51 protein-coding genes and 1 tRNA gene (2 of these 52 only partly in view) are annotated in these 56,596 nt (G+C 66.7%); 16 read left to right on the forward strand and 36 right to left on the reverse strand.

The genetic code is table 11. The annotated features are described in order from the left end of the window. Positions 1–282: the start of an alpha/beta hydrolase gene (locus tag AC5QAH_RS12485; RefSeq protein WP_495232377.1), read on the reverse strand. 558 nt of this gene lie to the left of the window's left edge; only the first 282 of its 840 coding nucleotides appear in the window; the start codon lies at positions 280–282; the stop codon falls past the left edge of the window. A 390-nt stretch (positions 283–672) separates the two neighbouring features. Between AC5QAH_RS12485 and AC5QAH_RS12490 the strand changes: the two genes are divergently transcribed. Both AC5QAH_RS12490 and AC5QAH_RS12495 read left to right on the forward strand, forming a co-directional pair. Beyond that, a complete protein-coding gene (locus AC5QAH_RS12490; RefSeq protein WP_495232378.1) occupies positions 673–855 on the forward strand; it encodes a hypothetical protein in 183 nt (60 codons plus the stop codon). A gap of 78 nt (positions 856–933) precedes the next feature. Continuing rightward, positions 934–1,251, forward strand: coding sequence for a hypothetical protein (locus AC5QAH_RS12495; protein WP_010481695.1), 318 nt, complete (start codon positions 934–936; stop codon positions 1,249–1,251). A 396-nt stretch (positions 1,252–1,647) separates the two neighbouring features. On the opposite strand, the gene AC5QAH_RS12500 is transcribed toward AC5QAH_RS12495, so the two are convergent. Further along, positions 1,648–2,592: an aromatic alcohol reductase gene (locus tag AC5QAH_RS12500; RefSeq protein ID WP_111102134.1), complete on the reverse strand. Its 945-nt coding sequence runs from the start codon at positions 2,590–2,592 to the stop codon at positions 1,648–1,650. A gap of 142 nt (positions 2,593–2,734) precedes the next feature. On the opposite strand from AC5QAH_RS12500, the gene AC5QAH_RS12505 reads away from it, so the two are divergent. Beyond that, positions 2,735–3,091: a winged helix-turn-helix transcriptional regulator gene (locus AC5QAH_RS12505; protein WP_235650808.1), complete on the forward strand. Its 357-nt coding sequence runs from the start codon at positions 2,735–2,737 to the stop codon at positions 3,089–3,091. A gap of 319 nt (positions 3,092–3,410) precedes the next feature. Here the strand turns inward: AC5QAH_RS12505 and AC5QAH_RS12510 are convergent. Next, positions 3,411–3,486, reverse strand: a tRNA-Lys gene (locus AC5QAH_RS12510). 179 nt (positions 3,487–3,665) lie between these two features. On the opposite strand from AC5QAH_RS12510, the gene AC5QAH_RS12515 reads away from it, so the two are divergent. After that, a complete protein-coding gene (locus AC5QAH_RS12515) occupies positions 3,666–4,664 on the forward strand; it encodes a DUF2268 domain-containing putative Zn-dependent protease (protein ID WP_495232379.1) in 999 nt (332 codons plus the stop codon). Positions 4,665–4,727: 63 nt separating this feature from the next. Here AC5QAH_RS12515 and queC read toward each other — a convergent pair whose 3' ends face one another. The 18 genes from queC to aspS form a co-directional block, all read right to left on the reverse strand. Next, positions 4,728–5,393, reverse strand: a complete 666-nt coding sequence (gene queC, locus AC5QAH_RS12520; RefSeq protein WP_495232380.1) for a 7-cyano-7-deazaguanine synthase QueC — start codon at positions 5,391–5,393, stop codon at positions 4,728–4,730. 78 nt (positions 5,394–5,471) lie between these two features. Then, positions 5,472–6,173 carry a 7-carboxy-7-deazaguanine synthase QueE gene (gene queE / locus AC5QAH_RS12525; RefSeq protein WP_010481613.1) on the reverse strand — a complete coding sequence of 234 codons (702 nt, stop codon included), beginning with the start codon at positions 6,171–6,173 and terminating at the stop codon, positions 5,472–5,474. Positions 6,174–6,349: 176 nt separating this feature from the next. Further along, positions 6,350–7,168: a tol-pal system protein YbgF gene (ybgF, locus tag AC5QAH_RS12530; protein WP_010481611.1), complete on the reverse strand. Its 819-nt coding sequence runs from the start codon at positions 7,166–7,168 to the stop codon at positions 6,350–6,352. A gap of 3 nt (positions 7,169–7,171) precedes the next feature. Then, positions 7,172–7,690, reverse strand: a complete 519-nt coding sequence (pal, locus tag AC5QAH_RS12535; protein WP_005410748.1) for a peptidoglycan-associated lipoprotein Pal — start codon at positions 7,688–7,690, stop codon at positions 7,172–7,174. A gap of 64 nt (positions 7,691–7,754) precedes the next feature. After that, complete coding sequence (gene tolB, locus AC5QAH_RS12540; protein WP_241874224.1) at positions 7,755–9,074, reverse strand: Tol-Pal system beta propeller repeat protein TolB; 1,320 nt, start codon at positions 9,072–9,074, stop codon at positions 7,755–7,757. A gap of 285 nt (positions 9,075–9,359) precedes the next feature. After that, the gene (gene tolA, locus AC5QAH_RS12545; RefSeq protein ID WP_019337544.1) at positions 9,360–10,415 is read right to left on the reverse strand and encodes a cell envelope integrity protein TolA; all 1,056 of its coding nucleotides are present in this window, start codon (positions 10,413–10,415) and stop codon (positions 9,360–9,362) included. Next, on the reverse strand, positions 10,405–10,833 hold the full coding sequence (gene tolR / locus AC5QAH_RS12550) for a protein TolR (protein ID WP_005410751.1): 429 nt from the start codon (positions 10,831–10,833) through the stop codon (positions 10,405–10,407). Before tolR ends, tolA begins: the two co-directional genes overlap by 11 nt. A 24-nt stretch (positions 10,834–10,857) precedes the next feature. Beyond that, positions 10,858–11,637: a protein TolQ gene (gene tolQ / locus AC5QAH_RS12555; protein WP_006438802.1), complete on the reverse strand. Its 780-nt coding sequence runs from the start codon at positions 11,635–11,637 to the stop codon at positions 10,858–10,860. A 10-nt stretch (positions 11,638–11,647) separates the two neighbouring features. After that, positions 11,648–12,079, reverse strand: a complete 432-nt coding sequence (ybgC, locus tag AC5QAH_RS12560; protein WP_010481597.1) for a tol-pal system-associated acyl-CoA thioesterase — start codon at positions 12,077–12,079, stop codon at positions 11,648–11,650. Further along, the gene (ruvB, locus tag AC5QAH_RS12565) at positions 12,069–13,109 is read right to left on the reverse strand and encodes a Holliday junction branch migration DNA helicase RuvB (protein WP_010481595.1); all 1,041 of its coding nucleotides are present in this window, start codon (positions 13,107–13,109) and stop codon (positions 12,069–12,071) included. The genes ybgC and ruvB overlap by 11 nt, the downstream gene beginning before the upstream one ends. A gap of 371 nt (positions 13,110–13,480) precedes the next feature. Continuing rightward, positions 13,481–15,400 carry a potassium transporter Kup gene (locus tag AC5QAH_RS12570; RefSeq protein ID WP_014038224.1) on the reverse strand — a complete coding sequence of 640 codons (1,920 nt, stop codon included), beginning with the start codon at positions 15,398–15,400 and terminating at the stop codon, positions 13,481–13,483. A 49-nt stretch (positions 15,401–15,449) separates the two neighbouring features. Then, positions 15,450–16,043 carry a Holliday junction branch migration protein RuvA gene (ruvA, locus tag AC5QAH_RS12575; protein ID WP_010481591.1) on the reverse strand — a complete coding sequence of 198 codons (594 nt, stop codon included), beginning with the start codon at positions 16,041–16,043 and terminating at the stop codon, positions 15,450–15,452. A gap of 13 nt (positions 16,044–16,056) precedes the next feature. Next, positions 16,057–16,578, reverse strand: a complete 522-nt coding sequence (gene ruvC / locus AC5QAH_RS12580) for a crossover junction endodeoxyribonuclease RuvC (protein WP_010481590.1) — start codon at positions 16,576–16,578, stop codon at positions 16,057–16,059. A gap of 105 nt (positions 16,579–16,683) precedes the next feature. After that, the gene (locus tag AC5QAH_RS12585; RefSeq protein WP_010481589.1) at positions 16,684–17,415 is read right to left on the reverse strand and encodes a YebC/PmpR family DNA-binding transcriptional regulator; all 732 of its coding nucleotides are present in this window, start codon (positions 17,413–17,415) and stop codon (positions 16,684–16,686) included. A gap of 176 nt (positions 17,416–17,591) precedes the next feature. Next, positions 17,592–18,224, reverse strand: a complete 633-nt coding sequence (locus AC5QAH_RS12590) for an esterase/lipase family protein (RefSeq protein ID WP_029379762.1) — start codon at positions 18,222–18,224, stop codon at positions 17,592–17,594. A gap of 75 nt (positions 18,225–18,299) precedes the next feature. Next, entirely contained in the window at positions 18,300–18,821 is a 522-nt protein-coding gene (locus tag AC5QAH_RS12595; RefSeq protein ID WP_019337539.1) for a GNAT family N-acetyltransferase, read from the reverse strand. Between the two features lie 31 nt (positions 18,822–18,852). Continuing rightward, positions 18,853–19,173, reverse strand: coding sequence for a hypothetical protein (locus AC5QAH_RS12600; RefSeq protein WP_019337538.1), 321 nt, complete (start codon positions 19,171–19,173; stop codon positions 18,853–18,855). Positions 19,174–19,189: 16 nt separating this feature from the next. Continuing rightward, positions 19,190–20,941, reverse strand: coding sequence for an aspartate--tRNA ligase (gene aspS / locus AC5QAH_RS12605; RefSeq protein WP_010481582.1), 1,752 nt, complete (start codon positions 20,939–20,941; stop codon positions 19,190–19,192). Positions 20,942–21,100: 159 nt separating this feature from the next. Between aspS and AC5QAH_RS12610 the strand changes: the two genes are divergently transcribed. Then, entirely contained in the window at positions 21,101–21,844 is a 744-nt protein-coding gene (locus tag AC5QAH_RS12610) for a DUF3011 domain-containing protein (protein WP_010481580.1), read from the forward strand. A gap of 49 nt (positions 21,845–21,893) precedes the next feature. On the opposite strand, the gene AC5QAH_RS12615 is transcribed toward AC5QAH_RS12610, so the two are convergent. The 3 genes from AC5QAH_RS12615 to blaL2 form a co-directional block, all read right to left on the reverse strand. Beyond that, complete coding sequence (locus AC5QAH_RS12615; RefSeq protein WP_049411100.1) at positions 21,894–22,535, reverse strand: hypothetical protein; 642 nt, start codon at positions 22,533–22,535, stop codon at positions 21,894–21,896. Positions 22,536–22,590: 55 nt separating this feature from the next. After that, entirely contained in the window at positions 22,591–23,805 is a 1,215-nt protein-coding gene (locus AC5QAH_RS12620; protein WP_010481576.1) for a cation:proton antiporter, read from the reverse strand. 85 nt (positions 23,806–23,890) lie between these two features. Then, complete coding sequence (gene blaL2, locus AC5QAH_RS12625) at positions 23,891–24,802, reverse strand: L2 family extended-spectrum class A beta-lactamase (protein WP_049454668.1); 912 nt, start codon at positions 24,800–24,802, stop codon at positions 23,891–23,893. Positions 24,803–24,977: 175 nt separating this feature from the next. On the opposite strand from blaL2, the gene ampR reads away from it, so the two are divergent. After that, a complete protein-coding gene (gene ampR / locus AC5QAH_RS12630) occupies positions 24,978–25,841 on the forward strand; it encodes a LysR family transcriptional regulator AmpR (RefSeq protein ID WP_010481573.1) in 864 nt (287 codons plus the stop codon). A gap of 91 nt (positions 25,842–25,932) precedes the next feature. On the opposite strand, the gene AC5QAH_RS12635 is transcribed toward ampR, so the two are convergent. Then, complete coding sequence (locus AC5QAH_RS12635) at positions 25,933–27,798, reverse strand: ATP-binding cassette domain-containing protein (RefSeq protein WP_049454667.1); 1,866 nt, start codon at positions 27,796–27,798, stop codon at positions 25,933–25,935. 334 nt (positions 27,799–28,132) lie between these two features. On the opposite strand from AC5QAH_RS12635, the gene AC5QAH_RS12640 reads away from it, so the two are divergent. Together AC5QAH_RS12640 and ybaL are read left to right on the forward strand one after the other, a co-directional pair. Then, a complete protein-coding gene (locus AC5QAH_RS12640) occupies positions 28,133–30,520 on the forward strand; it encodes a TonB-dependent receptor plug domain-containing protein (protein WP_053443412.1) in 2,388 nt (795 codons plus the stop codon). A 208-nt stretch (positions 30,521–30,728) separates the two neighbouring features. After that, the gene (gene ybaL / locus AC5QAH_RS12645) at positions 30,729–32,426 is read left to right on the forward strand and encodes a YbaL family putative K(+) efflux transporter (RefSeq protein WP_043400515.1); all 1,698 of its coding nucleotides are present in this window, start codon (positions 30,729–30,731) and stop codon (positions 32,424–32,426) included. A 275-nt stretch (positions 32,427–32,701) separates the two neighbouring features. Here the strand turns inward: ybaL and AC5QAH_RS12650 are convergent, their stop codons facing one another. Further along, complete coding sequence (locus tag AC5QAH_RS12650) at positions 32,702–33,988, reverse strand: O-acetylhomoserine aminocarboxypropyltransferase/cysteine synthase family protein (protein ID WP_495232381.1); 1,287 nt, start codon at positions 33,986–33,988, stop codon at positions 32,702–32,704. Positions 33,989–34,170: 182 nt separating this feature from the next. Between AC5QAH_RS12650 and AC5QAH_RS12655 the strand changes: the two genes are divergently transcribed. The 3 genes from AC5QAH_RS12655 (at position 34,171) to AC5QAH_RS12665 (ending at position 37,135) form a co-directional block, all read left to right on the forward strand. Then, the gene (locus AC5QAH_RS12655; RefSeq protein ID WP_010481563.1) at positions 34,171–34,908 is read left to right on the forward strand and encodes a winged helix-turn-helix domain-containing protein; all 738 of its coding nucleotides are present in this window, start codon (positions 34,171–34,173) and stop codon (positions 34,906–34,908) included. Next, positions 34,905–36,194 (forward strand): ATP-binding protein, encoded by a 1,290-nt coding sequence (locus AC5QAH_RS12660; protein ID WP_126560236.1) that lies wholly within the window; start codon positions 34,905–34,907, stop codon positions 36,192–36,194. The genes AC5QAH_RS12655 and AC5QAH_RS12660 overlap by 4 nt, the downstream gene beginning before the upstream one ends. 140 nt (positions 36,195–36,334) lie before the next feature. Continuing rightward, positions 36,335–37,135: a MipA/OmpV family protein gene (locus tag AC5QAH_RS12665; protein WP_495232382.1), complete on the forward strand. Its 801-nt coding sequence runs from the start codon at positions 36,335–36,337 to the stop codon at positions 37,133–37,135. Between the two features lie 72 nt (positions 37,136–37,207). Here the strand turns inward: AC5QAH_RS12665 and clpB are convergent, their stop codons facing one another. Beyond that, entirely contained in the window at positions 37,208–39,793 is a 2,586-nt protein-coding gene (gene clpB, locus AC5QAH_RS12670) for an ATP-dependent chaperone ClpB (protein ID WP_010481560.1), read from the reverse strand. A gap of 181 nt (positions 39,794–39,974) precedes the next feature. Then, the gene (locus AC5QAH_RS12675; protein ID WP_049481754.1) at positions 39,975–40,796 is read right to left on the reverse strand and encodes a DUF3014 domain-containing protein; all 822 of its coding nucleotides are present in this window, start codon (positions 40,794–40,796) and stop codon (positions 39,975–39,977) included. A 170-nt stretch (positions 40,797–40,966) separates the two neighbouring features. Here AC5QAH_RS12675 and AC5QAH_RS12680 point away from each other — a divergent pair, with 170 nt between their 5' ends. Next, entirely contained in the window at positions 40,967–41,677 is a 711-nt protein-coding gene (locus AC5QAH_RS12680; RefSeq protein ID WP_495232383.1) for a glutathione S-transferase, read from the forward strand. A gap of 27 nt (positions 41,678–41,704) precedes the next feature. On the opposite strand, the gene AC5QAH_RS12685 is transcribed toward AC5QAH_RS12680, so the two are convergent. The 4 genes from AC5QAH_RS12685 to AC5QAH_RS12700 form a co-directional block, all read right to left on the reverse strand. Further along, positions 41,705–43,315, reverse strand: a complete 1,611-nt coding sequence (locus AC5QAH_RS12685; RefSeq protein ID WP_217014062.1) for a hypothetical protein — start codon at positions 43,313–43,315, stop codon at positions 41,705–41,707. Between the two features lie 601 nt (positions 43,316–43,916). Beyond that, positions 43,917–45,635 carry a thiamine pyrophosphate-dependent enzyme gene (locus tag AC5QAH_RS12690; protein WP_460133628.1) on the reverse strand — a complete coding sequence of 573 codons (1,719 nt, stop codon included), beginning with the start codon at positions 45,633–45,635 and terminating at the stop codon, positions 43,917–43,919. A gap of 128 nt (positions 45,636–45,763) precedes the next feature. Further along, positions 45,764–46,621, reverse strand: a complete 858-nt coding sequence (locus AC5QAH_RS12695) for an XAC2610-related protein (RefSeq protein WP_460133630.1) — start codon at positions 46,619–46,621, stop codon at positions 45,764–45,766. Between the two features lie 36 nt (positions 46,622–46,657). Then, the gene (locus AC5QAH_RS12700; RefSeq protein WP_010481551.1) at positions 46,658–47,140 is read right to left on the reverse strand and encodes a DUF3574 domain-containing protein; all 483 of its coding nucleotides are present in this window, start codon (positions 47,138–47,140) and stop codon (positions 46,658–46,660) included. A 215-nt stretch (positions 47,141–47,355) separates the two neighbouring features. On the opposite strand from AC5QAH_RS12700, the gene AC5QAH_RS12705 reads away from it, so the two are divergent. The 4 genes from AC5QAH_RS12705 (at position 47,356) to otsA (ending at position 53,995) form a co-directional block, all read left to right on the forward strand. Beyond that, the gene (locus AC5QAH_RS12705; protein ID WP_495232384.1) at positions 47,356–49,791 is read left to right on the forward strand and encodes a TonB-dependent receptor plug domain-containing protein; all 2,436 of its coding nucleotides are present in this window, start codon (positions 47,356–47,358) and stop codon (positions 49,789–49,791) included. A gap of 263 nt (positions 49,792–50,054) precedes the next feature. Then, positions 50,055–50,813: a trehalose-phosphatase gene (gene otsB / locus AC5QAH_RS12710; protein WP_049437277.1), complete on the forward strand. Its 759-nt coding sequence runs from the start codon at positions 50,055–50,057 to the stop codon at positions 50,811–50,813. Between the two features lie 39 nt (positions 50,814–50,852). Beyond that, on the forward strand, positions 50,853–52,634 hold the full coding sequence (locus AC5QAH_RS12715; RefSeq protein WP_010481545.1) for a glycoside hydrolase family 15 protein: 1,782 nt from the start codon (positions 50,853–50,855) through the stop codon (positions 52,632–52,634). Next, positions 52,631–53,995, forward strand: a complete 1,365-nt coding sequence (otsA, locus tag AC5QAH_RS12720) for an alpha,alpha-trehalose-phosphate synthase (UDP-forming) (RefSeq protein WP_043402878.1) — start codon at positions 52,631–52,633, stop codon at positions 53,993–53,995. The genes AC5QAH_RS12715 and otsA overlap by 4 nt, the downstream gene beginning before the upstream one ends. A gap of 124 nt (positions 53,996–54,119) precedes the next feature. On the opposite strand, the gene AC5QAH_RS12725 is transcribed toward otsA, so the two are convergent. The 4 genes in view from AC5QAH_RS12725 to rluD are tightly spaced (at most 20 nt apart) and all read right to left on the reverse strand, a layout consistent with a single transcriptional unit that may run on beyond the window. Then, a complete protein-coding gene (locus tag AC5QAH_RS12725) occupies positions 54,120–54,557 on the reverse strand; it encodes a thiol-disulfide oxidoreductase DCC family protein (protein ID WP_010481531.1) in 438 nt (145 codons plus the stop codon). Next, the gene (locus AC5QAH_RS12730) at positions 54,532–55,038 is read right to left on the reverse strand and encodes a DUF4166 domain-containing protein (RefSeq protein ID WP_224328449.1); all 507 of its coding nucleotides are present in this window, start codon (positions 55,036–55,038) and stop codon (positions 54,532–54,534) included. The genes AC5QAH_RS12725 and AC5QAH_RS12730 overlap by 26 nt, the downstream gene beginning before the upstream one ends. 20 nt (positions 55,039–55,058) lie before the next feature. Continuing rightward, entirely contained in the window at positions 55,059–55,829 is a 771-nt protein-coding gene (gene pgeF, locus AC5QAH_RS12735; RefSeq protein WP_049454797.1) for a peptidoglycan editing factor PgeF, read from the reverse strand. Continuing rightward, a protein-coding gene (gene rluD, locus AC5QAH_RS12740; RefSeq protein WP_010481528.1) for a 23S rRNA pseudouridine(1911/1915/1917) synthase RluD crosses the window boundary here: on the reverse strand, positions 55,829–56,596 show its 3' portion. It continues 222 nt past the right edge of the window; the window shows 768 of its 990 coding nt (coding positions 223–990); its start codon lies beyond the right edge, outside the window — the gene reads right to left on this strand; its stop codon occupies positions 55,829–55,831. Before rluD ends, pgeF begins: the two co-directional genes overlap by 1 nt.

Here is a 56,596-nt window from a genome sequence, read left to right on the forward strand (position 1 = left end):
GTTGCCGCTCAGCACCTGCACCAGCCCGGCCACATGCAGGAAGTCCTCACCGATGCCGCCATCGGCCATGTACAGCACCGGCAGCGGCGCCTTCGGATCCAGGCCCCACGGCTGCGGGCGGTAAACATTGATGCGGCGGGTTTCGCCCAGCGCCTTCGACTCGATGGTGAAGGTCTCGCCGATGACCAGAGGAGTTGCGGCAGCGGGCGACGCGGTTTCGGCGGCCATCAGCGGCCCGGCGGAGACAGCGGACAAAAACAGCGACAGCACGATCAAGCGCATGGAGCGGCCCATCCTGGGAAAGTGCCGAGCATAACGCCAAGACCAAGGCGTCGGCCGATTCGGCAAGCCTGCCTGTATGCTACGGCGCTGCGCGATGCTTGAACTGTATCGGGAAATGACTGCAATCACGTTTGCTAGCATTCATCGTTTCCTACAAGGAGTTGGGACATGGGGGGATTCAGCATTTGGCACTGGATCATTCTTCTGGCGGTCGTCCTGATCCCGGTCGGCATCGCAGCCGTCATCGCAGCGATTGTTCTCAGGCGAAAGTAGATCCACGCCATTCGTGGATGCGCATTATGGGGATGCCTCAAGGGCATCCGCGATGGCGACGGCGCCGACGGTCTGCCCTGGCCGGAAACCGATCTGCCGCCCGGGCGGGAACAGGCCATGGCACACGCGGAGCGTGCCGCCATTGGCATGCTGACCGTGGCGGAAATGCTGCACGCCGCGGAACGCTGCCGGTCGATGGCCACGCCCGACCGCCATCTGGATGAGGGGCTAATCGATGGGTTGTTCTTCGCCTGCCGCGGGCTGGCGGAACGGGTGTGCCGGGATATCCGGCCGGCGTAGCCGCCGTTGCACCCAGATCCGGTCCATACTTGGGACGGACTGGTTGCCAGTCCCTTCGAAACCTACAAGGAGGTTTGCATGTTGAGTGCCCTGCTCATCGCCGCGCTGGCCGCCAGCTCGGCCGCGCCCGTACCGTATGCCGATTGCCTGCTCGGCAACATCCAGCCCGGGCTGTCTGATCGTGCCGTGCAACTGGTGCAGGAGGCCTGTGCTGCAAAGCATCCGGAGAGCTTCGCCGCAGCAATGGAACTGGAACGCAGAACCAGTCTGCAGCGGCTCACCTATTTCGAGGCGGCAAGAGCGGAGGCGGCACGTTCTGCGAATGCAGCGGCAACGGCCGCACAGGAGGCTGCTGACGCGGCGGCGGCTAAAGCGAAGACTGCGCGGACGAAGTAGTTGCCGTGGAAAAGCGCAACAAAAAAGGCACCGCATTGCGGTGCCCTTCTGAATGACCTGGGTCATTGGATGCAATTGGTGGGCCGTGAAGGATTCGAACCTTCGACCAAAAGATTAAAAGAAGGCTGGCGCTTCCTTTGAAAACAACCGTTTGCGCCGATCTATATTTCCGCCCATCGAGCGTGAAACCATTGCAGGTCCTAAGCTCACTCGACAATTTTTCCGGCGTCTCAAGCGATATGCATGGGATCCACGACCAAGACTCCACCGTTTGACGCCGGTTGCCGAGCCGTTGGCGAACTGGTGTGCCGCGACGTACAACCATCGTGAGCGTGCGGTCGGGAACGGCAATGAGAAAGGCGCCCAGTAGGCGCCTCCTCACAACCCAGCAGCAAATCAGGAGCGCTGCACGTTGGAATCCAGCCATGCCTGCACGCCCTGCAGCTCGGCCCCGATCTTCGCATTGAAGGTTCGTTCCACATCCCACGCAACGCCCCTGCCTTGGGCAAAGGCCGCGCGATACTTCTTTATCATGTTGCCCGGGTCGTTAGCCAGTTCCTGCATGAGCTGGGGTACACCCCAGATCGTCAGCTCGAAAGGTTCGCCGAACGCCTTCTGCAGAATATCCGGAAGGTCGCCGTAGCGGATGGTGTCACCTGCCAGATACACGATCTCGTTGCGGATCGCAGGTGTGTGGAACACGATGCGCGCTGTCATTGCGCCGATATCATCCGGCGTGGTCAAGGTGACAGCGTTGCTCGCCGAACCCAGGGCGTTCACTTTATGCCCAATCAGGTCGACCACACCGAAGTCGGGCTCGAAGAGGTAGCTGGTGAACATCCCAGTGGAGATGATCACCCAATCCATCGCAGTCTGCGAACGCAGATACTCGCGCACGTCCAGCTGGGCGTCGAAAAGATCCTGAGGGCCACCGCGCCCAATGGCATCGAAATCGACACCGAACTGCCAAGGGAAGTAGCGGGGAATACCAGACTTCACCGCCGCACGCGCGACCTTCATTGGCGTATCGCGGCCTGCGGCATAGCCGGTGCATCCAATCACTGTGTCGAACTGCGCGAAAGTGGCCGCCAACGCTTCTACTGATTCAGTTACCAGATCGCCAGCAACGATATTCACCCCCAAGGCGCGGATTTCATCGACCACCCGCTGCTTCTCCGGCAGTTCTGAGTCGATCGACGTCGCCCGTAGCATCACACTGATCCGTGTACCTGGATGACTTACGGCCAAACGTGCAAGGTTCCGGATGACAGGCATTCCAAGCTCGCCTGCGCCGAGCACCAGGATCGACCGAGAGGGGGTAGTGCTGATATGAGATGACATGGAAATCGCCTTGTGTGTGTACGATGGCGGCGATTCTGCCCGCCTAATGGCCCACACGTAAGAAGGCACATCGATGATACCGACCGCACCGTTCATGAGTCCGGAAGAACTCCTAAGGCACTCTCAAGCCATATGCGACGGGATGAGCGAGGACGAAGATGGACTGCGCCGGGAGGTTCTAGCGCACGCTGGTAGCCGCTGGTCCCTGGGTATCATCCATGCGCTTGGCGTGTATGGAACGCTGCGTCATGCCGAGGTCGCGCGACGGATGAAGGGGATCACCCAGCGCATGCTTACGCGCACCCTCCGGCAATTGGAACGTGACGGGTTGATCAGCCGGCGGGATCTCCGCGAAGTCCCGCCACATGTGGAGTACAGCATCACAGCGCTGGGCAAGGACCTTCTTGTACTGATGATTCCCATGTGGACATGGGTAGTGGCTCATGCGGAGGAATTCCGCCAATGTCGGCAGAATTTTGATTCTTCAGACAGGAAATGAAGATATGGGCCAGCAGCGGCGCAGGCAGGTAGCTTCACCCACTGGGGGGATGCTCCGGTGCGTCATCACCGAGGTATTTGCGTCGGTCACATCCGACGCCAAGCGTTTGGCCTTGTGTGGGCTACAACATCGGGGCGTCACCGAAGGCGCCGCAAGAACGCATGTGGTCACGTCACCACAGAGATGCGACAGCGATACGAGCACGAACTGCCGGTGGTTCAACCGCCTCATAAGCCGCACGTGCTCGAGCGTGGAACCACTTAATTTTTCCGGAAATATGAAAAAGGCGCCGCAAGGGCGCCTAAGTCATTGATGCAATTGGTGGGCCGTGAAGGATTCGAACCTTCGACCAAAAGATTAAAAGTCTTCTGCTCTACCGACTGAGCTAACGGCCCATTGCACTGCCCCAGCCTTTCGGCGGGGTGGGCATTCTACCCTACTTTGCCGGGCCGGGTGAAACCCTGGTGCGTCGAGGTTGCCGGCCAGCGGCCGGCACTACCCGATCCGGGCGGCCGACCTAAACCTTTCGGACCAACGCTGCATCTCATCTGCGATCCTTCCCCCGGAGCTGTGGATGCGCCTGCCCTTCTGCCTCATTGCCGCCCTGCTGCTGCCCTGCACGGCACTGGCCGCCCCATCCAAGGTCGTCACCGACGACATCGGCCGCTTCTGGGCCACCTATGACGCTGTGCGCGCCGAGCCCGACGCCGAGCGACGGGTGGCGCTGGTCCAGCAGCGCTACATCGATCCGGGCAGCCCCGGCCTGCATGCGCTGATGCAGGTGCGCAACTACACCGCCCGCGAGTACGCCGAAGCCATGAACGCGTGGCCGCGCTTCTGGACCTCGGTACGCCCGCTCACCGCCAACGCGAAGCTGGCCAGTGCCTCGCCGGAGCGCGATCTGGTTGCGTTCCGTGCGCTCTACCCTGCCCTGCGCCCGGCCACCATCACCTACGCAGTCGGTGTACTGCGCACCGGTGGCACCACGCTAGGCGACAAGGTGCTGATCGGTGCCGAGATGGCGCTGGGCGATGAGCGCGTGGACGTGAGCGAACTGCCCGAAAAGATGCGCGAGCGGCTACGGATCTTCTACGACAGCCGTCCGGGGGCGAACAACGCGCAGAACAACCTGCACGAGTACGTGCATACCCAGCAGCGCGAGACCACCGGCAGCCTGGCCCAGTACGCGGTGCGCGAGGGTGTTGCCGAGTACGTGGCCGAACGACTGAGTGGGCGTCGGCCGGCGCTTCCGCTGTACAGCTACGGACCCGCGCATGAGGCGGACATCCGCACGCGTTTCATTGCAGAGATGGACGGGGGTAACCTCGACAACTGGCTCTACAACAGCGCCCGCAATCCATTCGGGGTGAGTGATGTGGGGTACTACGCTGGGTATCGCATCGCGCAGGAGTACATGCGCCAGCAGGCCGACGAGAAGGCCGGTATCGCGCGGATGATCGAGCTGGACTATGCCGATGCGGGGGCGGTGCGGGCATTCATCGAGGCATCGGGGTGGTTGCCTGATGAGGCTGCCGGCCAGCGGCCGGCACTACCAGACTCCAGCCGCCGGTAGCGCCGGGACAGAGAGTGCGAACCAACGGTTCGCACCCACCATTGGGGCATCAGCCCCATCACCTCAGGCGTACAGCGTGGGGTCCGGCACGCCGGCTTCGGCGAAACCCTGCGCGCGCAGGCGGCACGCATCGCAGTGGCCGCAGGCGGCGCCGTTGGCGTCGGCGTTGTAGCAGGACACGGTCAGGCCGAAGTCCACGCCCAGGCGCACGCCTTCGCTGACGATCTGGCCCTTGCTGAGGAACTGCAGCGGCGCGTGCACCTTGATGCCCGCACCTTCCACGCCCGACTTGGTGGCCAGGTTGGCCAGTGCCTGGAATGCAGCCACGAACTCGGGGCGGCAGTCCGGGTAGCCGGAGTAGTCCACGGCGTTGACGCCGCAGAAGATGTCATTGGCACCGAGCACTTCGGCCCAGCCCAGCGCCAGCGACAGCATGATGGTGTTGCGTGCCGGCACGTAGGTGATCGGGATACCGGCACCACCGGCCTCGGGTACCTCGATGTCATCGGTCAGTGCCGAGCCGCCTATGCTGCGCAGGTCCACGTCCACGGTCTTGTGCGCGACCACGCCCTGGGACTTGGCCACGCGGGCGGCGGCATCCAGTTCGGAGGTGTGGCGCTGGCCGTAGCGCACGCTCAGGGCATGCACGGCGAAGCCCTGTTCCTGGGCCATGGCGATGACGGCGGCTGAATCCATGCCGCCGGAGAGAAGCACGACTGCCTTCTTCATGGGTAAAACATCCGGTTGGGAGGGGAAAGCCAGCACGCTGTCCCGCGCCGGAGCTACATCAGGGAACGCTGCGCCGGCTCATCGGCCCGGCTCGTCGTTCCACAGGATTTTATGCAACTGCATCTGGAAGCGCACCGGCAGCCGGTCTTCAACGATCCAGTCGGCCAGCTGCCGCGCGGTGATCTCGCCCTTGCTCGGCGAGAAGAACACCGTGCAGCGCTTGACCAGATCGTGCTCGGCCAGCAGGGACTTGGCCCAGTCGTAATCCTCGCGGCTGCAGATGACGAACTTGATCTGGTCGCGGGCGGTCAGCAGCGGCAGGTTGTCCCAGCGGTTGCGCGCCACTTCGGCCGAACCCGGGGTCTTGATGTCGACCACGCGCGATACGCGCGGGTCCACCGCGCTGACGTCCAGCGCGCCGGAGGTCTCCAGCGAAACATCCATGCCGGCATCGCAGAGCTTCTGCAGCAGCACCAGGCAACGCTTCTGCGCCAGCGGCTCGCCGCCCGTCACGCAGACGTGGCGCACGCCCTGGGCCAGCACCTCGGCCACGATGTCGTCGATGTCCCACCAGGTGCCGCCATGGAAGGCATAGGCGGTGTCGCAGTACTGGCAGCGCAGCGGGCAGCCGGTCAGGCGCACGAACACGGTCGGCCAGCCGGCGGTATCGGCTTCGCCCTGCAGCGAGGTGAAGATCTCGGTGATCTTCAGGCGTGGCAGCGGCGACTGCACGATCTCACTGGGGGTGGCGGCGGCGCTGGACGGGGTAACGGCGGTCATGGCGGGGAGTTCTTGGTGGGACACGTGGCGGGTGGGCTACCGTGGCCGGTAACGAAAGCAGCCGAGCATGGCTCGGCTCTACAACAGCAACCGGACGGGTTTGCCGGTCCGGAAACGAAAGCAGCCGAGCATGGGCTCGGCTCTACAGGGCACCCATTGTACGCCCGGTCAGCGGATCAGCGGATCTGCTTGCCGAGGCGGATGGACTGCAGACGGTCCTGCGCGGTGCGCGCGGCGTCCGAGCCAGGGTACTGCGCCACGACGGTCTCCAGCGTCTGCTGGGCCTGGTCGACCTTGCCCTCGCCGTATTGCGAGAGGCCGACCTTGAGCAGGCCGCCAGCGGCCTTGTCGTGGGTCGGATAGCGCGAGAGCAGTTCGCGGAACTGGGTCTCGGCCATCGGGAAATTGCGGGTGGCGTAGTAGCTCTCGCCCAGCCAGTACAGCGCGTTCGGCGCGTAGACGCCGTTCGGATACAACTGCAGGAAGCTCAGGAACAGCTGCGCCGAGTCATCGTACTTGCCGGCCTTCAGCGAATCGAAGGCGACGTTGTAGGAGGTGCGCTCGTCGCCGGTGGCGGCAAGGCTGCCGGCATCACCATGGACGGAAGGCGGCCGCTCGGAAGTGGCCGCCGCTGCGGGTTTTGCCGGAGCCGGTGCGGCCTTCGGCGCGCTCGCCGGAACGGGCGGCAGGGCCGGGGCGGCATTGCCCCCTTCCAACCGGTTCAGGCGGCTGTCCAGATCCAGGTACTGGTCCTGGGCGGACTGCTTGAGCTGGGCGTTGTCGTGCTGCAACTGCTCGATCGAGGCCTGCAGGCTGGTGACCTGCTGCCGCAGCTGATTGATCTGGTTCAACAGGTCCTGGTTGGCACTGTTGTTGTACATCTGCTGCTCGATCGCGCCAACGCGGTCGGCCAGGCTCTGTCGCTGTGCATGCGCCGGTGCGGCAGCCACGAGGGCTGCCGCAACGACCAGCATCAGTTTGATGCCAATGCGCATGGATTACTGCGCGGTGTAGACGATTTCGACGCGACGGTTCTGCGACCAGCAGGACTCGTTCGACTCGGTGCAGACCGGACGCTCTTCACCGTAGGACACGACGGTCAGCTGCGAAGCCGAGCCACCGTTGGCCTGCAGGGCCGAGTTGACGCCGTTGCCACGACGCTCACCCAGGGCCTGGTTGTACGCGCGCGAACCGCGCTCGTCGGTGTGGCCCTGCAGGGTGATGCGCGAGGACGGACGGTCACGCAGGTACTTGGCGTGGCAAGCCATGATGGCCTGGAATTCCGGCTTCACGTCTTCCTTGTCCAAGTCGAAGTAGACAACGCGCTGGCGCAGGCAAGCGTCGGTGTCCAGGTCGCCCGGGCCGTACAGGCCGGAGGTCGACGGACCGGTCGGGGTGGTGGTCGAGGTGCCGGTGTCAACCGGGGCTGCCGGCTCTTCCTTCACCTTCTTCGAGCAACCGGCCAGGACGGCCACAGACAGCAGGGAAACAAGCAGAACGCGGGTGGACTTGTTCATGGCGATACCTTTGTGGCTCCTAGGCCGATGAGGGGTTCAAGACAGCGAAAATATTAACACTCTTTTAGCGCTGGGTACGGTATGGGGACCATGCCGGCTCGCGCACATCACCATCGGCCAGGACCAGGCGCTGGCGAACCCGCGCATCGGCCGAAACGGCATACAACACACCACGGCCACCTTCGCGGGCGGCGTACAGCACCATGCTTGCGTTGGGCGCAAAGCTGGGCGATTCATCCAGCGACCCCGGGGACAGCGTGCTCCAGCGGGGCGAACCCAGCGAGCTGTCCATCATCGCGATCTTGTAGCTGTTGCCCGAGCCCTGGGCGACGGCGATCTTCTTGCCATCGTAGGACACCGAGGGCTTGGCGTTGTAGTTGCCCTGGAAGGTCACGCGCTCGGCGCTGCCGCCGCCCGCACCGACCTTGTAGACCTGCGGACGGCCGCCGCGGTCGGAGGTGAAGTACACCGCGCTGCCGTCCGGCGCCCAGGTCGGCTCGGTATCGATGGCGAAGTGGTTGGTCAGCTGGGTCAGCTGCTTGCTGCCCAGGTCCATCACGTAGATTTCCGGGTTGCCCGAACGCGACAGGGTCAGGGCCAGCTTGCGGCCGTCCGGCGAGAACGCCGGAGCGCTGTTGATGCCGCGGAAGCTGGTGACCAGCTCGCGGGCGCCGGTGCCGATGTTCTGGATGTAGATGGCCGAATTGCCACGCTCGAAGCTGACGTAGGCCAGCTTGCTGCCATCCGGGCTCCACGACGGCGACAGCAGCGGCTCGGCCGAACGCACGATGGTCTGCGGGTTGTAGCCGTCCGAGTCGGCCACCATCAGCGCATAGCGCATGGCGTCGCCCTTGCCGCTGGCGGTCACGTAGGCGATGCGGGTCCAGAAGGCGCCGCGCACACCGGTGATCTTCTCGTAGATGGCGTCGGCCATCTGGTGGGCGACGTCGCGCATGGCATTGCCACGGGCGGTCATCGCCAGGCCCAGCAGGCGCTCGCCCTTGGGCACGTCGAACAGTTCGTACTCGACGCGGTAGGCACCGGCACCGGCGTCGAGCACGCGGCCGACCACGATGTAGTTCTGCTTCAGCGCGCGCCAGGTGGCGAACTGGATGTCGCCGCCGCGCACCGGCTTCTCGACGATCTGCGCTTCCGGCAGCGTGCGGAACTGGCCCGAACGCTCCAGGTCGGCACGGACCACGCCAGCGACGTCGGTCTGCGGTGCAGCCGCCGAACCCTGGTAGGGCATCGGCACGATGGTGATCGGCAGCGCGGAGGCATTGCCGCCGATGATGTCGATATCCAGCCCCTTCTGCTGCGCGAGGGCAGCAAAGGGCAGCAACAGGGCCGCAAACACGGCAAGCCAGCGAGGCATCTTTTTCATGGAGCGCTCAATAGGGGGAAACCGGAACGAGGGATAACAAAGCGGAAGTGAACCGCTTCGCAATCATGAACCAAGGGTACGTGAATTCCGGGTCAGTTCCAGCCCGTCCTCTCACGCACCGTTAACGTCGTGGCTAACATCGCACTCGCCTGCCCCGGTAACGCCGCCCTGTGGGGCGGTGTTCGACAGCAGCCCACACCCTGCCCGGCCGAAACCAGACCTGCCAGAGGCGAGCGCGACATCCGTGGGCGCAGGTGGCCCGGAAGCCACCCTGCCCTGCCCGCCTCAGCGATCCTGGGCGGTAAAGGTGAAGTTGAGCGTGCGCGCGAATACCGACTCGAAGCCGCGGTACGGCAGCGGCTGCGCATTGAGCACGGCGGCCTCGATCGAACGCTTGCCGGCCTCGTCGTACGGGCAGTTCGGGCTGACCTTGGCCTGCATCACCGTGCCACCCGGAATCTGGGTGATGGTGATCTGGCAACGCTGACCCAGCGGCACCGTATCCGGGCGCACCCACTGCGACAGCACCTTGGCCTGGATCGCGGCAGCGTACTTGGCCGATAGATCGTCGCTGTTACCGCCACCACCGGCGGCTGGCTGGGATGCACCGCTGGCACCGGCGGCGGCACTGCCGGCGGCATTGCGCGCGGCGGCGACCTCGCGCAGCTTCCGCTCGGCCAGCTTGGCTTCCTTCTCGGCCTGCTCGCGGCGGGCACGGATCTCGGCGATCTTCTTCTGCTTCTCGGCCTCGGCCTTGTCTGCGGCCTGGCGCGCCTGATCGGCCAGCTTCTTCTTCGCGTCTTCTTCCTGCTGCTTGGCCAGGCGCAGCTTCTGCTCCGCTTCTTCCTGGCGCTTGCGTTCGGTCAGGTCGATCTGCTCCTGGCGGCGCTTGGCTTCCTGCTCCTGCTTGGCCTTCTCCTGCGAGATGGCCAGCGCGCTCACTGCTTCCTGGTCCTTGGTGTCCGGCTGTGCGACGCGCTCCTGCGCCTGTTGCTGCTGGGGCGTGGGAGCGTCCTGCGGGCGCGGTTCGGGAATCGGCTGCGGCGGCGGAATGGTGTCTTCCGGTACGGGGATCGGTTCGGCCACCGGCGGCGGCAGGTCCTCCAGCTTCTCCGACTGGCGCAGGGCCTGGCGTGCGGCGGAGGCCTCGGACGCGGACAGCGCCAGGCTGGCCTCGACCGAGGGATCGCCTGCGGCGGCGTCGGTGTTGCGCTCGGGCGACCAGAACCAGGCCACGATGAAGACCAGCGCGACCAGCAGGTGCACCAGCAACGCCAGCGCCAGGGGCAGGCCCCAGCCGGGTTCGCGCTGCTGTGGAGGTGGCAGGGCGTCAGCGTGCATCGGTGGCCAGGCCTACCTTGTCTACCTTGGCGCGCTTGATCACATCCATCGCAGCGATGACCTTTTCATAGGCCACGGCACGGTCGGCGGCGACGATCACGCGCACGCCCTTGTCCTGGGCGGCGATGCCGGCCAGGCGGCCTTCCAGTTCCTCGGCCGACACAGCGGTCGGTTCCTTGGCGTCGGGCAGCTTCAGGCTGAGCTGGCCGTCCTGGCGCACCGAGACGATCACCGGGTCCTGCTTGCTCTCCAGCGCCTTGGCGTTGGATTGCGGCAGGTCGACGTCGAAGCTCAGCGTGAGCAGCGGCGCGGTGACCATGAAGATGATCAGCAGCACCAGCATGACGTCGATGTAGGGAACGACGTTGATTTCCGATTTCAGCTTGCGGCGCTTGCGGCGACCGATGGCAGCGGACATGGCTTGGACTCCCGGGTCAGGCGCTTACTCGTCGCCAGCGCTCTGGCGCTGCAGGATGGAGCTGAACTCTTCGGCAAAGGTCTCGAACCGCACCGACATGCGCTCTACGCGGGTGGTGAAGCGGTTGTAGGCCCACACTGCCGGAATCGCCACGAACAGGCCGATCGCGGTGGCGAACAGGGCTTCGGAGATGCCTGGCGCGACGGCGGCGATGCCGGCCTGCGCACCGCTGCTGATCATGTCGTGCATGGTCACCATGATGCCGAACACGGTGCCGACCAGGCCCACGTACGGCGCGGTCGAGCCGATGTTGGCCAGCAGTTCCAGGTTGCGCTCGAGCTGGTCCACTTCGCGGGTGTAGGTGGTGCGCATGGCACGCTGCGCGCCTTCCAGCTGCGCGCGGCCATCCAGGCGACGCTTGTCGCGCAGGCGGGTGTATTCGCGGAAACCGGCTTCGAAGATGGCTTCCAGGCCGCCGACATTGCGGCTGCGATCGGTGGCCGAGCTGTACAGCTTGCCCAGGTCCGCACCGGACCAGAAGCGGTTCTCGAACTCGTCGGCTTCGCGGGTGGCCTGCTTGAACACGCGGGCCTTGCGGAAAATGATCACCCAGCTGACGAACGAGCCGACCAGCAGCAGCAGCACGATGATCTTCACCGGCAGGCTGGCCTTGGCCATCAGTTCGAGGTAGTTGATGCCGCCGCCGGTGGTGGCCTGGGCAAGGGTCTGTGTCGCGGCGTTGCTGACGTCGGCCGGCAGTGCCTCGGTGACCGTGGCCTGCAGGGCCAGGAGCGTTGCGATCATCCGTTGTTCCTCAGTGTTCGGATTCGGGGTGGAGGTGGGGTTGCAGCACGGCAAGGACGGCCTCGTCCATGCCACGCGGGCGGAAACTGGCCGCTTCCAGTGCGGCGATGCGGACCTGCGCCGACAGCAGCAGTTCGCCGTCGCGCAGGATCTGCTGGTCGAAGACCATGCTGGCCTTCTTCAGCTGGACCAGGCGGGCACTCACCTGCAGGGTGTCATCCAGCCGTGCCGGCCTGATGAAATCCATCTGCATCGAGCGCACCGCGAAGACCATCCCATGCTCGGCGCGCATGCGCTCCTGGCCGTAGCCCAGCGCACGCATCCATTCGGTCCGGGCCCGTTCCATGAAGGCCACGTAGCGGGCGTGGTAAACCACGCCACCTGCGTCGGTATCTTCCCAGTAAATGCGTGTCGGCCAACTGAATCGGGGCTCAACCGACATCGGGAACCTCCGCGAACAGGTCCTGCGGCGGGTTCTTCGGCTTCAGGCCCATGTGCCGGTAGGCCTTGTGGGTGGCCATGCGGCCGCGCGCGGTACGCACCAGGAAGCCCTGCTGGATGAGGTACGGTTCTACCACGTCTTCCAGCGTGCCGCGCTCTTCGGACAGCGCTGCCGCCAGCGATTCGATGCCGACCGGGCCGCCATCGAAGTAGTCGACCATGGTCTTCAGCAGGCGCCGGTCAAGCTCGTCGAAGCCCTCCGGGTCGACCTTGAGCATCTTCATCGCAGCCTGGGCCACGGCCTCGTCGATGTGGCCGCCGGCCTTCACCTGCGCGTAGTCGCGCACGCGGCGCAGCAGGCGGTTGGCGATACGCGGGGTACCACGCGCGCGGCGCGCGATCTCCCCTGCCCCATCGGCGGTGCAGTCGATGGCCAGGATGGCCGCCGAACGGCGCACGATGCGGGTCAGCTCCTCGACGCTGTAGAACTCCAGGCGCTGGACGATGCCGAAGCGGTCGCGCAGCGGCGCGGTCAGCAGGCCGGCACGGGTGGTGGCACCGATCAGGGTGAACGGCGGCAGGTCGATCTTGATCGAGCGGGCGGCGGGGCCTTCGCCGATCATGATGTCGATCTGGAAGTCTTCCATCGCCGGGTACAGCACTTCCTCGACCACCGGCGACAGGCGATGGATCTCGTCGATGAAGAGCACATCGTGCGGCTGCAGGTTGGTCAGCAGCGCGGCGAGGTCGCCGGCCTTCTCGATCACCGGGCCGGAGGTCACGCGCAGGGCCACGCCCAGTTCGTTGGCGATGACGTGGCTGAGGGTGGTCTTGCCCAGGCCCGGCGGCCCGAAGATCAGTACGTGGTCGAGCGCGTCGCCACGCCCCTTGGCCGCCTGGATGTAGATCTCCATCTGCTCGCGCACCGGCACCTGGCCGAGGTAATCGGCAAGGCGCTTGGGGCGGATGCTGGCGTCGGCGGCGTCATCCTCGCGGGTGGCGCCGGCGCCGATGATGCGGTCGTCGGTCATGTGCTGATTATGCGGCAAAAGCGGGGTGATTCGGCCGGGCTGCGCCCGGCACCCGCAGAGGCAACTGCCGGAGCAACTGCCGGAGCAACTGCCGGAGCAACAGCCGGAGCAACAGCCAAAGCTGGCTTCCTGGGGGATGCCGGGGTGGGTCCGGTTGCGGGGGACGCTGCAAGTACGTCCATGTAAGCTCGGTCGCCGCATCCATGCGGCTCACGCCCCCGCAACCGGACCCACCCCGCCTTCGACAGATCTCCGCAATCTGCCGGAATGGCATGGCCGGCTCTGCCTGCTCTTGGTGGGTGTCGACCTTGGTCGACACGGTAGATCCACGCCATGCGTGGATGGATCTCTGGATGAATCGACGGTGAAGATTAAATCTCCACCTGCGCGCCGAGTTCCACCAGGCGATTGCCCGGAATGCGGAAGAAGCCGGTCGCAGGAGCAGCATTCCTGTGCATCAGCGCGAACAGCTTGTCGCGCCAGATCGGCATGCCGCGGTTGGCGGTGGCCACGATGGTCTCGCGGCTGGCGAAGAAGGTGGTGTCCATCGGGTCGAAGTAGATCCCGCCGTGGTCGCACGAGCGCATCAGCGCCAGCGGTACGTCCGGGGTTTCCATGAAGCCGAAGCGCACGTAGACCCGATAGAACTCGTCACCCACCGATTCGATCTTCAGCCGCTGCCCTTCCATCGCATACGGAATCGGCAGGGTTTCCACGTGCAGGAACACGTTGCGCTCGTGCAGCACCTTGTTGTGCTTGAGGTTGTGCATCAGCGCATGCGGAGCCACGGTCGGGTCGGCGGTGAGGAATACCGCAGTGCCCGGCACGCGTACCGGCGGTGCCAGCATCAGGCCCGGCAGGAAGGTATCCAGGCGGATGCCGTCCTTGCGGATCTCATCGCGCAGCAGCTCGCGGCCACGGCGCCAGGTGCGCATCATGGTGAACAGGAAGATGCCCAGCACCACCGGGAACCAAGCGCCCTGCAGCAGCTTGGCACCGTTGGCGATGACGAAGCCGAGGTCGATGATGAAGAACACCACGCACAGCGGCAGGATCCACTTGCGTGCCTTCGGCCACAGCGAGCGGGCGACCAGGGCCAGCAGCAGAGTGTCGATCAGCATGGTGGCCGACACCGAGATGCCGTAGGCCACGGCCAGGTTGGACGAGCTGCGGAAGGCCAGCACCAGGCCGATCACCATCACCGCGATGCCCCAGTTGATGCCCGGGATGTAGATCTGGCCGATGGTGTCGTGCGAGGTGTGCTTGATGCGCATGCGCGGGATGTAGCCCAGCTGCATGGCCTGGCGCGAGACCGAGAACGCACCGGTGATGACCGACTGCGAGGCGATCACCGCGGCCATGGTGGCCAGGATGATCATCGGATACAGCGCCCACGGCGGCACCGCCTCGAAGAAGGGGTTCTTCAGCGCCTCTGGGTGGTTGAGCACCAGTGCGCCCTGCCCCAGGTAGTTCAGCACCAGGCACGGCAGAACGAAGAAATACCAGGCGTGGCGGATCGGCTTGGCGCCGAAATGGCCCATGTCGGCGTACAGCGCTTCGCCGCCGGTCACTGCCAGCACCACCGCGCCGAGGATGAAGATGCCGTGCCAGCTGTGCTCCATGAAGAAGCGGATCGCCCACCAGGGGTTGAAGGCCTTCAGCACTTCCGGCGCGTCGACGATGTTGTAGATACCGATCGCGGCCAGCGAAATGAACCAGACCGACGTGATGGGGCCGAAGGCCTTGCCGATCTTCTCGGTGCCAAAGCGCTGCGCGGCAAACACCATCAGCAGTACCACCACGGTGATCGGCACGATGAAGGCATGCAGGCCCGGCGCGGCCACCTCCAGGCCTTCGACGGCGCCCAGCACCGAAATCGCCGGCGTGATCACGCCATCGCCGAAGAACAGCGAGGCACCGAAAATGCCGAGGATGCCGACCACGTACGCCGAGCGTGACCCGTTGCGCAGCGTGCGCTGGGTCAGCGCCATCAGCGCCATGATGCCGCCTTCGCCGTCATTGTCGGCGCGCATGATGATGGTCACGTACTTCAGCGTGACCACGATGTTCAGTGCCCAGAACGCCAGCGAGAGCACGCCCAGTACCGTGTCGTGGTCGCTGTTGAGCCCGTAGTGCGGCGAGAACGCCTCCTTCAGGGTGTACAGCGGGCTGGTGCCGATATCGCCGAAGACCACGCCGATCGCACCGATGATCAGCGCCATGCCTCCGGCTGGAGGGGCGTGACCATGGCCGCCTGGGGCGGCGGCGTGCGGGGTTTGACTGCTGGACATGGGACTCCTGGCGAAGCTCAGGCGGTGGGTTGGGGGAAAGAAAGGCAGGTCAGCGCAGCGCCGACTGCAGCGCCTTGCGGATCACGGTGGCCACTTCGTCGCCCTCATTGAAGGCGTCGCGGGCCATGCGCGCGGCTTCGGCCGGCTTGTAGCCCAGCTGCTGCAACGCCACGGTCGCATCGGACAGCGGGTCGGCCGGAGCCGGGCCACTGCCGGTGGGCAGCGCGCCGCCGGCACCGAACTGGGCGGCGCGGTCACGCAGCTCCAGCACCATGCGCTCGGCGGTCTTCTTGCCGATGCCCGGAATGCGGGTCAGCGCGGTGATGTCACCGGCCTGGACCATGCGCGCGAACTCCTCGACGGTGACGCCGGACAGCACGGCCAGCGCGATCTTCGCGCCGATGCCACTGACCTTCTGCACGTCGCGGAACAGGCGCCGCTCGCCCTCGCGCAGGAAGCCGTACAGCGAGACGCTGTCTTCCTTCTGCGCGTAATGGGTGTACAGGGTGACCTCGCGGCCGAGCTCGGGCAGGTCATAGAAGGTGCTCATCGGCGCCTCCAGCTCGTAGCCCACTCCGTTCACGTCCACCACCAGCCACGGCGGCGCCTTGTAGGCGACGATGCCGCGCAGTCGACCGATCATTGCGTGCAGCTCCTCATTTGCGGCCCCACGCCTGGCGGGCACTGAGCCCCAGGCGGTTGGCCGTTGCCCTTACGTGGGCATGGGTGATAGCCACCGCCAACGCGTCGGCCGCGTCGGCCTGCAGCTTGGTTTTCAGGTTGAGCATGAGCCCGACCATGTGTTGAACCTGTTGCTTTTCGGCGCCACCACGACCGACCACCGCCAGCTTGATCTCGCTGGCGGCATATTCATGCACCGGCAGGTCGCGCAGCACCACGGCGGAAATCGCCGCGCCACGGGCCTGGCCCAGCTTCAGTGCAGAATCGGGGTTGCGGGCCATGAACACGCGTTCGATGGCCACTTCCTGCGGCTGGTACTCGCGGCACAGGTCGGCCAGGCCCAGCACCAGCAGCTTCATGCGCTGCGGGAAATCGTCGGCGCCCAGCAGCACCAGCGGCTGGTGATGCACGTGGCTGACCTTTCCGGTGGCGTCGACATCAATGATGCCGACCCCGGTCCGCTGCGAACCGGGGTCGATGCCGAGGATGCGGGTCATGCGGCACTCCTGGCGGGGCGGAACGGGAGGCGCTGGCAGGCGTATGGGCTCATGACTGTCCGCGGTGACCGTTCAACGGCCCGCGCCCAGGCCGTCGAAGACGGCTCAGGCGTAGGCGTCGGCGCCGAGTTCGGCGTTGGAGTACACGTCCTGCACGTCGTCCAGGTCTTCCAGCATGTCCAGCAGCTTCTTGACCTGCAGGGCGACGTCGCCTTCGACCTTGATGTCGTTGTCGGCGCGGAAGGTGATCTCGGCGTGGTCGGCGACATGGCCCGCAGCGGTCATTGCATCCTTGACCGCGTTGAACGCGTCAGGGCTGGTGACCACATCGATCGAGCCATCGTCCGGATAGACCACGATGTCATCGGCGCCGGCCTCGATAGCCGCCTCGGTGATGGCTTCCTCGTCGACGCCCGGGGCGAAGCTGAGCACGCCCAGGCGCTTGAACATGAAGGCCACCGAGCCTTCGGTGCCCATGTTGCCGCCGCACTTGCTGAACGCATGGCGGACATCGGCCACGGTGCGCACGCGGTTGTCGGTCAGGCAGTCGACGATCACGGCCACGCCGCCCGGGGCATAGCCCTCGTAGCGGATTTCCTCGTAATCGACGCCTTCCAGTTCACCGGTGGCCTTCTTGATGGCGCGCTCGATCACGTCCTTGGACATGTTCACGGCCAGGCCCTTGTCCATCGCCACGCGCAGGCGCGGGTTGTTGTTGGGGTCGCCTCCACCGCCGCGCGCGGCAACGCCGATCTCACGGATGATCTTGGTGAAAATCTTGCCGCGCTTCGCGTCGGACGCGTTCTTGCGGGCTTCGATGGAGGGGCCTCTACCCATGGGTGCTACCGTCTGGCTGCTTCAGGATCAAGGCGCGGATTCTACCTGATCGGGCGCTGCAACCGTGTCTAGGCCCGTATTGTTGTAGAGCCGAGCCCATGCTCGGCTCAATGGGCCCGACGGAATGCAGCCGAGCATGGGCTCGGCTCTACAGGGCGGCCCTGCCTCCCCTGCCCCTATGCTGCCGCCGCGTCGCGGCTGTGGTCGAACTGGCCGTGGCGCAGGAAATGGGCGGTCTGCCGTGCGGCGTCGGGCGACACCACCAGGCCACTGTGGCTGGTGCGGACCACGCAATGGTCGGCCAGACCCGGCAGGCGCGTCTCAGCCAGGGCCACGGTGCCGTCCGAGGCATCGTCGATGGCCCCCAGCAGGCTGCCCAGCCCATGCGGCACCGAACCGGCGATCAGGCCAACCTCGGCCCTGCCCTGCCAGTCCGGCAGGCCATCCAGCAGCAGGTCGCTGCTGCGCCCCAACGCGAGGCCCCAGCCGTGCTCGGACAACGAACGCGCAGTGCCACTGCCGCGCAGCGGCGAGCCCAGGCAGACCACGCGCTGCACATCCAGCTGCGGCTGGCGGCGCAAGGCCTCCAGCGCCAGCAATCCCCCCAGGCTGTGTCCGACCAGCGACAACGGGCCGGCATCGGTCAGCCGCTCCAGCAGCTGCGGCACGGCCACGTCGGGACCACCGAATACCGAGGAATAGCCGAACGCGTGCACCTGGAAACCACGTGCGCGCAGGCGCCAGGCCAGCGGCCCGACCCAGGCACGGGCATTCCAGATGCCATGCAGCAGCAATACGGGGGGAGTCATGCAAACAGCCTGGCGGTCAGCGGGGCGGGAACGTACGGTGATTGAACACGCGCGCGCAGCAAGCGGCGGTGAACGTCAGGCTGCGCGCGGTGTGCGGCGCAGGATGAATTCAAGATCGTGGGTGTCGCCGACCGGGAACAGATATTCGCCCGCCTTCTCGAATCCATAGCGGGCGTAGAAGCGCTGTGCGCCGAAGTTCTCCGACCACACGCCCAGCCACAGCGTGCGCGGGCCTTCGTGCTCCAGCCAGGCCAGCGCGGTTTCCAGCAGGCGGCTGCCCCAGCCACAGTTCTGCTGGGCCTTGATCAGGTACAGGCGCTTGAGTTCGCCGTCACCGGGTTTCACCTCGGGATGCGGCAGGCCACAGGGGCCGGCGGCGGCATGGCCGACCGCCTCCCCGTCCAGCTCCAGCAGCCACACCGCGTAGTCGGGGTGGGCCAGGATCACGCGCTGGCGCTCGACCGTGTAGGCCTCCTCAAGGAAGGCCTGCAGGTCCTGCGGCGGATACAGATGGCCGAAGGTTTCGGTGAACGTGCGGGCAGCCAGCGCCGACAGGGTCGGCGCGTCGTCCACAGTGGCGCGGCGGATCGAATACATGCAGGAAGTTGACGCCAGGGCGAAGGGCGGGTCAAGCCTTTTCAGGCGATTCCGCTTCTTCTTCCTCGTCCTCTTCCTCGTATTCCTCTTCGTCCTCGTCCTCTTCTTCCTCGCCTTCCTCGTCCTCGTCGTACTCTTCCTCTTCGTCGTCCTCGTAATCCTCGACGCCGAAGTCTTCACCGTCCCAACGGCCTTCGCCGTCGGCGACGAAGGTCAGGGCCATCGCCGCCGGGTTGGTACCCACACGAACCAGCCACCCCCCGAACACGCGTGCACGCTCGGTGACCAGATTGGCCTCGGCGCCTTCATTGCCCAGCTTTTCCCACTCCAGCGAAAACGCGAACTCGGTCATTGCCTGGATCTCCTGATCAGTTGGTCTTGGGGCGAACCTGGATGTGCACTTCGGCCAGCTGCGCGTCGACGATCGGCGACGGCGCGTCGGTCATCAGATCCTGTGCACCGGTGGTCTTCGGGAACGGGATGACGTCGCGGATCGACTCGGTGCCGGCCATCAGCGCGGCGATGCGGTCGATGCCGAAGGCGATGCCACCGTGCGGCGGCGCGCCGTAGTTCAGCGCGTCGAGCAGGAAGCCGAACTTGGCGCGGGCTTCTTCGGCACCGATGCCGAGCAGCTCGAACACTGCGCTCTGCATGTCCGGACGGTGGATACGGATCGAACCACCGCCGATCTCATTGCCGTTGAGCACCATGTCGTAGCCGCGCGAGACGGCGGTACGGGCGTTGGCGCGCAGGTCGGCGATGTCGTCCACGGCCGGTGCGGTGAAGGGGTGATGCAGGGCGACGTAGCGCTGTTCTTCCTCGTCCCACTCGAACATCGGGAAGTCGGTGACCCACAGCGGTGCCCAGCCGTCGGCGACCAGGCCGAAGTCCTTGCCGGCCTTCAGGCGCAGCGCGCCCATGAAGTCGGAGACCTTGTTGTAGCCACCGGCACCGAAGAACACGATGTCGCCGTTGCCGGCACCGACGTGCGCGACCAGCGCAGCGAAGCTTTCCTCGCTGAAGAACTTCTGGATCGGCGAGCTGACTTCGCCGTTGTCGGCGATCTTGATGTAGGCCAGACCCTTGGCACCGTACTTGGCGGCATGCGCGGCGTACTCGTCGATCTGCTTGCGGCTGAGCGCCGCACCGCCCGGGATGCGCAGCGCGGCAACGCGGCCTTCGGCATCGTTGGCCGGGCCGGTGAACACGGCAAATTCGCTGTCCTTGACCAGCTCGGCCACGTCCACCAGTTCCAGCGCGATGCGCAGGTCCGGCTTGTCCGAACCGTAGCGACGCATCGCCTCGGCCCAGGTCATGCGCGGGAAGCTGGCGTCCAGCTGCACGTCCACCACTTCCTTGAAGATGGCGCGGATCATGTCTTCGACGAAGTCCTGCACGTCGCGCTCGCGGACGAAGGCGAATTCCATGTCCAGCTGGGTGAATTCCAGCTGGCGGTCGGCACGCAGGGCTTCGTCGCGGAAGCAGCGCGCGATCTGGTAGTAACGGTCGAAGCCGGCCACCATCAGGATCTGCTTGAACAGCTGCGGGCTCTGCGGCAGGGCGTAGAACTCGCCCGGGTGCATGCGCGCCGGCACCAGGAAGTCGCGGGCGCCTTCCGGGGTGGCCTTGGTCAGGATCGGGGTCTCGATGTCCTGGAAGCCCTTCTCGTCCAGGTGGCGGCGCAGGGCCTGCACCAGCTTGATGCGGGTGCGCTGCATGCGCTGCATCTCCGGGCGGCGCAGGTCCAGGTAGCGGTACTTCAGGCGGGTTTCTTCGCCCGGGTTCTCGTGGGCGTGGAACGGCAGCGGCGCGGCCTTGTTCAGCACGGTGATGGCAGTGGCGATCACTTCCACCTTGCCGGTGCGCATCTTGTCGTTCACCGCGTGGCGGGCACGCACCACGCCTTCCACCTGCAGCACGTCCTCATAGCCGAGCGACGCGGCCACGGCAAACACGTCGGCGTTGTCGACTTCCACGGTCACCTGCACGATGCCTTCATGATCTCGAAGATCGATGAAGCAGACGCCGCCCTGGTTACGGGCCACGTCGGTCCAGCCGGCGAGGGTGACAGTCTGGCCAATCAGGGTCTCATCGACCAGGCCGCAGAAGTGGGTACGCATGGGGGGGAAGCTCCGCTGGAGAACGCCGGCACCGGATGGGGGCCGGAAAGCCTCGTATTCTGCGGCCGAGGCCCCGGCCGGGGCAAATCCGACCAGTCACACCGGCTTGATCGCCCCCCTCCCTATAGTCGGGCACCTGCCACCGTATGGGATGCCGCCATGAAACCGCTGTCCCTGGCCAGCCTGGCCGTAACCCTCAGCCTGGGTGCCCTGGGTACCCTTGCCCTGCCCGCCCCTTCCGCGCATGCGCAGAGCGGCGTGGTCCGCTGCGAAAGCCAGAACAACCGCGAACGGGTCTGCAACACCGGCTGGCGCAATGCGCAGCTGGTGCGCCAGCTGTCCGGCTCGGACTGTGATGAAGGACGAACCTGGGGCAGCCGTAACGGCAGCATCTGGGTCACCAACGGCTGCCGAGCGGAGTTCGTCGAGGCCCGCGGTGGCTGGGGCGGCGGCAATGGCGGTGGCTGGGGCGGCAACAACGGCCGGCCCGGCGAGACCATCCGCTGCGAGAGCCAGAACAACCGTGAGCGCAGCTGCCCGGTCGGCTGGCGCAATGCCCGCCTGGTCCGCCAGCTGTCTGGCAGCCCCTGCAACGAAGGGCGTACCTGGGGCGTGCGCAATGGCGCGGTCTGGGTCAGTGGCGGTTGCCGTGCCGAATTCGCCGAAGCCCGTGGCTGGGGCGGTGGCGGCGGTGGCTGGGGCGGCGGAAACAGCAATTACACGGTGACCTGCAGCAGCAACAACAACCGCTCGCAGACCTGCGACTGGGATGAGCGCCAGGGCCGCCCGGTGCTGCAGCAGCAGCTGTCCGGCAGTGCCTGCCAGGAAGGCCGCAGCTGGGGCTACTCGCGTGGCCAGGTGTGGGTGAGCAACGGCTGCCGGGCACGTTTCGGCACGCGGTGACTGCAGGATCGGGGTCAGAACCCTCCGCAGGAGGGATCCGACCCCGGGATCACGGCGCAGGTGCTTTGTCGTCGCCCCACGGAGCAGGCGGCAGGTCGACCGGCTTGCTCAGATCGAACTGCACGCGGAAGCGGCGGCCGTCCGGGCGCGTCAGCTCGTAGACGAACGTCTGGTCGGGATCGATTTCCATCGCCCAGGTGTTGTGCGTGGAGGCCAGCATGTCGGCGCGGCGGAACATCGCCACCGAATCGGCATCGGCCGGGAACTGCTGGCGCTCGGCAGTGCCCGGCGGCGTGCTGTCGCCACCGTACAGGGTGATCGCGTCGGGGCTGCCGTCTTCGTGGCGATGGTCGTGCTTCAGGCGCAGCCCGTTCGGCGTGCGGATCAGCACCCACGTGCGCGAGTGGTCATCCCCCACGTGGAACGGGATGCGCAGCTCATGCGCCGGATCGGCGCAGCCGCGCACATGCATCACCAGGCGCTGCCCGGCGAACGGGTCCTTCCCTGTCGGCGCCGGCGTGTCCTCCACCACCTTGCCGGCGTAAGCCTGGCCGCAATGCGCGGCGATGGCGGCCATGAAGGCATCGGCCGGTGCGGTCGCCAGATCATGGGCGACCGTGTCGGAGCGCTGCGTACAGGCAGCAAGGCTGAGCAGGAGGACGGAAGCGGTGACGGCGGCAGGCAGTTTCATACCCCAACCCTAACGGCCATGGCCGAAGTGCGCAAACCGCACGCGCAGCATCCGCTCAGCGATCGAGGGCAGATGCCGCCGGCAGTGTTTCTGTGGCTGCCACCGGCGCGGCTTCGCCTTCACCCGCAGGTTCCTGCTCGACCGGATCGACATCGAACGGGGTACGGAACACCAGCGACGGCAGCAGCGTGGTCAACGCCGCATACAGCAACAGCGCGCCGAACAGCACCGCCGGAATCTGGAAGCGCTCGCGCATGATCGCCGCCAGCACCAGGGTGAAGATGAGGGTCGGAGCCAACGCCAGCGAGACCCGCAGGCTGCTGCGGAAGCTCTCGCCGAACATGACCCGGCGCTGCAGCCAGACCACGCCGATGCGCAGCGGCAGCACCACCAGGGTGATCACGATGCCCAGCCCCAGGGCCTCGAAGCTGAGCGCTTCGGCGGGCACCTTGGTGCCGGCGTTGAAGAAGTAGAACGGCACGAAGAACGAGGCGAACAGGCGCAGCGCATGCAGGTTCTCGTGCGAGGCCAGCAACGGCATGCGCTGGTGCAGCAGGCGCGCGACCAGCCCGGCGATGAACGCGCCGACCAGGTAGTACACGCCCAGCAGGTAGGTGATGTAGGCCGCGACCATGCCCACCATCACCAGCAGCGAGAATTCCGAGCCCGGCGCGTGCGGCGCCACCCAACGGCCCAGGCCGATGAACAGCAGCGGCAGGCCGACCATCATCGCCAGCAGGGCCAGGCTGGACAGCGCCATATGCCCCGGATCGCCCGCCTGCAGCACGATGAACAACGCCGCCAGCGCCAGCAGTTCGCCGGCGATGGCCTTGCTGGTCACCCAGAACCGCTCGTCCTCGCTCAGGCCCAGCCGCGACAGCGAATCCATGATGAAACCGGTGGAGGGCGTCAGCAGCGCCAGGGCCAGCAGGCCGGCAGCCTGCCAGGGCAATCCCGCGTAGCGCCAGGCCAGCCAGCCTACGCCGAACAGCGTGCCGGTACGGATCACCAGATGCGCCAGCAGCGGCCACATGCCACGGCGCAGCGCCTGCAGGTCCACTTCCAGGCCGGCGAACAGGAACAGCGAGGAAATCCCCAGCGTGGCCAGCAGGCCGATCACCGCATCGTGGGCCTGGTCGCCCAGCCAGAGCATGCCGATGATGCCGAACAGCAGGCAGGTCAGTGGTGCGGGCAGGCTGAAGCGCTGCAGCGCGCGCGGGATCACCAGCAGCGCGAAGATCAGCAGCAGGTAGATCAACTCATGGCTCATCGGGGTCTTCCGTGGGGTTCGAACGCGCGCAGGATGCGCGCGCCGAACCGATCCGGCAAGCCACGTTTGAATGACCCCGGTTACCTCATCCAATCAGTCGATCGGCGATCCGGCCCACCTGGGCCAGCACCAGGGCGCGCTGCTCATTGCTGATCGCGCCGGCCTGCAGATAGGCGGTCAGCACCCACGGTGCGCCGCCCGCGCGCGGCCACAACACGGCGATGTCGTTGCGCGCGTCCTCGCCATTGCTGCCGGTCTTGTCGCCAACGCGCCAGCGCTTGCCGAGGCCCGCGCGCAGGCAGGCGTCGCCGGTCTCGTTGTCGATCAGCCAGTCGGCCAGCTGCTGCCGCGATGCCGGCTGCAGCGCTTTCCCCAGCACCACACGCTGCAGCGAACCAGCCATCGCCGCCGGTGTGGTGGTGTCGCGCGGGTCGCCTTCGGCGAAGCTGTTCATTTCCGGCTCCAGCCGGTCGCTGCGGCTGACCGCATCACCGCTGGCGCGCAGGAACGCGGTCACCGCCGGCGGGCCACCGACCACGCCGAACAACAGGTTGGCGGCGGTGTTGTCGCTGGTGATGATCGTGGCCCGGCACAGGTCGCGCACGGTCATATCCTTGCCGGCATGACGGCGGGTGACCGGTGCGTGCGAGAGCAGGTCGGCCTCGCGCACCGGTACGCGCCGGTCGAGCAGCGCGGGTGCGCGCTCGGCCTGGCTGAGCACGGTCGCGGCCAGCATGCTCTTGAAGGTGCTGCACATCGGGAAGCGCTCGTCCTGGCGATGGCCGACGCGGCGACTGCTTGCGGTATCGAGCAGGGTCACGCCCAAGCGTCCTGCGCAGGCCTTTTCCAGCGCGGCGAAATCACCGGCGGCGTTGATGGCGGCATCTGTGGGTGCGTTGGCGGCGGCCTTGCCCGCTGCACGTGCCAGCAACGGCAGGGCAAGCGAAGAAGCAACAGCGGCACCACTGAACTGCAGGAATCGGCGACGGGCGAGCATGCGGGGGTTCTCCTGGGGACCGTTCGATTATTGGAACCCACGGCCAGGACGACCAGCGCGAAAATTCAGCACAAGCCATTAGATTTATTGATGTCTATTGCATCAATTCCTGCGATTGGCGGCCTTCCCTGCCCAGGCGTTAGGATCAGCCATCATCCAGGCTCACGACTCGACGATGCTGCATCCCACCCTGCCACTGAACGCGCTGCGCGCCTTCGAGGCCGCCGCCCGCCACCAGAACTTCACCCGTGCCGCGCTGGAGCTGTGTGTCAGCCAGGCCGCGCTGAGCCACCAGATCCGTGGGCTGGAGGACCGGCTCGGCATCCGCCTGTTCCACCGACTGCCTCGCGGCGTGGCGCTCACCGACGAAGGCGCGGCGCTGTATCCGGTGCTCAACGAATCGTTCGAGCGCATCTCCGCCAGCATTGCGCGCTATACCGGCGGGCCGGCCCGTGAAGTGCTGACGCTGGGCGTGGTCGGCACCTTCGCCACCGGCTGGCTGCTGCCACGGCTGGCCGCATTCGAGGCCGCGCACCCGGACATCGAGCTGCGCCTGCAGACCCACAACAACCGCATCGACCTGGCCGGCGAAGGCCTGGACCTGGCCATCCGGTTTGGTGATGGCGATTGGCAGGGCCAGGCCTGCACGGCGATCCTCGACGCGCCGTTCGCGCCGCTGTGCGCGCCGGCACTGGCGCGGCGGCTGAAACAGCCGCGCGACCTGGGCACGCTGCCGCTGCTGCGCTCCTACCGCAGCGACGAATGGCCGCGCTGGTTGCAGGCGGCAGGAGTGAGTGGCGTGGAAGCCCGCGGGCCGGTGTTTGATTCGTCATTGACAGTGGCGATGGCCGCGGTCGGCGGCGCCGGCGTGGCGCTGCTGCCGCTGCGCATGTTCGAGCAGGAGCTGGCCGAAGGTCGCCTGCTGCAGCCGTTCAGCACCACGCTGGAGCTGGGGCGCTACTGGCTGACACGATTGCGCTCGCGCGCCGAGCGTGAACCGGCGAAGCGATTCCGCGAATGGCTGCAGGCGCAGGGATGAAACGCAGGCGACGTGGGTAGCGCCGGGCCATGCCCGGCGGCTTTTGCGATCCGTTGCGCTCGCCGGGCATGGCCCGGCGCTACCCATGGCATCAGGACTCCAGCAGTTCCATCCAGGCCGCTTCGGCCTTTTCAAGCTGCGCGGCGGCGGTTTCGCGGTCACGGCCGATCACCGCCATGCGGGTGGCATCGGCGTAGTTGGCCGGGTCGGCCAACTGGCGGTCCAGCTCGGCCAGCGCGCCTTCCAGCTCGGCTACCTTGGCCTCGGCGGCGGCCAGCTTGTGCGGGTTCACCGGCTTTTTCTGCACTACCTGCGCCACCGGCGCGGTCTTGACCACCACCGGCTCTTCCACCTGCTCCATGCGGGCCTTGGTGCCCTGTGCCTGCGGGCGGGTACGCAGCCACGCGGCGTAGGCATCCAGATCGCCGTCGAACGGCTCGACCACGCCATCAGCCACGCGCCAATAGGTATCGCAGACCAGGCCGATCAGGTGGCGGTCATGCGAGACCATCACGATCGCGCCCTCGAAGGTGGCCAGTGCTTCGGCCAGCGCTTCGCGCATTTCCAGGTCAAGGTGGTTGGTCGGTTCGTCCAGCAGCAGCACGTTCGGCTGCTGCCAGGCGATCAGTGCCAGCGCCAGGCGTGCGCGCTCGCCACCGGAGAAACCATCGACCGGCTCGAACGCGCGGTCGCCCGGGAAATTCCACTTGCCAAGGAAATCGCGGAACGACTGGTTCGGCGCATCCGGGGCGATTTCGCGGAAGTGCTCCATCGGCGACTGGCCTTCGTGCAGCGACTCCACCGTGTGCTGGGCGAAGTAGCCGATCTTCAGGTCGGGATGCGCCATGCGCTCGCCCACGATCGGTGCCAGTTCGCCCACCAGGGTTTTCACCAGGGTGGTTTTACCCGCACCGTTCGGGCCGAGCAGGCCGATGCGCTGGCCCGCTTCCAGGCCGAAGCCGACGTTGTGCAGGATCACCGCATCCTTGCCGTAACCGGCCTCGACGTGGTTCAGGCGAATCAATGAGAACGGCAGCTTGGCCGGCGGCGCGAATTCGATGCGGAACTCGCGCTCGGCACGCACCGCTTCGGTACCGGCCAGCTTGGCCAGGCGCTTCATGCGGCTCTGCGCCTGCGCGGCCTTGCTGGCCTGCGCCTTGAAGCGGTCGATGAAGCTCTGCAGGTGGGCGCGCTCGGCCTGTTCCTTCTCGTGCGCGATCTGCTGCTGGCGCAGCTGTTCGGCGCGCTGGCGCTCGAAGTCGGTGTAGCCGCCCGGGTAGAGCTTGGCGCCGCCACCGTGCAGGTGCAGGGTGTGGGTGGCCACGTTGTCGAGGAACTCGCGGTCATGCGAGATCAGCAGCAGGGTGCCCGGGTACTTCAGCAGCCACTGCTCCAGCCAATACACCGCGTCCAGATCCAGGTGGTTGGTCGGTTCGTCCAGCAGCAGCAGGTCACTGGGCATCATCAGCGCGCGGGCCAGGTTCAGGCGAACGCGCCAGCCGCCGGAGAACGAGGACACCGCGCGATGGTGGGTCTCGGCCGGGAAGCCGAGGCCATGCAGCAGCTTGCCGGCGCGCGCTTCGGCGTCGTAGGCATTGAGCTCGGCCATCTTCGTGTGGGCTTCGGCCACCGCTTCCCAGTCTTCACGGGCGGTGGCCTCGGCCTCGGCGGCCAGCACCGCGGCCACGTCGATGTCGCCGCCCAGCACGAAGCTCAGCGCCGGGTCGGGCAGCGACGGGGTTTCCTGGGCAACGCTGGCGATGCGCACCTTGCCGGGCAGATCGACATCGCCCTTGTCCGCCTCCAGCTCGCCCTTCACCGCCGCGAACAGGCTGGACTTGCCAGCACCGTTGCGGCCGACCACACCCACCCGGTAACCGGCGTGCAGGGTCAGGTCGACATTGGACAACAGCAGCCGCTCGCCGCGGCGCAAGGCGAAATTACGAAGGGAGATCATCGGGGAAGGCGTCCATATAACCGAATGGAATGTGCTGGTGAGCACTGTTCCTGCGACGCAATTCTAGCGTTAACGAATACTTGACGCGCCCCGGGATGCGCAGCGGCCGACGTTTCTCTCTCCCACGTCCTCGCCGCGCGCCTCCCGGGCCCCTCCCCGCAAGCTCCGATCCGGGCTAAATGGTTGCTTCTGCAACGTTTTTCCCGATGACCGGCATTTGACAGCCACTGAATATCCCGTTAATTCCTGCTTTGCGCACCGCAACAACCGCCGTCCGCCTCACCCCCGTGATGTCGATTCCGGTGCCGCCCCCGCCAACCGGAGCCCCATCCCGATGACCCGCAAGACCAGCCTGATCGCCGCCGCCGTCGCTGTCGCACTCGGTGGCTCTCCGTTCGTTGCCGCTGCCCAGCAGGCCGGCACCGCCGCCAACACCCTGGACACGGTGATCGTCACCGGCACCCGCGTGGCCGACCGCACGGTGGCCGAATCGCAATCGCCGATCGACATCATTACCCCCGAAGCACTGCAGTCCACCGGCACCAGCGAACTGGCCACGGCGCTGTCGCGCGCGCTGCCCTCGCTGAACTTCCCGCGCCCGGCCCTGACCGACGGCACCAGCGGCGTGCGCCCGGCGCAGCTGCGCGGCCTGTCGCCGGACCAGGTGCTGGTGCTGGTCAACGGCAAGCGCCGCCATACCTCGGCGATGATCAACGTCAACGGCAGCATCGGCCGTGGCTCGTCCGCCGTGGACATCAACGCGATCCCGATCGCCGCCATCGAGCGCGTGGAAGTGCTGCGTGACGGTGCGTCGGCACAGTACGGCTCGGACGCCATTGCAGGCGTCATCAACATCGTGCTCAAGGGCAGCGGCAGTGGCGGCAGCCTGGCGGTGGACTACGGCCAGTACTCGGCCGGTGACGGCAACAAGTACCAGCTCTCCGGCGATACCGGCGTCGAGTTCGGCAACGGCCGTGGCCGCGTGCACGTGGCCGGCCAGATCAGCCAGCAGGACGAAAGCAACCGCGCCGGCCCATACCGCGGCACCACGCCGAACACCGGTAACTTCCCGAGCATCGGCCAGAAGACCTTCATCGTCGGCGACCCGCGCGTGGATGCGACCGCGGCATCGGCCAACGCGAGCTTCGACTTCAGCGACCACGTGACCGGCTACGCCAGCGCGCTGCTGAGCAACCGCGACATCACCTCGTTCGCGTTCTACCGTTCGCGCAACCACAACGGGCAGAGCGCGCTGCTGGCGCAGACCTACCCGGACGGCTTCGTGCCGGAGATCAACCAGTACTCCAAGGACCGCTCGCTGGTGGCCGGGGTCAAGGGCAACACCGACAACGGCTGGACCTGGGACCTGAGCCTGAACCACGGCGAGAACACTCTGGACTTCCACACCCGCAACAGCATCAACTACAGCCTCGGCGCGACCAGCCCGCGCTCGTTCTACGACGGCACGCTGAAGTACCAGCAGGACATCTTCAATGCCGATCTGACCAAGTCGCTGGACTGGGGCCTGGCCTACCCTGTCACGCTGTCCTTCGGCGGTGAGTACCGCAAGGAGAAGTGGGACCAGAACCCGGGCGAACTGAACTCGTACACCGGCAGCGGCGCGCAGGGCTTCGCGGGCTTCACCCCGACCAATGAAGTGCATGCCGACCGCCACAACTACGCGGTCTATGCAGGCCTGGAAGCGGACCTGACCGAGAAGTTCTCGGCGGGCATCACCGGCCGCTACGAGGACTACTCGGACTTCGGCGACCGCTTCTCCGGCAAGCTGTCGGCGCGCTACGCGTTCACCGACAAGGTCGCGCTGCGCGCTACCGCGTCCAGTGGCTTCCGCGCACCGTCGCTGGCGCAGCAGGGTTACCAGGCCGTCACCAGCCAGTTCCTCAATGGCGTGTTCGTTGAACGCGGCACCTTCCCGACCACCAGCCCGGCCGCGCAGGCGCTGGGCGCCTCGCCGCTGAAGGCCGAGACCTCCACCTCCTACAGCCTGGGCCTGGTGCTGCAGCCGGTGGACCGCCTGTACATCACCGTCGATGCCTACCAGATCGACATCGATGACCGCATCGCGCTGTCGTCCAGCATCACCACCAACGCCGCCACCAGCGCGCTGCTGGGCACCCTCGGCCTGCCGCAGGTGACCGCGTTCTCGTACTTCACCAACGGCCTGGATACGCGCACCCGCGGCGTCGACTTCGTGTCCAGCTACACGGTGCCGTTCAGTGCCAGCAGCCTGGAACTGACCGCCGCCTACAGCTACAACGACACCGAAGTGCGCCGCGTCGGCGGCACCCCGGCGGTGTTTGGCACGCTGGGCCTGACCCAGTCACTGATCGGCCGAGATGAGATCGGCCGCATCGAGGACAGCTACCCGCGCGACAAGGCGATCCTGAGTGGCACCTGGCGTTCGGACCACTGGGAACTGGGCCTGGCCGCAACCCGCTACGGCAAGTTCACCGTGCGCAACTCGGCCACCGCGCTGCGCGACCAGACCTACGGCGATGCCTGGGTGGTGGATGCCTCGGCCAGCTACAAGCCGAGCAGCAACTGGACCCTGACCGTGGGCGCCGACAACCTGCTGGACAAGTACCCGGACCGCACCGAAGACCTGCAGAACTCCACCTTCGGCATGCTGCCGTACAGCAACTACTCGCCGTTCGGCTTCAACGGCGCGTATGTGTACGGGCGGATCAAGTACACTTGGTAAGCGAGGCTCTGGTAGTGCCGGCCGCTGGCCGGCAACCCCGGGCCGCATCTGGAGGAGAGCCCCTTCTTGTTGAAGGGGCGCGCCGAAGGCGGGGGTAGAGGAGAAATGCGTGGGCAAACCCGCCCGCCACGGCACGTGGACGGCGGGTTTGCCGTATCTGGCTTCATCGGTGAAAATCGGGGCATCCCCCGATTGCCTGCGAGTGCCGATGCACCATGACACCGACCTGATCAACATCGTTGCCGTTGGCCTGGGGCTCGCCTTCATCTTCGGCGCGCTGGCCAACAAGCTCCGCTTGTCTCCCCTGGTCGGTTACCTGGTTGCTGGCATCTGCGTAGGCCCGTTCACCCCCGGCTTTGTCGCCGACCAGGCGCTGGCCAACCAGCTGGCCGAACTGGGCGTGATGCTGCTGATGTTCGGTGTCGGCCTGCACTTCTCGCTGAAGGACCTGATGGCGGTAAAGGCCATCGCCATCCCCGGCGCCATCGGCCAGATCGCGGTGGCCACCCTGCTCGGCTGGGGCGTGGCCTCGCTGATGGGCTGGCCGGCCATCCATGGCGTCATCTTCGGTTTCTCGCTGGCCACCGCCAGTACCGTGGTGCTGCTGCGGGCGATGGAGGAACGCCGGCTGCTGGAGACAATGCGCGGCAAGATCGCGGTCGGCTGGCTGATCGTGGAAGACCTGGCCTGCGTGCTGGCACTGGTGATGATGCCGGTGATGGCCGGTGTGTTCGGCCCCGAAGCAGCCAAGGAATCGCACTCGCTGGGCAGCGTGCTGGCCGACATCGGCTGGACCTTCGTGCAGCTGGGCCTGTTCGTGGCGGTGATGCTGGTGGTCGGCCGCCGGGTCATTCCGTGGATCCTGGAGCGTATCGCCGGCACCGGCTCGCGCGAGCTGTTCACCCTGTCGGTGCTGGCGATCGCGCTGGGCGTCGCGTTCGGCTCGGCCATGTTGTTCGGCGTCTCGTTCGCGCTGGGCGCGTTCTTCGCCGGCATGCTGCTCAACGAATCGGAGCTGAGCCACAAGGCCGCGACCGATTCGCTGCCGCTGCGCGATGCGTTCGCGGTGCTGTTCTTCGTCTCGGTCGGCATGCTGTTCGACCCCAACATCCTCGTCCAGCACCCGTGGCAGGTGCTGGCCACGGTGCTGATCATCATGTTCGGCAAGTCGGCCGCCGCATTCTTCATCGTGCGCGCGTTCGGTCACCCGACCAGCACCGCGCTGACCATCTCGGCCAGCCTGGCGCAGATCGGCGAGTTCGCCTTCATCATCGCCGGCCTGGGCGTGGCACTGCAGATCCTGCCGAAGGAAGGCCAGTCGCTGGTGCTGGCCGGTGCGTTGGTATCGATCATGCTCAACCCGCTGGTATTCGGGCTGCTGGACCGTTGGCAGGCCAAGCAGGAGCAGTCACCCCAGGCCGCCGAGCCCGAAGAGGCCACCGGTCCCTCACGTGACCTGCATGACCACGCCATCGTGATTGGTTATGGCCGCGTGGGCAGCGAACTGGCACAGGTGCTGCGCGATCGCGGCGTGCCGGTGCTGGTGATCGATGACAACAAGGAACACGTCGAGGCGGCGCACGCCAAGGGCCTGGCGGCGATCCGCGGCAGTGCGGCGGCCGACCGGGTGCTGGCCGAGGCCCATCCTGAGCGGGCGAAGATTGCGGTGCTGGCGATTCCGCAGCCGCTGGAAGCCGGTGAGGCGCTGGCCAAGCTGCGTGCGATCAACCCGGACCTGACCCTGCTGGCGCGCGCGCACAGCGATGCGGAAGTGAAGCATCTGCTGGAACACGGTGCCGATGGCACGGTGATGGCCGAACGTGAGCTGGCGTACTCGCTGGCGGAGATGATCATGTCCACGCCGCCGTACCGGAATCTGGGGCAGCACAGCATTCCGGTGGTGTGAGGGGTGTGGGTGCGGCAGGGCTTGCAGCCCTGCACCTGCCGAGGCAACGGCAAAAGCAAAGGCTGACTATCCGTGGGATGGCGGGGTGGGTCCCCGCTGCTGTTGGTGGGTGTCGACCTTGGTCGACACGGCGGCAAAAAAAAATCCCCGGTCGACCCGCATCGACCGGGGATCTGGATCGCCACATTGCCACGCCTTGGAGAGGCAGTTCCACCGTAGCGCATCGCGGTGCCGGTGGTGATCGCCTGTAGCGATGACGACCAAGCGCGTAGCTATCAGGCGCCGGCCAGGGCCTGTTCCAGGTCGGCGCGCAGGTCGCCGATGTGCTCGATGCCGATCGACAGCCGCACGGTGTCCTCGCTGACGCCAGCCTTGGCCAGTTCGGCGGCATCCAGCTGGCGATGGGTGGTGGAGGCCGGATGGGTGGCCAGCGACTTCGCATCGCCCAGGTTGACCAGACGGGTGAACAGCTTCAGCGCATCGAGGAAACGTGCACCCGCCTCACGGCCACCGGGCAGGCCGAAGGTCAGTACGCCCGAGCCGTGTCCCCCCAGGTAGCGCTGCGCGGCGGCGTGCTCCGGGTCGTCGGCCAACCCGGCGTAGCGTACCCAGGCCACCTTGTCGTGCGCCTTCAGGTACTGCGCGACGGCCAGTGCATTGGCATTGATGCGCTCCATGCGCAGGGCCAGGGTCTCGATGCCCTGCAGGATCAGGAACGCATTGAACGGCGACAACGCTGCGCCGGTATTCCGCAGCGGCACCACGCGCGCGCGGCCGATATAGGCCGCCGGCCCCAGCGCTTCGGTGTAGACCACGCCGTGGTAGCTGGGGTCGGGCTGGTTGAGTCGGGCGAAACGCTTCGGCTGCGCGGCCCAGTCGAAGCGGCCGGAGTCGATGATCGCGCCGCCGAGGCTGTTGCCGTGGCCGCCCAGGTACTTGGTCAGCGAGTGCACGACGATGTCGGCACCGTGCTCGAACGGGCGCAGCAGGAACGGTGTGGCCACCGTGTTGTCCACGATCAGCGGCACGCCGGCGGCATGCGCGACCTCGGCGATGGCGGCAATGTCGGTGACGTTGCCACGCGGGTTGCCGATCGATTCGACGAACACCGCCTTGGTGCGCTCGTCGATCAGCGCGGCGAACGCGGTCGGATCGGCGGGGTCGGCGAAGCGCGCCTGGATGCCGTACTGCGGCAGCGTATGCGCCAGCAGGTTGAGGCTGCCGCCATACAGCGCGCTGGAGGCGACGATGTTGTCGCCGGCCTCGGCAATGGTCTGGATGGCATAGGTGATCGCGGCCTGTCCCGAGGCCAGCGCCAGTGCGCCGATGCCACCTTCCAGGGCGGCCAGGCGCTGCTCCAGCACGTCGGTGGTGGGATTCATGATGCGCGTGTAGATGTTGCCCGGCACCTTCAGGTCGAACAGGTCGGCCCCGTGCTGGGTGTCATCGAAGGCGTACGCCACCGTCTGGTAGATCGGCACCGCCACCGCGCGGGTGGTCGGATCGGGCCGATAGCCGCCATGCACGGCCAGGGTTTCCAGTTGCCACTGCGGGTCGCTCATTGCACCAGGCTCCATCCGGGGAAACCGCCACCATAGGCCAGCCGGGGCGTGCCACTGAGAGCCGCTGGCGATGACGTCCGTACCGCCGGTTATCAGGTTGGCCGCGATTCAGGCAGCCGTCATGGGCCGTTGCTAGGCTTCGCCGCCGGGCGCTCCTGCCCGGGCACGGAGGCCCCACGCGCATGCAGCCATCCCCTTGGACACCCACCGCCAACGGTACCCCGACCCAGGTCTTGTTGGTGGAAGACGATCGCCGCCTGGCCGAACTGGTCAGCGACTACCTGCACGAGCATGGCTTTGCCGTGCAGCACGTCGCCCGTGGCGACCTGGCCGGCGCGGCCTGCCGCCAGCATGCGCCGGAACTGGTGGTGCTGGACCTGATGCTGCCCGGCCTCGGCGGCATCGACGTGTGCCGGCAGATCCGCAGCTTCTCCGACGTGCCGATCCTGATGCTGACCGCGTGCGAGGACGACATCGAGCAGGTACTGGGCCTGGAATCCGGCGCCGACGACTATGTGCACAAGCCGATCGAACCGCGCCTGCTGCTGGCGCGCCTGCGCGCGCTGCTGCGCCGCCGCCACGGCAGCAGCAACACTGGCACGCCCTGCCGGCTGATGCATGGTGAACTGCTGATCGACCGCATGCAGCGCGAGGTGCATCTGCATGGCCAGCCGGTAGACATGGGCACCACCGAATTCGAGATCCTGTGGCTGCTGGCCAGCCAGCCGGGGCAGATCCTGTCGCGCGACCAGATCCTGCAGGCGGTGCGCGGCATCGGCTTCGACGGCCTGGACCGTAGTGTCGATGTCAGCATCGGCAAGCTGCGCCGCAAGCTGGGTGATGACGCGCGCGAACCGCGGCGGATCAAGACCGTGTGGGGCCGCGGCTACCAGTTCAACCCGTCGGCCTGGACCGCATGAAGCGGCTGTTCCTGTGGCTGTGGTTCGTCACTGGTGCCTGCTTCCTGGTGTCGGTGTTTTTCCTCAACCACATCCTGGACGGCATCTACACGCCTGTGCAGGATCGCGTGTTCGTCGAGCAAGTGCGCGGGCAGGTGTACGCCCTGCGCAGTGGCCTGGCCGGCCTGGACGCCGGCCAGCAGCGTGAGCGCCTGCAGCAGTGGCAGCCACACTACGGCATCGCGCTGACCCTGCTCGACAGTCCGCCCGCGCTCGACCCACAGGAACAGGCAGCCGTGCAGGCCGATGGCTTCATCGTGCGCGATCAATACCAGCAGGTCCTGCTGCCCATCGAAGGCATCGGAGGCCGCTGGCTGCACCTGCGCCTGCCTGGCGCGGTGCAGATGACGACGTACATGACAATCGCGGCATACCTCAGCATCCTGCTGCTGGTCGGCGCCAGCCTGTACGCCTGGGTGCGCCTGCTCTGGCGCGATCTTGAAGCGCTGCGCCTGCACGCCGACCGCATCGGTGCCGGTGATCTGCAAGCGCGCGCACAGGTCTCGCCGCGCTCGCAGATCCGGGTCATCGTCGAACATTCCAACCGCATGGCGGCGCGCGTAGCCGAACTGGTCCAGCGCCAACGCGACCTGACCCATGCGATCTCGCACGAACTGCGCACGCCGATCGCGCGCGTGGCCTTCGGCCTGGACCTGATGCAGGACAGTGATGATCGCGAACGCCGCGAACGGCTGGCACAGGGCCTGCACGGCGACCTGGCCGAACTGAACCGGCTGGTCAGCGAACTGCTGGCTTATGAGCGCCTTGAGCATCCCAGCGAAGGCGAGCCGATGCAGCGCATCGAAGCCGACGACTGGCTGCAGGCCTGTCTGGCCGATGCACGCCGTGATGCCGAACGCGGCGGCGTGGTCCTGCGCGTGCAGCCCAGTGCGTTGCCACGGGTGGATGCCGAGCCGCGCCTGCTGCAGCTGGCACTGAGCAATCTGGTGGGCAATGCGCTGCGCCACACGCATTCGCAGGTGGAAGTCTCGCTGGTCGGCGTCGGCGGCCGGGCCTGCCTGCGTGTGGATGACGACGGCCCCGGCATCGCCGAAGCCGATCGCGAGAAGGTGATGCGTCCATTCACCCGCCTGGACGACAGCCGCAGCCGCGACACCGGCGGCTTCGGCCTGGGCCTGGCCATTGTCAGCCGCATCGCCGCCCGCCACGGTGGCGAGCTGCGCATCAGCCGCGCCACGCTGGGCGGCGCGCGCCTGGAAATGCACTGGCCGCTGGCTGCCAGCTGAACGCCCACGGGCACGATTACAGTTGATTACAACTCCCGCACAACTGCGGACGGATCGGTCGCCGGCGTATCGCCACGCTAACGACCCTGCAGCACTCGCCGGATGCGCGCGCTGCCTTCCTCCCATTGTCGAGAGTTTCCATGTCCCAGCTTCGCCGTTCCCCTGCCCTGCTCTGCCTGGCCCTGTTGCCGCTGTTCGCCGCACCGATCGCCCACGCCAAGGATGACCACTGGACCTTCGAGGTCGCTGCCGGCGGTGGCGTGGCACCTCGCTACAGTGGCAGCGAGGAGTATCGTGCAACGCCTTCGCTGTCCTTCGATGTCACCTCGCCAGGGGGCTGGTTTCTGGGCACCAGCGGCATCGGCTGGGGCACGTCCATCGGCGAGCACACGCGCGTGCGTGCCTACGTCGGCGCCAGCGGCATCCGCAAGGAAAAGGACTCCCTGCTCGGTGGTTCGGACTTCCTGCGCGGCATGGGCGATATCGATACCCGTCCCCTGGTCGGCATCTCGGCTGGTTATACGCTGGGCGAAGCCGTGCTGAGCGGTTCCTGGCAGTTCACCCGCAAGGATGAGGACAAGGCCGAGAACGGCCTGGCCACCCAGCAGGTGCACTTGAACCTGACCATGCCGCTGTTCGACCTGGCCGGTGGCGTGGTCAGCGGCAGCGTCTCCACCGACTACGGCAACCGCGGTTACATGCAGACCTGGTACGGCGTCAGTCCGGAACAGGCCGCGCGCACCGGCTTTGCCGAGCACAAGCCGAAGGCCGGCCTGGTCAGCGCCGGTCTCGGCCTGAAGTGGAGCCACCGCGTGGGCCGCAACGGCAACTGGTACATCTCGGCCGAAGGCACGCGCCTGCTCGGCGATGCCGCCGACAGCCCGATCGTGCAGAAGGCGAACCAGTTCGGCTTGATGAGCGGTTATACCCACCGCTTCTGAGTGAGCGCCGGGCATGGCCCGGCGTACTTCGCAGGAAACGGGGCGCTGCGATCAGGCAGCGCCCCGCATGATTCACGCCCTGGCGAACACCAGGTGACCGCCGTCGTTGCCGACTTCGATGGTGTCGCCGTTGACGAAGGCACCGGAGAGGATCTTCTGCGCCAGCGGATTTTCCAGCTGTGCCTGGATCGCACGCTTCAACGGACGCGCGCCATACACCGGATCGAAGCCAACGTTGCCGAGCAGGTCGAACGCTGCGTCGGACACCATCAGCTTCAAGCCACGCTCGGCCAGGCGCTTCTCCAGCCCACGCATCTGGATACGCGCGATCTGCTTGATCTGCTGCTTGTCCAGCGGGTGGAACACCACGATGTCGTCCAGGCGGTTGATGAATTCCGGGCGGAAGTGTGCCTGCACCACGCCCATCACCGCCGCCTTCATCTGCGTGTAGGCCTCCGGGCTGTCGTCGGTGCTCATGTCCTGGATCTGGTGCGAGCCCAGGTTCGAAGTCATCACGATGACGGTGTTGCGGAAGTCCACGGTGCGGCCCTGGCCATCGGTCAGGCGGCCATCGTCCAGCACCTGCAGCAGGATGTTGAACACATCCGGATGTGCCTTCTCCACTTCGTCGAGCAGGATCAGCGAATACGGGCGGCGACGCACGGCTTCGGTCAGATAGCCGCCTTCCTCGTAGCCGACGTAGCCCGGAGGTGCACCGATCAGGCGTGCGACGCTGTGCTTCTCCATGAACTCGCTCATGTCGATGCGGATCATCGCGTCGGCACTGTCGAACAGGAACTCGGCCAGCGACTTGCACAGCTCGGTCTTGCCGACGCCGGTCGGGCCGAGGAACAGGAACGAGCCGGCCGGACGATTCGGATCGGACAGGCCGGCACGCGAGCGGCGTACCGCATCGGAGACGACCTTGATTGCTTCCTCCTGGCCGACCACGCGGTTGTGCAGCACCTCTTCCATGCGCAGCAGCTTGTCGCGCTCGCCTTCAAGCATCTTGTTGACCGGGATGCCGGTCCAGCGCGAAACGACCTCGGCGATCTCCTCATCGGTCACGCGGTCCTGTACCAGCTTGAAGTCCTTGTGCTCGGCTTCCTGCGCGGCGGCCAGCTGCTTTTCCAGTTGCGGCAACAGGCCGTACTGGATTTCGCTCATCTTGGCGAAATCCTGGCGGCGCTGCGCAGCTTCCAGCTCCAGCTTGGCCTGCTCGACCTGTTCCTTGATCTTGGTGGCGCCCTGCAGCGCAGCCTTCTCCGACTTCCAGATTTCATTGAGGTCGGAGAACTCGCGCTCCAGCCCGTCGATATCGTTCTCCAGGTCGGCCAGGCGCTGCCGCGAGGCTTCGTCCTTTTCCTTCTTCAGCATCTCGCGCTGGATCTTCAGCTGGATCACCCGGCGTTCCAGGCGATCCAGCTCCTCCGGCTTGGAGTCGATCTCCATGCGCAGGCGTGAGGCGGCTTCGTCCATCAGGTCGATGGCCTTGTCCGGCAGCTGGCGGTCGGTGATGTAGCGGTTGGACAGCGTGGCGGCAGCCACGATGGCCGGGTCGGTGATTTCCACGCCGTGGTGCACGGCGTACTTTTCCTTCAGCCCGCGCAGGATCGCGATGGTGTCCTCCACCGTGGGTTCGCCGACGAACACCTTCTGGAAGCGGCGCTCCAGCGCAGCGTCCTTCTCGATGTACTTGCGGTATTCGTCCAGCGTGGTCGCACCGATGCAGTGCAGCTCGCCGCGTGCCAGCGCCGGCTTCAGCATGTTGCCGGCATCCATCGCGCCATCAGCCTTGCCGGCGCCGACCATGGTGTGCAGCTCGTCGATGAACAGGATGATCTGGCCTTCGTTCTTGGCCAGGTCGTTGAGCACGCCCTTCAGGCGCTCCTCGAATTCACCGCGGAACTTGGCGCCGGCGATCAGCGCGCCCATGTCCAGCGACAGCACACGCTTGCCGCGCAGGCCTTCGGGCACTTCGTCGTTGATGATGCGCTGAGCCAGGCCTTCCACGATCGCGGTCTTGCCCACGCCGGGTTCGCCGATCAGCACCGGATTGTTCTTGGTCCGGCGCTGCAGCACCTGGATGGTGCGACGGATCTCCTCGTCACGGCCGATCACCGGATCGAGCTTGCCGCTCTCGGCACGCGCGGTCAGGTCGATGGTGTACTTCTCCAGCGCCTGCCGCTGTTCCTCGGCATTTTCCGACTGCACGTTCTCGCCGCCACGCAGCTTGTCGATGGCAGCCTGCAGGCGGGTCTTGTCGGCACCGGCGGCGCGCAGCGCCATGCCCAGCGTGCCGTTGTCTTCCAGCGCGGCCAGCACGAACCACTCGCTGGCAATGAAGGCATCGCCGTTCTGCTGGGCCAGCTTGTCAGTGTGATTGAGCAGGCGGCCGAGGTCATTGCCCATCGAAACGTTGCCGGCCTGGCCGGACACCTTGGGCAGCGCATCCAGCGCCTCGGTCAGGCGCTCGCGCAGCACCGGCACGTTCACCCCGGCCTGGGCCAGCAACGGGCGCGTGCTGCCACCCTGCTGGTCCAGCAGCGCGCTGAACAGGTGAACCGGTTCGATGATGCTGTTGTCGCGGCCCACGGCCAGCGACTGTGCGTCTGCCAGCGCCTGCTGGAAACGCGAGGTGAGCTTGTCCATCCGCATTGCGAATCCTCATCGGTCATCAGGGCCGGCCCGCGCCGGCGATGCTGGAAAGATGCGGTTGCCCCACCCCGTTTCAAGGGTGACTGCGACTGCACCCCGAGGCCAGTCAGCCTGGGGCCAGCATGCCGGAACGGGTGTGGTCGGCGCGTTGATCCGGATCAGTTCCGCGCGGAGAACGGGTTCAGCGGGTGATCGCGGTGCGGATCGCCCGCAGCTGCTGCTTGACCGCCCGTGCCTGCGCTGGATCCATGCGCAGCAGCGCCTTCTGGCCGATCGAGCGCGACTGCAGGGTGGGATCGACGAAGCGGTAACGGCCGCGCTCATCGCGCTGCACCAGCGGCGCCTGGGCCAGTTCCGGGGTCTCCAGCAGATGGTCGATCACCGCGACCAGGCGATCATTGAAATATCCGTCGGGTCGGCCCAGGTCCACATAGGCCTGCTGGATCAGCGGATAGAAGCGCTTGTAGGCGGCAGCCGTCGCCGCCGGGTCCAGCGCGGTGAATGCCTGCACATAGGGCGCATAGCGTGCCCCGTTGCTGGCAGCGATCCGCTCGCCGCCCTCAGCGGGCTCGACCTGCAGACTGCCCGGCAGCGGCCGTGCGGCCAGCGCAGTGGGCGGCACGCTGGGCTTGTCCAGGTTGTCGACCTGGGTGACCAGGCGCTGGATCAGGTGATCGCGCAGCAACAGGGTCAGCGGGCCCTCGCCCTGGAACAGCTGGCTCAGTGCGCCCCAGGCAGCGGCATCGCTGTCAGCCAGCTTCGGCAGCGCCGGATCGGCTGCGACCTCGGTATCCAGCGGATGCTTGATCGGCGGTGGCGCTGGCGCGGGTTCTGCGGCCGCCTGTGGTTGTGGCGGTGCACTGGTACTGGCGGGGGTTGATTGCACCGGCACCGAGACACCGTCTGCCAGGCGCTTCAGCTGATCGCGGAACAACCAACCGCCCGCGCCACCGATCACCACCACACCCAACACCCAGGGCCATACCGCCTTTCCACTCTGCATGATGCAGCACCTCGTTTCACACGCATGGAGAGGGTGTGACCCCACCGATTCCAGCGGGTTCCCCACCTGTTCCGCTGCCGTTCGGGTTCGGGCCTGCAGCAGAGCCGCGCTCACGCCTGCTTTGCACGCCACGCGCGACGCTGCGGGTCTTGTCCTGTGGAGGCACTGCCATGCAGTACGCGCTGTATTACTGGACTGGCATCCAGGGCCGTGGCGAGTTCGTGCGCCTGGCGCTGGAAGATGCCGGCGCCGATTACATCGACATGGCGCGGGTGCATGGCGATGCAGTGATGCAGCCGTTCCTCGACGGTGGCAGCGAAGGTGCGCAGCCCTTCGCACCGCCGTTCCTGAAGGCCGGGCGACAGGTCATCGCGCAGGTCGCGGCCATCCTGGATTTTCTCGGCCCGACGTTGGACCTGGTGCCACAAGCGGCCTCGCGGCGGATGCAGGCACTGCAGTTGCAGCTGACCATCGCCGACCTGGTGGCCGAGGTACATGACACCCACCATCCGATCGCTGCATCGAAGTACTACGAAGAGCAGAAGACCGAGGCCAAGGCACGTGCGACCTCGCTGCGCGGCGAACGGTTGCCGAAGTTCCTCGGCTACTTCGAGCAGGTGCTGGCCGCCAACGGTGGCCGTCATGCGCTGCGCGAGCATTCCTATGTGGATCTGTCGCTGTTCCAGCTGCTGAGCGGGCTGGACTACATGTTCCCGTGCCGCATGCAGGCACTCGGCCCCACCCTGCCCCTGCTGCGTGCGCTGCAGGAGCGGGTGGCGAAGCGGCCGAACATCGCCGCCTACCTGGGCTCGGAACGGCGGCTGGCGTTCAACACGAATGGCATTTTCCGCCATTACCCGGAGCTGGACGCCGAACGGTAGCGCCGGGCCATGCCCGGCGTCCCCCGGTCAATGATCGGTGCCTTCACCCAGCGGCTTCACCGGCTGCTTCTGCAACGACAGCAACCCCAGCAGTACCGCCAGTGCCACATACGCGCCTGCGAACTGCCAGCTGATGATGCGCGCCAGGCCTTCCAGATCCCACGGCAGGTAGATGCCACCGCGCGGGTCCACCGAGTGGATCAGGCCGAACAGGGTCAGCACCGCCGCCACCAGCAGGAAACCGCAGGCGCGGCGCAGGCGGCCATCGACCATCGCCGCCACCGCCGAGATCCACAGCATCGAGGTGATGATGAAGCCATTGCCAAGGGTGAAGATCACCGCCAGCTCGGGCAGGCCGTGGCCGTCGAGCTTGGTCAGCAGTTGCGGTAGCTGGTCCGGTGCGATCCAGCCCGGCGCCTTGATCGCCAGCAGGTAGGCCACCGATGGCAGGAAACCAAACACCATCGCACCGGTGTGGTGACGTGGCGTGGCCTGGAAGGCCTGGGTGGTGATGTCGATGGCCACGTAGACGATGATCGGTGCCAGCACCGCCAGCGGCAGCCACTGCACCAGCCCGGAAATGATGCCGAGCATGCCGCCGATGCCGACGAACAGGCCGGTCAGCAGTGTGTAGCCGCTGCGCGCACCCATGTGCTTGTAGGCCGGCTGGCCGATGTACGGCGTGGTCTGCGCAACGCCGCCACAGACACCGGCCACCAGCGTCGCCACCGCTTCCACCAGCAGGATGTCGCGGGTGCGGTAGTCATCGCCGGCCGCGCGTGCGCTTTCAGAGACGTTGATGCCACCGACCACCATCAGCAGGCCGAACGGCAGCAGCAACGGCAGGTAGGTCATCGCGGTGGGCAGGCCGTCGAGGAAGCCCAGCGTCGGCAGCGGCAGCACCACCTGCGGCGGCACCCACTCCGGCACATGGAAGCCCGGTGCACCCAGTCCGGCCACGCCCAGGCCGTAATACAGCACGGTGCCGAACACGAAGGCCAGCAGCACACCGGGGCCACGCAGCGGCAGCTTGCCCTTGGCGATCAATACATACAGCAGCAGCCCCAGCGTGGTGAAGCCGACCAGCGGCGAACGCAGCGTTTCCAGCAGCGGCAGCAGGCCCATCAGCACCAGCGCGATGCCGGCAATGGAGCCCAGCAGCGCCGCACGTGGCAGCGCGCGGGTGACCGCTTCGCCAAAGAACGACAGCACGAACTTGAGCACGCCCATGATGACCAGCGCGGCCATGCCCAGCTGCCAGGTGGCGATGCCCGCCGCGTGCGGGTCCATGCCCTGCTGCTTGAAGGCGAGGAAGGCCGGGCCGAGCACCAGCAGCGCCATGCCGATGCTGGTCGGCGCATCCAGGCCCAGCGGCATGGCGGTGACATCGTCGCGGCCGGTACGTGCGGCCAGCCGGCGCGCCATCAGGGTGTACAGCAGGTTGCCGACCAGCACGCCGAAGGCCGTGCCGGGGAACATGCGGCCGAACACCACGTCGGCGGGGAACTGGAAGATCCCGACCAGGGCCATGGCGATGAAGCCGAGGATGGAGAGGTTGTCGACGACCAGGCCGAAGAAGCCGTTGAAGTCGCCGGAGACGAACCAGCGACGCGGTGCGGCGGAAGCGGGAGCGGACATGGAAGGGGTGGTGGGGGTGGGGACCGCCGATGGTAGGCCCAGCGGGGCCCGGGCGCCAATTCCGCGGTGGAATGATGGGTTCCAGCCAACGGCGGGGCCCCTCGTGGCTGGGGGTGGGTCGCCAAAAGCAGCTTTATCGGAGTGGGCCGGTCGGGATGGGCTGCGCAGGACACGCCGTAAACCCGTCCCTGGGGGCTCGATGGCGCCATCCATGGCGCCAACGGTCCTGCGCAGCCCATCCCGACCGGCCCCTGACAACTCCCTGCGCGTGCCAGCCACGGAAAGGAATCAAAAGATCAAAAGCAAAAGCGGGTCGCTTCGCTCTGAGCCGAGCATGGCTCGGCTCTACACGAACAATTCGATCATTTCCAGGTTATCCACGCATGGCGTGGATCTACCGACAGATCGCAGGAAACTGTCGAAGGCGGGGTAGGTCCGGTTGCGGGGGCGTGAGCGCCATGGATGGCGCGATCGAGCTTACATGGACGTACTTGCAGCGTCCCCCGCAACCGGACCCACCCCGCCATCCCTCAGGAAACCCGCTTCTGCTCTGGCTCTGGCTCGTAGCGGGTGCAGGGCGCAGCCCTGCATCGACCACCTCCTACTTCTTCAGGAAGTTGTCCACCAGCAGATGCTTCACGTCGTCGAAGCGGCCGTTCAACACCGCCTTGGCCGCATACAGCGCCGTTCCGGCCACCTGCTTGGCTTCGATCTGTGGCGGCATCACCAGTTCGGCGCGGCTGGTATGCACGTCCAGCAATGCCGGGCCACGCTGCGACAGGAAGTCCTGCACCGCTTCCTCCAGATCCTCGCTGCGGGTCACGGTGCGGCCGTGGAAGCCGATCACCTCGGCCAGGCGACCGAAGTCCGGGTTCTTCAGGTCGGTGTAGTTGTCCAGAAGCCCTTCCACCTTCTGCTCCAGCTCGACGAAGTTCAGCGAGCTGTTGTTGTACACCACCACCTTGATCGGCAGGTTTTCCTGCACTGCCGTCAGCAGGTCGCCCAGCAGCATTGCCAGGCCTCCGTCGCCGGACAGCGATATCACCTGGCGGCCTGGGAACGCCTTCTGCAGGCCCAGCGCCTGCGGCATCGCGTTGGCCATCGTGCCGTGCAGCAGGCTGGTCAGCGTGCGGCGGCGGCCATTCACCCGGATATGCCGCAGCACCCAGACCATCGGCGAGCCGCCGTCGGCGGTGAACAGCGCGTCATCCGTTGCATACTTCGACAGCAATGCGGTCAGATGCTGCGGGTGGATCAGCTCGCCTTCACCCGGCTGTTCTTCCTGTTCGCGCTTCTTCAGCGCCTTGTCGCGACGCTCGATGCATTCGTCCAGGAAACTGCTGTCCTCGCGCGGCGGCAGCATCGGCAGCAGCGCATCCAGCGTCGGCGCGATATCGCCCACCACACCCAGGTTCACCGGGTGGCGGCGGCCGAGGTGGCTGCCATCGCGGTCGACCTGGATGATCGTGGCCTTGTCGGGGTAGAACTGGCCCCAGGCGAAATCGGCGCCGAGCAGCAGCAGCGTGTCGCATTCCATCAGCGTGTGGAAGCCGGACTCGATGCCGAAGATACCGGTCATGCCCATGTTGTACGGGTTATCCGGCTCAACGAAATCCTTGGCGCGCGAGGTGTGCGCGACCGGCGCCTGCAGGCGCCGGGCCAGCTCCAGCAGCTGCGCGTGTGCGCCCTGGCAACCGGCACCCGCGTAGACACCAATGCGCTTGCCCTGCCCCAGCAGCTCGGCGATGCGCTGCAGTTCGGCGTCGGAAGGGCGCAGCACCGGCTGCGTGTAGTGCACCGAGAACGGCACATCGTGCTTCACCTCGGCCTGGCTGATGTCGGCTGGCAGGATCACCACCGCCACGCCACGGCGGCTGATCGCGGCCTGGCAGGCCAGGGTGACCACGCGTCGCGCTTGTTCGACGCTGTGCACCTGCTCGCAGAACACCGAACAACTGGCGTAGACCGCCTTGAAGTCCACTTCCTGCGGGAATTCCATGCCCAGCTCGCTGGTCACCACCTGGCTGGCGATCAGCACCATCGGCGCGCGGTTGCGGTTGCTCTCGAACACGCCGTTGATGAAATGCAGGCTGCCGGGGCCGCAGGAGCCGGCGCAGGCGGTAAGTTCGCCGCTGACCAGCGAATCGGCGCCGGCGGCAAAGGCTGCTACTTCCTCATGCCGCACGTGCACCCAGGCAATGTCACTACCATGCATCGCATCGGTCACATGGTTGAGCGTATCGCCCACGATGCCGTAGCAACGGCGGACACCGGCCTGCTGCAGGGCGTCCACCACGATTTCGGCCACGCGCTTGCTCATCGGATACATCCTCGAACGGGGGAACGTCCGAGGCTAGACCCGTAGAAGTGATGCCTCCGCAAAAAAAGGGGACGGAGGGAATTAAGTCGTGTGTGCCACAAACGACTTAATTCCCTCCGTCCCCTTTTTCAGTCGTTGACGTTGATCCAGCCCTCCACCGCGCCGCTTTTCGGGTTGCGGTAGCGTAGCTTCACCCAGCCGTCCTGTTCATCCAGCAGTTCCACGTGGTCGCCCTGCACCAGGTAGCGTTTGGTGCTGGACGCACCGGGCCGGTCGAACAGGAACAGGCGCGCAGGTACCACGGTGGCCTGCTGACCACGCAACGGCCCATCCGGTGGTGCACCCAGGCCATCGGCAATGGCGCTCTCCAGCACACGACCGGCGGGGTCATAGGTGCGCCAGACCGCCAACGGGCCCTGCTCGTCGGTCTGTTCCCAGTGCAGCGCGGCGTTCAAGGTATCGCCCAGCATCAACACGCTCTCGGCGCGGTACAGGTAGAGCTTCGCACCCGCGAACCGGTACTGGTCGGCGTACCACATCGGCCCGCTGCGGCAACTGCTGGTGAGGGTGCGGGTGGCAACGTCCACGCTCAGACCCATCAGGTCACCGCAGCTGTCCTTGCCGCGGGTGTCGGCCTGCAGCACGCGATACGAAGCGCTGGCCGGATCGAAGCGGTACACCGTCACCGCTTCATTGACCATGCCCACCGAGGCGCGTGCGACCAGTTCCGGGTAGCCATCGAAATCGACGTCCTCCAGACCCCAGCGCGAATTGCCGTCGGCATCGGCCGCGCCCGCCAGCGTCTGGCGCTTTCCCGACGGCGACAGCTGCACGGCGATGCTCCCGTCCTGCTGCGGATCGGCGTGCGCCTGCACGTGCGCGGCCACCTGGAACCGCAGTGTTTCGACGTCGTCGCCACTGGCCTGCGCCGACGGTGCCAGCAATCCCGCCAGCACCAGGCCCAGCACGCATTCCCTGTGTTTCATCATCGGTCCCTGCGGCACCGCGGTGGTGCCTTCAACTCAGAACGATACCTCGACCGGCTGCCGCGACCACAGCACCGATTGATGCTTGGTCTGCTGCTTCCACGCCAGGCGGATCGCTTCGATATCGGCGCGGCGCTGCGGGGTGTCCTCGTGCAGCACCACCAGCACCTTGGTGCGCAGGCGGTTGGGCGCGGCATCGCCGCGGAACAGCCACTGGCCGTAGGCATCGAACACGGTCAGGCCATCCGGGAAGCGCGGGGTCACTTCCTTGTCCAGGAAGGTGCGCCACTGCGCCTCGCTGATGGTGTCGGCCTGCGGGCGGTTGCCGGCGCCCTGCTCCTCGCCCACCCCGAAATACAGCTCGCTGCGCACCCAGCCATGGCCGGCGGACGGGCGTGCGGCATCGCCCTTCAGTTCGGCGGTGGTGGCCGTGGCATAGGCGCTGGGCGCCTGCGAAGAGAGGCTGGCGCAGCCACTGGTGGCCAGCAGCACGGCGAAGACGAGGCCAAGGTGTTTCATCGGTACAGCTCCGGGGAAGGGGGGACAAGGCGAGCCGGCAGCGTACAGCGCCACTGGCCCGGCGTGCTGATGCCAACCGGGCATCAGCTCATGCCGGACCGGCAGGGACTTGCATCGGCACCGGCCATCACGCGAAGATAATATATCGCTTCATCCGGATGGATGTAAGTGAAACTATCTCCCCCTTCCCCGTCGTCGTTGTTGCTGGAGCCCCCATGTCCGTCCGCCTGCCCGCGTCGCCGCTCGGCCTCGCCATCGCCCTCGCGCTTTCCTCCGCCGCCGTCCCGGCCCTGGCCCAGGACGCCACCAACCTGGACACGGTGATCGTCACCGGCACCCGTGCCGCCGACCGCACCGTGCTCGAATCCACCTCGCCGGTGGACGTGCTCACCGCCGATGACATCCGCAAGGCCGGCGTGGTCAACGGTGAGCTGGGCAGCGCGCTGCAGGCGCTGCTGCCATCGTTCAACTTCCCGCGCCAGTCCAACTCCGGTGGCGCCGACCACGTGCGCGCGGCACAGCTGCGTGGCCTGTCGCCGGACCAAGTGCTGGTGCTGGTCAATGGCAAGCGCCGCCACCACACCGCGCTGGTCAACACCGACAGCAAGATCGGCAAGGGCACCACGCCAGTCGACTTCAACTCGATTCCGGTCAGTGCGATCAAGCGCATCGAAGTGCTGCGTGACGGTGCCGGCGCGCTGTACGGCTCGGATGCGGTGGCCGGTGTGATCAACGTGATCCTCGACAACGGCGGCGACGGCGGCGAGATCGAGGCCAGCTACGGCGCCAACCACACCGACCTCAAGCCGATCGGCCGCACCCTCACCGACGGCCAGACCGGCAACATCAGCGCCAAGGTCGGCACCTCGCTGGGCGAGGACGGCGGCTTCCTGCGCGTGGGCGTGGAGTACAAGCACCGCAACGGCACCAACCGCGCCGGCTTCGACCAGATTCCGCCGTGGGACCAGACCCCGGGCAACCTGGCGCTGCAGGGCAAGCGCAACTACGTGCTGGGCGATGGCAAGAGCAAGGACATCAATCTGTGGCTGAACACCGAGATCCCGGTGGGCCAGACCTCGACGTTCTACGCATTCGGTACCTTCAACCAGCGCGATACCGAAGGCGCGAACTACTTCCGCTACCCCGATGGCGATGCCAACTGGAAGGAGATCTATCCGAACGGTTACCGGCCGATCTCCGAAGGCGAGAACCGCGACGTGCAGGCCGTGGCCGGCGTGCGTGGGCAGTGGGGCGAATGGAGCTACGACGGCAGCCTGGATTACGGGCAGAACGATTTCACCTACCGCCTGCGTGATTCGCTCAACGCCTCGCTGGGCCCGACCAGTCCAACCCGCTTCAAGACCGCTGACTACGAGTACGCGCAGACCGTGGGCAACCTCGACCTGAGCCGCGTGTTCACCCAGAGCGACAGCATCAGCCACACCCTCGGCCTGGGTGTGGAAGCGCGCCACGAGCGTTACCAGACCCGTCCCGGCGACCCGGCCAGCTATGCCGCCGGCCCGTACACCGACCGCCCGACCGGCTCGCAGGCCGGCGGCGGCCTGACCCCGCAGGATGCGGCCCGCCTGTCGCGTGATGTGGCCAGCGCCTATGCCAGCCTGTCCAGCCAGTTCGGCGAGAAGTTCTCCACCGATCTGGCCGCGCGCTACGAGCACAACGACGACTTCGGCGGCGAACTGACCGGCAAGCTCGGCCTGCGCTATGAGTTCACCCCGGCGTTCGCGTTGCGCGGTGCCATCTCCAACAACTTCCGCGCACCGTCGCTGGCCCAGATCGGCTACGAATCCACCTCCACCGGCTACAACGCCGGCGGCCAACTGGTGCAGGGCCGGCTGCTGTCGGTCAACAATCCGATCGCGCGTGGCCTGGGTGCGCAGGACCTGAAGCCGGAAAAATCGATCAACACCTCGCTGGGCTTCACCAGCCGCATCGGCGAGCATTTCGACCTGTCGCTGGACTTCTTCCAGATCGACATCGACGACCGCATCGCGCTGTCGGAGAGCATCACTGGCGATGCACTGACCGACTACGTGGCGGCCAACTACGGCGTCAGTGGCCTGCAGAGCGCCAGCTTCTTCGTCAACGCCGCCGACACCCGCACCCGCGGCGCCGAACTGGTGAGCAACTGGCGCCAGTCGCTGGGCGATGGCCAGCTGCTGCTGACCGGCACCTACGCCTACACCAAGACCACGCTGAAGAACGTGCTGGCCACGCCCGCGCAGCTGCGGGCACTGAACCCGGACTACGTGCTGTTCGGCATCGAAGAGACCAACACGCTCACCGACGCCACGCCGCGCACGCGCGGCAGTTTCTCGGCGGCCTGGAGCAACGACCACTGGTCGCTGAGCAGCCGCGTGAACCGCTATGGCAGCGCCACCCGCGTGTTCAACTTCGGTGACGGCTACATCCCGCGCCAGACCTACCAGGCCGAGTGGCAGCTGGATGCCGAAGTCGAGTACCGCATCACCCCGCAGTGGAGCGTAGCCATCGGCGGCCAGAACCTGACCGACAACTACCCGGATCGATCCAACAGCGATATCCACTACTTCGGCAACCTGCCGTACGACGTGCTGTCGCCGATCGGCAGCAACGGTGCGTACTACTACGGCCGCGTCCGCTATACCTTCTGATTGCTCTGGGTGTAATTGCCTTGGGTGGGTGCGGACCATTGGCCCGCACTGCCTGGGTTCAATGCAGGCTGCCCCTTTGTGCCGACCAACGGTTGGCACCCACCGGAAGTGATCGCTCTCGGTGGGTGCGGACCGTTGGTCCGCACTGCCTGGGTTCAATGCAGGCTGCCCCTTTGTGCCGACCAACGGCCGGCACCCACCGCAGCAAGGCCGTAGCCTGCCCTCGACCCCACGTACACGCCCACGCTGGCAAGCTGGGCGTCATGGCTGAACCGCTCCCCCTGCGTCCGCCACCTCCATTGCTGGACGATGCCTGCGCGTTGTTCCTTGATGTAGATGGCACCCTGATCGAATTCGCTGCACGCCCGGATGCCGTGCAGCTGCTGCCAGATGTGCGTGAAGCCATCGGCCGCATCAGCGACCGCCTGGAAGGTGCCGTGGCACTGGTCAGTGGTCGCCCGCTTGAACAGCTGGATCAACTGTTCGCTCCCCTGCAACTGCCTGCCGCCGGCCTGCACGGCCATGAGCTGCGTGGCCAGGATGGTCGTGTGCTGCGCGACGAACACGACGACGACACCGCCGAATGGCTGCACGCACTGCACCAGCAGGCGATGCGCTTCGCCCACGGCCATCCCGGCGTGCTGGTGGAAGACAAGGGCGTCGGCCTGGCCCTGCACTGGCGCGGCGCGCCGCATGCCGCCAGCGATGTCCGCGCCTTCGCAGACCGCCACGTGCGTGGTCGTGCCAGCTACCGCCTGCAACCGGGCGACCATGTGGTCGAGTTCGTGCCCGTCGGCACCGACAAGGGCCGTGCCGTGCGCCGGATGATGCAGTACCTGCCCTTCCGCGGCCGCCTGCCGGTGTTCATCGGTGATGACCTCACCGATGAATTCGGCTTCGACGCCGCCAACGTCCAGCATGGCTGGAGCGTGCTGGTGGGCGAGCGGGAACCCAGCAAGGCGGTGTTCGCGCTGCCCGACATACGCAGCGTGCACGCCTGGCTGCGTGAGAATGCCTATTGACCCGGCCACCCCACGGCCGCAACCGAGATGTACCGCGTGATGACCCAACCCGATCTTGATCTGGGCGTGGTCGGCAACGGCAGCTTCGGCGCCCTGGTCGACAAACGTGCCCGCGTTGTCTGGAGCTGCCTGCCCACCTTCGACGGCGACCCCACCTTCTGTGCCCTGCTCGGCCCCAACCAGCAGACCGGTGGCGACTTCGCCATCGAGCTGGAGGACTTCGCGAGCAGCGAGCAGGAATACCTGACCAACACCGCGATCCTGCGCACCGTCCTGCGCGACGCGCACGGTGGCGAACTGGAAATCCTCGATTTCGCCCCGCGCTGGCGCCAGAACGACCGCTTCTACCGACCGGTCAGCCTGATCCGCCAGGTGCGTCCGCTGGCCGGCAGCCCGCGCATCACCGTGCGTGCGCGACCGCTGGCGGACTGGGGCGCACGCGTGCCGGAGTCCACCTGGGGCAGCAACCACGTGCGCTGGATCCTGCCCGAGCACGTGCTGCGGTTGACCACCGACGTGCCGGTGCGCTTCGTGCGCGACGGCCTGCCGTTCGTGCTCAACCATCCCATCCACCTGATCCTGGGCGTGGATGAATCGCTCAACCGTTCGATCAGCGGCTATGTGCAGGAAGCCTTCCAGCGCACCCGCGACTACTGGCGCGAATGGGTGCGCTACCTGTCCATTCCGCTGGAATGGCAGGACGCGGTGATCCGCAGCGCGATCACGCTGAAACTGTGCCAGTACGAGGACAGCGGCGCGATCATCGCGGCGATGACCACCTCCATTCCGGAAGCCCCCGGCAGCGTGCGCAACTGGGACTACCGTTACTGCTGGCTGCGTGATGCGGCGTTCGTGGTGCGCGCACTGAACCGCCTCGGCGCGACGCGCACGATGGAACAGTTCCTCGGCTACATCTTCAACCTGGCCACCACCGACGGCACCCTGCAGCCGCTGTATGGCATCGGCTTCGAAGCCAAGCTGGACGAAGACGAAGTGCCCAGCCTGTCCGGCTACCGCGGCATGGGCCCGGTGCGCCGCGGCAATCTGGCCTGGGTGCAGCGCCAGCACGATGTCTACGGCAGCGTGGTGCTGGCCTCCACGCAGCTGTTCTTCGACCGGCGCTTGCAGGACCCGGGTGATGCGCACACCTTCGCCCGCCTGGAACCCTTGGGCGAACAGGCGTTCGCCCTGCACGACGTACCCGATGCGGGCCTGTGGGAGTTCCGCGGCCGCACCGAAGTGCACACCTACACCAGCGCGATGTGCTGGGCGGCGTGCGACCGCCTGTGCAAGATCGCCGTGCGCCTGAAGCGCGATGACCGCGCACGCTACTGGCGCGAGCGCGCCGACACCATCCACGCCCGCATCATGGCCGAATCCTGGAACGAGGAGCTGGGCCACTTCACCGATACCTTCGGTGGCCACCGGCTGGATGCCTCGCTGCTGCTGTTGGCCGACATCGGCTTCATCGACGCGCTGGATGCGCGCTTCATTGCCACCGTCGATGCCATCGGCCGAGACCTCAAGCATGGCAATTCGCTGTACCGCTATGTCGCGCCGGATGACTTCGGCGAGCCGGAAACCAGCTTCACCATCTGCACCTTCTGGTACATCGATGCGCTGGCAGCAATCGGGCGCATGGACGAAGCACGCGAGATGTTCGAGCTGCTGCTGAAGCAGCGCAACCACCTGGGCCTGCTGTCGGAGGATCTGGCCTTCGACAGTGGCGAGGCCTGGGGCAATTTCCCGCAGACCTATTCGCACGTCGGCCTGATCACCGCCGCGATGCGCCTGTCGCGGTCCTGGCAGGAGGCATCGTGAGTCGTCTGGTCGTGGTATCAAATCGTGTGGCCGTGCCCGGCGAGAACCGCGCAGGCGGCTTGGCGGTCGGCCTGCTGGCCGCCCTGAAGGAGCGCGGCGGCCTGTGGTTCGGCTGGAGCGGCAAGACCGTAAAGGAAGGCAGCGGCACGCTGCACCGGCAGAAGGACGGTGACATCGACTACGTCACCATGGACCTGAGCAAGCGCGAAGTCGATGGCTACTACAATGGTTTCGCCAACCGCACGCTGTGGCCACTGCTGCACTTCCGGCTGGACCTGGTCGACTACGACCGCGGCACCCGCGAGACCTACCACAAGGTCAATGCGCTGTTCGCCGACAAGCTCGCGCCATTGCTGCGAGAGGATGACATCGTCTGGATCCACGACTACCACCTGATCCCGCTCGGCGCACTGCTGCGCGAGCGCGGCATCGGCTGCCGCATCGGCTTTTTCCTGCACATCCCGATGCCGTCGGCCGACCTGCTGCAGGCGATGCCCGACCACCTGCGACTGTTCTCCGCGCTGTACGCCTACGATCTGGTCGGCTTCCAGACCCAGCGCGACGCCGATCGTTTCCAAACCTACCTGCGCCTGTTCGGCGGTGGCCGCGTACTCGACAACGGCGAGCTGGAAGCACCCGGCGGGCGCCGCTTCCGTGCGGCGGCTTTCCCGATCGGCATCGACACCGAGCTGATCGCACGCCAGGCCGGCACCGCCGCCACCAAGGCCGCGGTGAAGAATCTGCGCAACAGCCTGCGTGATCGCCAGCTGGCGATCGGCGTGGATCGCCTGGATTACTCCAAGGGCCTGCCCGAGCGCTTCCTCGGCTTCGAGCGCTATCTTGAGCGCCACCCGGACCAGCGCGGCTCGCTGACCTACCTGCAGATCGCGCCGGTCTCGCGCGGCGACGTCACCGAGTACCGGCAGCTGCGCAGCCAGCTGGAACAGATCGCCGGCCACATCAACGGTGGCCACGCCGAACCCGACTGGACACCGCTGCGCTACGTCAACCAGAACTTCACCCATGCCACCCTCACCGGCTTCTACCGGGCGGCGGCGGTCGGCCTGGTCACGCCGCTGCGCGATGGCATGAACCTGGTGGCCAAGGAGTACGTGGCCTCGCAGGACCCGGAGGATCCCGGCGTGCTGGTGCTGTCACTGCTGGCCGGCGCCGCAGACGAACTCAAGCAGGCGCTGCTGGTGAACCCACATGATCTGGACGGCGTGGCCGACGCCATCGCCACGGCAGCGACGATGTCGCTGAGCAGGCGCAAGGAGCGCTGGCACGCGATGATGGATCACCTGCGCACCTACGACATCAACCACTGGCGCCGCAGCTATCTGGACGCGCTGGAAGGCTGAAGCACGCGTTCCTGTAGAGCCGAGCCATGCTCGGCTGCGTTTTGTAGAGTCGAGCCATGCTCGACTGCTATTGGCAGGAGAAAAAGCAAGTCGAGCATGGCTCGACTCTACAGAAGACAGGCGATCAATCCAGGAACCGCGCGGCCTGCTCCGGTGCGGGCAGGTAACAGGCGTCATGCCGCCCGAACCAGCGGTAACGGTTGCGTGCCAGCGCGCGATACGCGGCATCACGCCAGCCGCGCGGCACTGCCCGCAGCACGCCGCTCAAACGCCAGGCGCCGCCCAGCCCCGCCAGCACGCGCAGGATCGCATCGGTATCGGTCCAGGCGCCCTGCGCGTCCAGCAGCAGGAACGACATCGGGTCCTGCGGGTCCAGCCCGTGCGCGCGCAGCATCGCGCTGCCCTGTGCGCCCTGCATCGCCGCAAAGCGATAGCGCCCCCTGCGGTCGAAGCGCAGCAGGAAGCGCACCCAGCGGTTGCACAGCGCGCATACGCCATCGAATACGATCACCGCGCTGCCAGCCTCGGCGGCGGCCTCACTGCGGTTCGAGCCAGCCTTCATAGCGGATCAGGGCTCCCACCCAGGGCAGCGTCACATCGACCAGGAAAGTGTAACGCTCACCCTGCCAGGCTTCGCGGCAACGCACGCCACCAAACCAGCGCCTCGGCAGCGGCAGCAGCCCGAACGCCCAGACCCGCCGCACCGACCAGTCGATGCCACCCTCGCGGGCCTGCAGATGAAATTCGAAGCGCACCGCGCCCAACTGCTCGCGCAGGTATCCCTCATGCGCCCACAGCCGCGACACCATCGGCCAGCGCCCAAAACGCCGCGCCCACTGCTCGCCCTGCCCGTGTGCCCTGAACGCCACTTCGGTCGGCAGCGCTTCACCGTCCTTCGGCAACCGCGCCAACGCAGCCAGCAGCGGCACCAGCCAGTGCCGTCCCCTCACGATACGCGCCTGCCCCACGTAGCGGCAGGGCAACGGCGCGGCATGCAGCGCCTGCACCGGCGCGGCCAGGGTGGCGAAGGCCGGTCCCAGCACACGCGCGAACAGCGGCGGGGTCAGCGCGCGATCCAGGCCAGGGTCGCCATGCGTCCGGTACGACGGTCGCGCCGGTGCGAATACAGGTCGGGATCGGCCATGGTCGAAACCGTGCCGCCATGCACCTGCGCCGGGTCCATGCCCGCCGCCTGCAGGCGCTGGCGGGCCAGCGCGAACAGATCGACCTTCCAGTGACCCGGCCGCGTCGCCACGAACGCCGCTTCGGCCGCCGGATCATGGCCGACGAAGGCGTGGTAGACCTCCTCGCCGATCTCGTAGTCGGCCGGTCCGGCGGCCGGGCCCAGCCAGGCCCGCAGCTGCGCCGGCGGCGTCTGCATGGCGGCCACCGTGGCCTCCAGCATACCGTCGGCCAGGCCACGCCAGCCTGCGTGGGCCGCGCCCACCTCACTGCCATCGGCGGCGGCAAACACCACCGGCAGGCAGTCGGCGGTCAGGATCGCCAGCACCACGGCCGGCACCGAGGTCACCGCGGCATCGGCCACCGGTTCGCTGGCGCCGGGCACCGGCGGCGCGCTGAAGCGCAGCACAGTGCTGCTGTGCACCTGGCGCAGCCAGTGCGGGGCCGACGGTAGCGCCAACCCCTGCTGCAGCAGCTGGCGGTTGTGCTCGACGTTGGCGGGGGTATCACCATCGGCCGCGTGCCGGTTGCCCAGGTTGAACTGCGCGAACGGCGCCGGCGAGATGCCCGCACCGTGCCGGCGCGTGGTCAGCGCATGGACGCCCGGAGGCGCCGGCCAGTCCGCCCGCAGCAAGGGCAGCGCGGCGTCCATCACCAGCGGTCCCGCTCGCGCGCGGCGAAGGCTTCGCTGTCTTCGCGCAGCACCTTCATCAGGTGCAGCATGTCGTCCGGCACCGGCGCGGTGTTGCGCACCGGCTCACCGGTGATCGGGTGCGTGAACTCCAGCGTCTCGGCGTGCAGGGCCTGGCGCTTGAAGCCGCGCAGCGCGGCCACCAGCTCGTCGCTGGCGCCCTTGGGCAGCTTCAATGCACCGCCGTACAGCGGGTCGCCGATGATCGGATGGCGCACGTGCGCCATATGCACGCGGATCTGATGGGTACGGCCGGTTTCCAGGCGGCACTCCAGTGCGGTGTGCGCACGGAAGCGCTCGCGCAGGCGGTAATGGGTGATCGCTTCCTTGCCGTCCTCGCGCACGGCCATCTTCAGGCGGTCGCGCGGGTGGCGGTCGATCGGGGCATCAGCGGTACCGCCGGCCACCAGCGCGCCCATCACGATGGCCAGGTACTGGCGGTGCACGTCGCGTGCGGCCAACTGCTCGACCAGCGCGGTCTGCGCTTCCAGAGTCTTGGCCACCACCATCACGCCGCTGGTGTCCTTGTCCAGGCGGTGCACGATGCCCGCGCGCGGCAGTACCGCCACCGACGGGTCGCGGAACAGCAGGGCATTGACCAGGGTGCCGCTGTGGTTGCCGGCGCCCGGGTGAACCACCAGGCCCACCGGCTTGTTGATCACCAGCAGGTGCTCGTCCTCGAACAGCACGTCCAGCGGGATGTCCTCCGGCTGGGCGTCGGTCTGCGT

It is taken from the genome of Stenotrophomonas sp. YJH_SMC_43 (genome assembly GCF_059372535.1).

Coding starts and splice junctions, on each gene's coding strand:
- AC5QAH_RS12490 (WP_495232378.1), top strand. CDS start 673: ATGGCACACGCGGAGCGTGCCGCCATTGGCATGCTGACCGTGGCGGAA.
- AC5QAH_RS12495 (WP_010481695.1), top strand. CDS start 934: ATGTTGAGTGCCCTGCTCATCGCCGCGCTGGCCGCCAGCTCGGCCGCG.
- AC5QAH_RS12500 (WP_111102134.1), bottom strand. CDS start 2,592: ATGTCATCTCATATCAGCACTACCCCCTCTCGGTCGATCCTGGTGCTC.
- AC5QAH_RS12505 (WP_235650808.1), top strand. CDS start 2,735: ATGAGCGAGGACGAAGATGGACTGCGCCGGGAGGTTCTAGCGCACGCT.
- AC5QAH_RS12515 (WP_495232379.1), top strand. CDS start 3,666: ATGCGCCTGCCCTTCTGCCTCATTGCCGCCCTGCTGCTGCCCTGCACG.
- queC (WP_495232380.1), bottom strand. CDS start 5,393: ATGAAGAAGGCAGTCGTGCTTCTCTCCGGCGGCATGGATTCAGCCGCC.
- queE (WP_010481613.1), bottom strand. CDS start 6,173: ATGACCGCCGTTACCCCGTCCAGCGCCGCCGCCACCCCCAGTGAGATC.
- ybgF (WP_010481611.1), bottom strand. CDS start 7,168: ATGCGCATTGGCATCAAACTGATGCTGGTCGTTGCGGCAGCCCTCGTG.
- pal (WP_005410748.1), bottom strand. CDS start 7,690: ATGAACAAGTCCACCCGCGTTCTGCTTGTTTCCCTGCTGTCTGTGGCC.
- tolB (WP_241874224.1), bottom strand. CDS start 9,074: ATGAAAAAGATGCCTCGCTGGCTTGCCGTGTTTGCGGCCCTGTTGCTG.
- tolA (WP_019337544.1), bottom strand. CDS start 10,415: ATGCACGCTGACGCCCTGCCACCTCCACAGCAGCGCGAACCCGGCTGG.
- tolR (WP_005410751.1), bottom strand. CDS start 10,833: ATGTCCGCTGCCATCGGTCGCCGCAAGCGCCGCAAGCTGAAATCGGAA.
- tolQ (WP_006438802.1), bottom strand. CDS start 11,637: ATGATCGCAACGCTCCTGGCCCTGCAGGCCACGGTCACCGAGGCACTG.
- ybgC (WP_010481597.1), bottom strand. CDS start 12,079: ATGTCGGTTGAGCCCCGATTCAGTTGGCCGACACGCATTTACTGGGAA.
- ruvB (WP_010481595.1), bottom strand. CDS start 13,109: ATGACCGACGACCGCATCATCGGCGCCGGCGCCACCCGCGAGGATGAC.
- AC5QAH_RS12570 (WP_014038224.1), bottom strand. CDS start 15,400: ATGTCCAGCAGTCAAACCCCGCACGCCGCCGCCCCAGGCGGCCATGGT.
- ruvA (WP_010481591.1), bottom strand. CDS start 16,043: ATGATCGGTCGACTGCGCGGCATCGTCGCCTACAAGGCGCCGCCGTGG.
- ruvC (WP_010481590.1), bottom strand. CDS start 16,578: ATGACCCGCATCCTCGGCATCGACCCCGGTTCGCAGCGGACCGGGGTC.
- AC5QAH_RS12585 (WP_010481589.1), bottom strand. CDS start 17,415: ATGGGTAGAGGCCCCTCCATCGAAGCCCGCAAGAACGCGTCCGACGCG.
- AC5QAH_RS12590 (WP_029379762.1), bottom strand. CDS start 18,224: ATGACTCCCCCCGTATTGCTGCTGCATGGCATCTGGAATGCCCGTGCC.
- AC5QAH_RS12595 (WP_019337539.1), bottom strand. CDS start 18,821: ATGTATTCGATCCGCCGCGCCACTGTGGACGACGCGCCGACCCTGTCG.
- AC5QAH_RS12600 (WP_019337538.1), bottom strand. CDS start 19,173: ATGACCGAGTTCGCGTTTTCGCTGGAGTGGGAAAAGCTGGGCAATGAA.
- aspS (WP_010481582.1), bottom strand. CDS start 20,941: ATGCGTACCCACTTCTGCGGCCTGGTCGATGAGACCCTGATTGGCCAG.
- AC5QAH_RS12610 (WP_010481580.1), top strand. CDS start 21,101: ATGAAACCGCTGTCCCTGGCCAGCCTGGCCGTAACCCTCAGCCTGGGT.
- AC5QAH_RS12615 (WP_049411100.1), bottom strand. CDS start 22,535: ATGAAACTGCCTGCCGCCGTCACCGCTTCCGTCCTCCTGCTCAGCCTT.
- AC5QAH_RS12620 (WP_010481576.1), bottom strand. CDS start 23,805: ATGAGCCATGAGTTGATCTACCTGCTGCTGATCTTCGCGCTGCTGGTG.
- blaL2 (WP_049454668.1), bottom strand. CDS start 24,802: ATGCTCGCCCGTCGCCGATTCCTGCAGTTCAGTGGTGCCGCTGTTGCT.
- ampR (WP_010481573.1), top strand. CDS start 24,978: ATGCTGCATCCCACCCTGCCACTGAACGCGCTGCGCGCCTTCGAGGCC.
- AC5QAH_RS12635 (WP_049454667.1), bottom strand. CDS start 27,798: ATGATCTCCCTTCGTAATTTCGCCTTGCGCCGCGGCGAGCGGCTGCTG.
- AC5QAH_RS12640 (WP_053443412.1), top strand. CDS start 28,133: ATGACCCGCAAGACCAGCCTGATCGCCGCCGCCGTCGCTGTCGCACTC.
- ybaL (WP_043400515.1), top strand. CDS start 30,729: ATGCACCATGACACCGACCTGATCAACATCGTTGCCGTTGGCCTGGGG.
- AC5QAH_RS12650 (WP_495232381.1), bottom strand. CDS start 33,988: ATGAGCGACCCGCAGTGGCAACTGGAAACCCTGGCCGTGCATGGCGGC.
- AC5QAH_RS12655 (WP_010481563.1), top strand. CDS start 34,171: ATGCAGCCATCCCCTTGGACACCCACCGCCAACGGTACCCCGACCCAG.
- AC5QAH_RS12660 (WP_126560236.1), top strand. CDS start 34,905: ATGAAGCGGCTGTTCCTGTGGCTGTGGTTCGTCACTGGTGCCTGCTTC.
- AC5QAH_RS12665 (WP_495232382.1), top strand. CDS start 36,335: ATGTCCCAGCTTCGCCGTTCCCCTGCCCTGCTCTGCCTGGCCCTGTTG.
- clpB (WP_010481560.1), bottom strand. CDS start 39,793: ATGCGGATGGACAAGCTCACCTCGCGTTTCCAGCAGGCGCTGGCAGAC.
- AC5QAH_RS12675 (WP_049481754.1), bottom strand. CDS start 40,796: ATGCAGAGTGGAAAGGCGGTATGGCCCTGGGTGTTGGGTGTGGTGGTG.
- AC5QAH_RS12680 (WP_495232383.1), top strand. CDS start 40,967: ATGCAGTACGCGCTGTATTACTGGACTGGCATCCAGGGCCGTGGCGAG.
- AC5QAH_RS12685 (WP_217014062.1), bottom strand. CDS start 43,315: ATGTCCGCTCCCGCTTCCGCCGCACCGCGTCGCTGGTTCGTCTCCGGC.
- AC5QAH_RS12690 (WP_460133628.1), bottom strand. CDS start 45,635: ATGAGCAAGCGCGTGGCCGAAATCGTGGTGGACGCCCTGCAGCAGGCC.
- AC5QAH_RS12695 (WP_460133630.1), bottom strand. CDS start 46,621: ATGAAACACAGGGAATGCGTGCTGGGCCTGGTGCTGGCGGGATTGCTG.
- AC5QAH_RS12700 (WP_010481551.1), bottom strand. CDS start 47,140: ATGAAACACCTTGGCCTCGTCTTCGCCGTGCTGCTGGCCACCAGTGGC.
- AC5QAH_RS12705 (WP_495232384.1), top strand. CDS start 47,356: ATGTCCGTCCGCCTGCCCGCGTCGCCGCTCGGCCTCGCCATCGCCCTC.
- otsB (WP_049437277.1), top strand. CDS start 50,055: ATGGCTGAACCGCTCCCCCTGCGTCCGCCACCTCCATTGCTGGACGAT.
- AC5QAH_RS12715 (WP_010481545.1), top strand. CDS start 50,853: ATGACCCAACCCGATCTTGATCTGGGCGTGGTCGGCAACGGCAGCTTC.
- AC5QAH_RS12725 (WP_010481531.1), bottom strand. CDS start 54,557: ATGAAGGCTGGCTCGAACCGCAGTGAGGCCGCCGCCGAGGCTGGCAGC.
- pgeF (WP_049454797.1), bottom strand. CDS start 55,829: ATGGACGCCGCGCTGCCCTTGCTGCGGGCGGACTGGCCGGCGCCTCCG.